General features: G+C 59.0%; 44 protein-coding genes and 1 pseudogene (1 of these 45 running past the window's edge). 18 read left to right on the top strand and 27 right to left on the bottom strand.

Going from position 1 to position 57,671, the window contains the following annotated elements; all coding sequences use genetic code 11:
- A protein-coding gene (locus tag ICA16_RS01485; RefSeq protein WP_210699757.1) for an alpha/beta fold hydrolase crosses the window boundary here: on the top strand, positions 1-404 show its 3' end. 445 nt of this gene lie to the left of the window's left edge; 404 of the gene's 849 nt are visible here — the last part of the coding sequence; its start codon lies beyond the left edge, outside the window; its stop codon occupies positions 402-404.
- A 273-nt stretch (positions 405-677) separates the two neighbouring features.
- Here the strand turns inward: ICA16_RS01485 and ICA16_RS01480 are convergent, their stop codons facing one another.
- Positions 678-1,142 carry a GNAT family N-acetyltransferase gene (locus tag ICA16_RS01480; protein WP_210699756.1) on the bottom strand — a complete coding sequence of 155 codons (465 nt, stop codon included), beginning with the start codon at positions 1,140-1,142 and terminating at the stop codon, positions 678-680.
- Positions 1,143-1,466: 324 nt separating this feature from the next.
- Here ICA16_RS01480 and ICA16_RS28145 point away from each other — a divergent pair.
- Positions 1,467-1,571, top strand: a pseudogene (locus ICA16_RS28145) (transcriptional regulator); the annotation flags it as partial.
- A gap of 213 nt (positions 1,572-1,784) precedes the next feature.
- Positions 1,785-3,110 (top strand): OprD family porin, encoded by a 1,326-nt coding sequence (locus tag ICA16_RS01475; RefSeq protein WP_210699755.1) that lies wholly within the window; start codon positions 1,785-1,787, stop codon positions 3,108-3,110.
- A 619-nt stretch (positions 3,111-3,729) separates the two neighbouring features.
- On the opposite strand, the gene ICA16_RS01470 is transcribed toward ICA16_RS01475, so the two are convergent.
- The 6 genes from ICA16_RS01470 to ICA16_RS01445 form a co-directional block, all read right to left on the bottom strand.
- A complete protein-coding gene (locus ICA16_RS01470; RefSeq protein WP_210699754.1) occupies positions 3,730-4,110 on the bottom strand; it encodes a DUF6124 family protein in 381 nt (126 codons plus the stop codon).
- Positions 4,111-4,585: 475 nt separating this feature from the next.
- The gene (locus tag ICA16_RS01465) at positions 4,586-4,915 is read right to left on the bottom strand and encodes a DUF2790 domain-containing protein (RefSeq protein ID WP_210699753.1); all 330 of its coding nucleotides are present in this window, start codon (positions 4,913-4,915) and stop codon (positions 4,586-4,588) included.
- Between the two features lie 67 nt (positions 4,916-4,982).
- Positions 4,983-5,186, bottom strand: coding sequence for a co-regulatory protein PtrA N-terminal domain-containing protein (locus ICA16_RS01460; RefSeq protein WP_210699752.1), 204 nt, complete (start codon positions 5,184-5,186; stop codon positions 4,983-4,985).
- Positions 5,187-5,422: 236 nt separating this feature from the next.
- Complete coding sequence (locus ICA16_RS01455; protein ID WP_210699751.1) at positions 5,423-8,569, bottom strand: CusA/CzcA family heavy metal efflux RND transporter; 3,147 nt, start codon at positions 8,567-8,569, stop codon at positions 5,423-5,425.
- A gap of 15 nt (positions 8,570-8,584) precedes the next feature.
- Positions 8,585-9,778: an efflux RND transporter periplasmic adaptor subunit gene (locus ICA16_RS01450; protein ID WP_210553074.1), complete on the bottom strand. Its 1,194-nt coding sequence runs from the start codon at positions 9,776-9,778 to the stop codon at positions 8,585-8,587.
- Positions 9,779-9,827: 49 nt separating this feature from the next.
- A complete protein-coding gene (locus ICA16_RS01445; protein ID WP_210699750.1) occupies positions 9,828-11,075 on the bottom strand; it encodes a TolC family protein in 1,248 nt (415 codons plus the stop codon).
- A gap of 536 nt (positions 11,076-11,611) precedes the next feature.
- Between ICA16_RS01445 and ICA16_RS01440 the strand changes: the two genes are divergently transcribed.
- Both ICA16_RS01440 and ICA16_RS01435 read left to right on the top strand, forming a co-directional pair.
- Positions 11,612-12,286 (top strand): heavy metal response regulator transcription factor, encoded by a 675-nt coding sequence (locus ICA16_RS01440; RefSeq protein ID WP_150604162.1) that lies wholly within the window; start codon positions 11,612-11,614, stop codon positions 12,284-12,286.
- A complete protein-coding gene (locus tag ICA16_RS01435) occupies positions 12,283-13,716 on the top strand; it encodes a heavy metal sensor histidine kinase (RefSeq protein WP_210699749.1) in 1,434 nt (477 codons plus the stop codon). Before ICA16_RS01440 ends, ICA16_RS01435 begins: the two co-directional genes overlap by 4 nt.
- 262 nt (positions 13,717-13,978) lie before the next feature.
- On the opposite strand, the gene ICA16_RS01430 is transcribed toward ICA16_RS01435, so the two are convergent.
- Genes ICA16_RS01430 through ICA16_RS01405 form a run of 6 tightly spaced genes read right to left on the bottom strand, consistent with a single transcriptional unit; the run spans position 13,979 to position 19,935 of the window.
- The gene (locus tag ICA16_RS01430; protein WP_042559890.1) at positions 13,979-15,721 is read right to left on the bottom strand and encodes an ABC transporter substrate-binding protein; all 1,743 of its coding nucleotides are present in this window, start codon (positions 15,719-15,721) and stop codon (positions 13,979-13,981) included.
- Positions 15,722-15,769: 48 nt separating this feature from the next.
- On the bottom strand, positions 15,770-16,042 hold the full coding sequence (locus ICA16_RS01425) for a DUF2160 domain-containing protein (protein WP_042559891.1): 273 nt from the start codon (positions 16,040-16,042) through the stop codon (positions 15,770-15,772).
- 10 nt (positions 16,043-16,052) lie between these two features.
- Positions 16,053-16,853 carry a carbohydrate ABC transporter permease gene (locus ICA16_RS01420; protein WP_210699748.1) on the bottom strand — a complete coding sequence of 267 codons (801 nt, stop codon included), beginning with the start codon at positions 16,851-16,853 and terminating at the stop codon, positions 16,053-16,055.
- 9 nt (positions 16,854-16,862) lie between these two features.
- Positions 16,863-17,729: a carbohydrate ABC transporter permease gene (locus tag ICA16_RS01415; RefSeq protein WP_042559892.1), complete on the bottom strand. Its 867-nt coding sequence runs from the start codon at positions 17,727-17,729 to the stop codon at positions 16,863-16,865.
- Positions 17,726-18,841 (bottom strand): ABC transporter ATP-binding protein, encoded by a 1,116-nt coding sequence (locus ICA16_RS01410; protein WP_210553077.1) that lies wholly within the window; start codon positions 18,839-18,841, stop codon positions 17,726-17,728. The genes ICA16_RS01415 and ICA16_RS01410 overlap by 4 nt, the downstream gene beginning before the upstream one ends.
- Positions 18,841-19,935: an ABC transporter ATP-binding protein gene (locus tag ICA16_RS01405; RefSeq protein ID WP_210699747.1), complete on the bottom strand. Its 1,095-nt coding sequence runs from the start codon at positions 19,933-19,935 to the stop codon at positions 18,841-18,843. The genes ICA16_RS01410 and ICA16_RS01405 overlap by 1 nt, the downstream gene beginning before the upstream one ends.
- Positions 19,936-20,309: 374 nt before the next feature.
- Between ICA16_RS01405 and ICA16_RS01400 the strand changes: the two genes are divergently transcribed.
- On the top strand, positions 20,310-22,148 hold the full coding sequence (locus ICA16_RS01400; RefSeq protein WP_210699746.1) for a sigma-54-dependent Fis family transcriptional regulator: 1,839 nt from the start codon (positions 20,310-20,312) through the stop codon (positions 22,146-22,148).
- 120 nt (positions 22,149-22,268) lie between these two features.
- Here the strand turns inward: ICA16_RS01400 and ICA16_RS01395 are convergent, their stop codons facing one another.
- From ICA16_RS01395 to ICA16_RS01385, 3 genes are all read right to left on the bottom strand, one after another.
- Positions 22,269-23,477 (bottom strand): MFS transporter, encoded by a 1,209-nt coding sequence (locus tag ICA16_RS01395; RefSeq protein WP_210699745.1) that lies wholly within the window; start codon positions 23,475-23,477, stop codon positions 22,269-22,271.
- A 322-nt stretch (positions 23,478-23,799) separates the two neighbouring features.
- The gene (cysS, locus tag ICA16_RS01390; RefSeq protein WP_042559897.1) at positions 23,800-25,182 is read right to left on the bottom strand and encodes a cysteine--tRNA ligase; all 1,383 of its coding nucleotides are present in this window, start codon (positions 25,180-25,182) and stop codon (positions 23,800-23,802) included.
- 21 nt (positions 25,183-25,203) lie between these two features.
- Positions 25,204-26,901, bottom strand: coding sequence for a glutamine--tRNA ligase/YqeY domain fusion protein (locus ICA16_RS01385; protein WP_210699744.1), 1,698 nt, complete (start codon positions 26,899-26,901; stop codon positions 25,204-25,206).
- 253 nt (positions 26,902-27,154) lie between these two features.
- On the opposite strand from ICA16_RS01385, the gene ICA16_RS01380 reads away from it, so the two are divergent.
- Both ICA16_RS01380 and lpxH read left to right on the top strand, forming a co-directional pair.
- Positions 27,155-27,661 carry a peptidylprolyl isomerase gene (locus ICA16_RS01380; RefSeq protein WP_150605366.1) on the top strand — a complete coding sequence of 169 codons (507 nt, stop codon included), beginning with the start codon at positions 27,155-27,157 and terminating at the stop codon, positions 27,659-27,661.
- Entirely contained in the window at positions 27,658-28,410 is a 753-nt protein-coding gene (gene lpxH, locus ICA16_RS01375; RefSeq protein ID WP_210699743.1) for a UDP-2,3-diacylglucosamine diphosphatase, read from the top strand. The genes ICA16_RS01380 and lpxH overlap by 4 nt, the downstream gene beginning before the upstream one ends.
- 120 nt (positions 28,411-28,530) lie before the next feature.
- Here the strand turns inward: lpxH and ICA16_RS01370 are convergent, their stop codons facing one another.
- From ICA16_RS01370 to ICA16_RS01335, 8 genes are all read right to left on the bottom strand, one after another.
- Positions 28,531-30,060: a DHA2 family efflux MFS transporter permease subunit gene (locus ICA16_RS01370; RefSeq protein WP_210699742.1), complete on the bottom strand. Its 1,530-nt coding sequence runs from the start codon at positions 30,058-30,060 to the stop codon at positions 28,531-28,533.
- 277 nt (positions 30,061-30,337) lie between these two features.
- The gene (locus ICA16_RS01365; protein WP_150605363.1) at positions 30,338-31,540 is read right to left on the bottom strand and encodes an HlyD/EmrA/EmrK family protein; all 1,203 of its coding nucleotides are present in this window, start codon (positions 31,538-31,540) and stop codon (positions 30,338-30,340) included.
- Between the two features lie 15 nt (positions 31,541-31,555).
- Positions 31,556-33,025: an efflux transporter outer membrane subunit gene (locus ICA16_RS01360; RefSeq protein ID WP_150618360.1), complete on the bottom strand. Its 1,470-nt coding sequence runs from the start codon at positions 33,023-33,025 to the stop codon at positions 31,556-31,558.
- Positions 33,015-33,497, bottom strand: a complete 483-nt coding sequence (locus ICA16_RS01355; RefSeq protein WP_095189882.1) for a MarR family winged helix-turn-helix transcriptional regulator — start codon at positions 33,495-33,497, stop codon at positions 33,015-33,017. The genes ICA16_RS01360 and ICA16_RS01355 overlap by 11 nt, the downstream gene beginning before the upstream one ends.
- A 228-nt stretch (positions 33,498-33,725) precedes the next feature.
- A complete protein-coding gene (locus ICA16_RS01350; RefSeq protein ID WP_210699741.1) occupies positions 33,726-35,045 on the bottom strand; it encodes an HdeD family acid-resistance protein in 1,320 nt (439 codons plus the stop codon).
- A 115-nt stretch (positions 35,046-35,160) separates the two neighbouring features.
- Positions 35,161-38,835, bottom strand: coding sequence for a translocation/assembly module TamB domain-containing protein (locus tag ICA16_RS01345; RefSeq protein WP_210699740.1), 3,675 nt, complete (start codon positions 38,833-38,835; stop codon positions 35,161-35,163).
- Entirely contained in the window at positions 38,832-40,559 is a 1,728-nt protein-coding gene (locus ICA16_RS01340; protein ID WP_210699739.1) for an autotransporter assembly complex protein TamA, read from the bottom strand. The genes ICA16_RS01345 and ICA16_RS01340 overlap by 4 nt, the downstream gene beginning before the upstream one ends.
- 66 nt (positions 40,560-40,625) lie before the next feature.
- A complete protein-coding gene (locus tag ICA16_RS01335; protein WP_007912451.1) occupies positions 40,626-41,276 on the bottom strand; it encodes a GNAT family N-acetyltransferase in 651 nt (216 codons plus the stop codon).
- A gap of 328 nt (positions 41,277-41,604) precedes the next feature.
- Here ICA16_RS01335 and xthA point away from each other — a divergent pair, with 328 nt between their 5' ends.
- Together xthA and ICA16_RS01325 are read left to right on the top strand one after the other, a co-directional pair.
- On the top strand, positions 41,605-42,417 hold the full coding sequence (gene xthA, locus ICA16_RS01330) for an exodeoxyribonuclease III (RefSeq protein WP_150605358.1): 813 nt from the start codon (positions 41,605-41,607) through the stop codon (positions 42,415-42,417).
- Between the two features lie 162 nt (positions 42,418-42,579).
- On the top strand, positions 42,580-43,914 hold the full coding sequence (locus ICA16_RS01325) for a substrate-binding domain-containing protein (protein WP_210699738.1): 1,335 nt from the start codon (positions 42,580-42,582) through the stop codon (positions 43,912-43,914).
- 121 nt (positions 43,915-44,035) lie between these two features.
- On the opposite strand, the gene ICA16_RS01320 is transcribed toward ICA16_RS01325, so the two are convergent.
- The gene (locus ICA16_RS01320; protein WP_150618355.1) at positions 44,036-45,265 is read right to left on the bottom strand and encodes an acyl-CoA dehydrogenase; all 1,230 of its coding nucleotides are present in this window, start codon (positions 45,263-45,265) and stop codon (positions 44,036-44,038) included.
- A 172-nt stretch (positions 45,266-45,437) separates the two neighbouring features.
- On the opposite strand from ICA16_RS01320, the gene ICA16_RS01315 reads away from it, so the two are divergent.
- From ICA16_RS01315 to ICA16_RS01305, 3 genes are all read left to right on the top strand, one after another.
- Entirely contained in the window at positions 45,438-46,373 is a 936-nt protein-coding gene (locus ICA16_RS01315; protein ID WP_150618354.1) for a LysR family transcriptional regulator, read from the top strand.
- Between the two features lie 150 nt (positions 46,374-46,523).
- Positions 46,524-46,922: a MerR family transcriptional regulator gene (locus tag ICA16_RS01310; protein ID WP_042559912.1), complete on the top strand. Its 399-nt coding sequence runs from the start codon at positions 46,524-46,526 to the stop codon at positions 46,920-46,922.
- 144 nt (positions 46,923-47,066) lie between these two features.
- Positions 47,067-47,966: a hydroxymethylglutaryl-CoA lyase gene (locus tag ICA16_RS01305; RefSeq protein ID WP_210699737.1), complete on the top strand. Its 900-nt coding sequence runs from the start codon at positions 47,067-47,069 to the stop codon at positions 47,964-47,966.
- A gap of 629 nt (positions 47,967-48,595) precedes the next feature.
- Here ICA16_RS01305 and ICA16_RS01300 read toward each other — a convergent pair.
- Positions 48,596-50,290 carry an AMP-binding protein gene (locus ICA16_RS01300; protein WP_210699736.1) on the bottom strand — a complete coding sequence of 565 codons (1,695 nt, stop codon included), beginning with the start codon at positions 50,288-50,290 and terminating at the stop codon, positions 48,596-48,598.
- 358 nt (positions 50,291-50,648) lie between these two features.
- On the opposite strand from ICA16_RS01300, the gene ICA16_RS01295 reads away from it, so the two are divergent.
- From ICA16_RS01295 to ICA16_RS01280, 4 genes are read left to right on the top strand one after another with little or no spacing between them, the layout of a single operon-like run.
- On the top strand, positions 50,649-51,812 hold the full coding sequence (locus tag ICA16_RS01295; protein WP_150618351.1) for an isovaleryl-CoA dehydrogenase: 1,164 nt from the start codon (positions 50,649-50,651) through the stop codon (positions 51,810-51,812).
- Positions 51,813-51,824: 12 nt separating this feature from the next.
- On the top strand, positions 51,825-53,432 hold the full coding sequence (locus ICA16_RS01290) for a carboxyl transferase domain-containing protein (RefSeq protein ID WP_210699735.1): 1,608 nt from the start codon (positions 51,825-51,827) through the stop codon (positions 53,430-53,432).
- A gap of 13 nt (positions 53,433-53,445) precedes the next feature.
- On the top strand, positions 53,446-54,261 hold the full coding sequence (locus ICA16_RS01285; protein ID WP_150605353.1) for a gamma-carboxygeranoyl-CoA hydratase: 816 nt from the start codon (positions 53,446-53,448) through the stop codon (positions 54,259-54,261).
- On the top strand, positions 54,261-56,210 hold the full coding sequence (locus ICA16_RS01280; protein WP_210699734.1) for an acetyl/propionyl/methylcrotonyl-CoA carboxylase subunit alpha: 1,950 nt from the start codon (positions 54,261-54,263) through the stop codon (positions 56,208-56,210). Before ICA16_RS01285 ends, ICA16_RS01280 begins: the two co-directional genes overlap by 1 nt.
- 39 nt (positions 56,211-56,249) lie before the next feature.
- On the opposite strand, the gene ICA16_RS01275 is transcribed toward ICA16_RS01280, so the two are convergent.
- Positions 56,250-56,906: a LexA family protein gene (locus ICA16_RS01275; protein ID WP_210553089.1), complete on the bottom strand. Its 657-nt coding sequence runs from the start codon at positions 56,904-56,906 to the stop codon at positions 56,250-56,252.
- Between the two features lie 130 nt (positions 56,907-57,036).
- On the opposite strand from ICA16_RS01275, the gene ICA16_RS01270 reads away from it, so the two are divergent.
- Positions 57,037-57,375 carry a DUF6124 family protein gene (locus tag ICA16_RS01270; RefSeq protein ID WP_042559920.1) on the top strand — a complete coding sequence of 113 codons (339 nt, stop codon included), beginning with the start codon at positions 57,037-57,039 and terminating at the stop codon, positions 57,373-57,375.
- The last annotated feature ends 296 nt before the right edge of the window (positions 57,376-57,671 follow it).

Raw genomic sequence — 57,671 nt, 5'->3', positions numbered from 1 at the left:
CCGGTGGCGGTACCACGCGCGATATCCAGCAAATATTGAATGATGGCTGTCGTGACCAACAGCACCAAGCCGCCATTCACTGGTTGCGTGCTTCGTTACGACTCAACGGGCAGACAATGCCAATGGATGCTCTCGGTAGGTTTGCCGATGAAGAAGCCATTCTCGCCATCCGTCTGGAATTGCATTACCACGTCAATCGCTACTTCTTCAGTGCGGACAGCGAAAACGTTTCGCTCAATTCCGACACCCTGATAATTCAGGGCATCAAAGACCCCTTCGGCATGTCCAGCCTGCGTTGGTTACGGCAGCGCCAGCCCGTGCGCAGCCGTCTATTGCGCGCCGGGCACAACGCTTTTGAATTGCCGATATTGAAAACCGTACGCGAGTCGTTGAAACGTGAATGAGCGTCAGACGCTTTTCCACAAACCGTCGCCCCCATTGCAGCCTTGAAGCGAACCGATCTGGCAAAGCCTTCCACATGACGAAATTGTAATCCCCCAATCACCCTCGCGTTATCCGCCGCTTGCAACGATGTCACCCGGCGACCATGCCGGCGGGCGGAAAGAGGTGAATCTTTTGGCGTCCTTCGGGGCGCCTTTTTTAGGTCGCCGCTTCCACCTCCATTCTTGAAAGCATTGCTAAGCCCAGCGGGAGCAAGCTCCCTCGCTACAATGGCATCACAGTTTCTTCACCATTGGCACGCACGCCAGTTGCAGACCCGAAGGCGATTGGTAAATCGCACTCCCCTCCCCGATGTAACCGCAGCGCCGGTAAAAATCGGCAGCGTTCAACGTTGCGTCCAGGCAGACCTCTGCCAGCCCCAGCTCCCTTGCCAGATCTTCGAGAAAGCGCAAAACGTGTTTGCCCAGTCCACGCTGCATGAAATCCGGATGAATGAAGATTGCACCGATTTCACGGTGCTCCAGATCAAGCATTCCGGTTGCCACGGGCTCGCCCTCAACGAAGCCCAGATAGAAATGCTTTTCCATGAGCGTGTCGTAACCGTCCTCAGCCGAACCCTTGGTCCAGTCGTGCATTTGCTGCTCGGTGTAGGCACCGATGCATTGATGCCTGATCGCCATGCGTCGTATGTCGAATGCGGTTTGGGCGTCATTCGCGGTGGCTCTTCTGATGTCGAACATTTCTCTCTCCATGAGCCATGTGCGGACGGGAACGAAAAAGCCCCGTCCATTTCTGGCGGGGCTTCGGGTACACGTCAAATGACAAACACGTATGACCTTATGGCCCGCCGGAAGCGGTCATTGAGGCGCACATCATGTTCATTCGGTGGTGGGCAGTCATGATCGGATAGTGCTGTGGATTGTTCCGACACGTCAATTGCGAAGTCTCTTTGTTGCTCTACCGAAAGCTCTTGCAAGAAGGTCAGGTTCGTCCTACAGCCAGAATTGAGGCACTTCTCTATCCTCAGTAATTGCTGAAAAGATCAATCGAGGCACGGAGGAACAATGAAACGAGACATTTTTTCCGAACTACTGGACGGCTTGAAATCCTTGGCAGATGAGCGCGAAGGCAAAGTCAAACTACGGACCACCAAGCTTCATCTGGTAAAGGATTCCGATAAAAGCGAGGAAACAAACAATCCCATACACCGATTGAGTTCAAACCAAACGCACATGACGAAATTGTAATTCCCTCATCACCTTGGCGTTATCCGCAGCTTGCAACGATGTTACCCGGCGACCATGCCGGCGGGCGCTTGCCCGTCGAACAATAAAACCCACGCCGAAGCACGTTCCCGTTCTGCCGAACCCAAGGAGTGTTTGATGGTTAACAATACAAAAATGTCGATGGCCGCTTTAGCGGTGGTGGTTGGCTCCGGGCCGTCCATGGTGTTTGCAGAAGAAAAAGCCGAAGGCTTTATCGAAGGCAGCAGCCTGACGGTGCTCAACCGCAACTTCTACTTCAATCGTGACGACCGCAACGGCCAGTCCAGTCCTACCGGCAATGGCTACTCAGAAGCCTGGGCGCATGCGGTGATCAGCAAGTTCGAGTCAGGTTTCACTCAAGGCATCGTCGGGGTCGGAGTCGATGCGTTTGCCATGATCGGCTTGAAGCTCGACACCGGTGATGGGCGCAACGGTGGCCGTAGTTCGTTCGACGTGCTGCTGGTCAACAGTGACGGCGAGGCACGGGACGAATACACCAAGGTCGGGGGTGCCGCGAAAGTGCGGGCGTTCGATACGGTGGTCAAGGTGGGTGATGTGTTCCCCGCCAACCCGGTGGTCGCAGCAGGTGATTCACGATTACTGCCAGAGAGTTTTCGTGGTGTGACGGCGACCAACACCAGTATTGAAGGTCTTTCGGTGCAAGGTGGTCGTTTGCATGCGATGAGCCAACCGGTGTCGAGCGACATGCGGGAGAACTTCGCGACCTTCTATGCAGGCCCGGTCAATTCGCCGTGGATCGCGTATGGCGGCGGTGACTATGTGCTGAATAAGAACCTCAGCGTCAGTCTCTATTCCAGTCGTCTCAAAGATGCCTGGAACCAGTATTACGCAGGCACCGCGTGGACATATCCGCTGGCGGATGACCTGTCGCTGTTTGGTGGTTTGAATTACTACAAGGCTGTCGACGAGGGCAAACAACTGCTCGGCGAGTTCGACAACAACATCTGGAGCGGCCGGGTTGGCGTGAAACTCGGCGCGCATTCCGTCGCCGTCTCCCACCAGCGCAACAACGGCAACGACGATTTCGATTACCTGCGCCAGTCCGACTCGATCTTCCTCGACAACTCCATCCAGTACAGCGATTTCAACTCGCCAAAAGAACGTTCGTGGATGGTGCGCTACGACCTCGACATGACCACCCATGGCGTGCCCGGTTTGTCGTTCATGACTCGCTACGGCCGCGGCACCGACGCCGATTATTCCAACGCCAACATCGTGTACATGCGCCGCGATGCCGAGGGCAATCCGCTGACGGATCAGAAGCGTTGGGAGCGGGATATCGAAGTCAAATACGTGGTGCAGAGTGGTTCGTTGAAGGACATGTCACTGCGTTTGCGCCAGGCCACCACCCGCGCCACGGCGTTCGAGTCGGACCTGGAGGAAGTGCGGGTGATTGTCGAGTATCCGTTGGCGATTCTCTGAGTTCACGAGCAATGCACATTCACCTTTAGAAGCTCCTTGCTCCTTTGGAAAGAGGTGAATTTTTTGGCGTCCTTTGGGGCGCCTTTTTTATGCGTTAGCTTTGGCACGGTTTTCCAGGGCAGGAAAGCAGCCCTCACGGTAAAGACCGGGTACATCCTTTAAGTTTGAGACCAGGACATGGTTTACAGGTATCAATCACCGTCAGTGCGCCTGGCATGACGACTTGCACGATCTCCAGGCGTCATGTGATCCCTGCTGTCCGGCAGCACACCGAGCTACGTTTACTTTCAGCTCCACCGTTTTCGACGAATTTTCAGTTGGCATAAGCACAAGTTGTTTCGGGCCGGGTTGGCTTCAATAGCCTGTTCGAATGCGCTAAATGCAACGTCATCGAGAAGATATAGCTGTGCTACCGGATTCGTCTGTTGACACGTGAAGGCTGCGAGATCAATCACATGCCGTTTCTTTTGATCCGTACTTCGATAGCTTGAAAAGGGATTGGTAATCACATCGAGTTCAGTTGGACTAGGCATTGACCTGCCTCCGTTGTATTCGAACATTGACCTGCGTGCGCCACGATGTGGCGAGAGATAACCAATCTCGCCACGTGGCTCAGTGCCTACACCGCAGGCTCGACGTTATCCAGCGCTCTGTTCACCGCCAGTTCGCCGAGCATGACGACTTGGGCGATGCCCAGAATCGTCTTGCGATGCGTGCCTTCCAGCAGCGCGGCGAAGTCACCGAGCATGACGCTGGCCGAGCCTAGGGATTCGCTGGCGTTGGCCAGCAGGGATTCGGTGTCGGCGGTGGGATTGACCTGGAACATCTGGTTCTGGACGTAGGGCGTGGCCATGATGGCGGCGGTGGGTTTGAGGTAGAAGTCGAGGGCGCGGTCGGCGGCTTCGTGGAGTTTGCGGGTGTCTTCGCAAGCGTAGGGGGACGTTGTATTGGCGTCCGCAGGGACGGTTGTTTCGGGCGGATTGGGTGTTGGCTTTTTCATGATGAAACTCCGGTGTGGCAATGGAGCTGGCCCATTCGGTTCCAATCGAAGGGTGGCAGCTGTACGCAGGTTGGAACCCGGGCCACCAGACAAAACCCGACAGACTCGAAGTCTCCCGCGCACAGCCGCCATAACGGAGTGCACACCATCAAGGTGCGCAAGCATACGTCATGAAAGCCAGTTTTGCGCTTTCGGGTGGTCCGGGGTTCCAATCCCGATCGCTGATTTGGCAGCGACCCACACAGGCTAGAGAGCCGACGTCCGACGGACAACCTGAAAACATTGTGGGAAGGTTCTGTATTTCCCACACACCCTTTAAACATCCCGAATCGAAATACACATCGTCATATCGAAATCCTCCCCTGTAGGAGCTGCCGAAGGCTGCGATCTTTTGATTTTGATTTTAAAGATCAAGATCAAAAGATCGCAGCCTTCGGCAGCTCCTACACGGGACCGTGTTCTGATCGTTGGCAGATCAGCTGCGCTGGCGGCATTCGCCGGCCACGGTGTATCTGAGGGTGTTGAGCTGGCCCGTCGAATCTTCGTAGGTCATGACGGTGGGGACCACGGCGCAAGTAGCCGGCGGCTTGACGACGCTGACGATTTTCACCACATCCAGCTTCATGCCGTATGCGTATTCCTTCACCACTGGCGGCGCTTTGCCCTGGTTGGCGGCGTATTGCTCCATGGCTTTGGAGTTGGCGCTGAGTGCGCGTTCAAACGCGCGGTCACCACCACCTTCGGCAAGCACATTCAGCGACATTGCCAGCACCCCGGCGAACACTATCCACTTGATCAATTTCATGTTTATAACCTCCATAAAAAAGCCCGGCATCGATGCGCGATGTCGGGCTTGTTCAGTTGCGACACGCTTACAGGTCTTGGGTCTTGTCATCTTTCTTTTCATTGACCACGACCGGATTACCAACGGCCTGTTCCCGGGTAACGAACAGCTCCACGGAGCGGTCATTGGCGGTCATCATTTTTTCGAAGGTGCGGTCACCGCCACCTTCGGCCATGGCCAGGGAAGACATCACTAACGCTGCGGTGAAGGCACTGATCTGGGCGAATTTCATGTTTGATTCCTCGTTTAAGTAGCTGACGGGATCAAGGTAACAATCCGAACCTATCGGGACGGTGGCGGGGAAATTACATATCCGTTATCTGGCCTTACCCCACCACTGAGCAGCCTGCTGCAATACCTGTGGCGAGGGGATTTATCCCCGATGGACTGCGCAGCAGGCCTGCTTTTTTGGGGCCGCTGCGCGACCCATCGGGGATAAATCCCCTCGCCACAGGGTTGTGTTCACAATCAGGTGGGCATTGAGTCCTCATCCCGGCGATGGGCGAGTTGGTACAGCGCCGGCAAGATCAGCAGTGTGAGAATGGTCGAGGACAGAATCCCGCCAATCACCACCGTCGCCAATGGCCGTTGCACTTCGGCACCGGTGCCGGTCGCGAGTGCCATCGGAATAAAGCCCAGCGATGCCACCAGCGCCGTCATCAACACCGGCCGCAATCGCGTCAGTGCTCCGAGGTTGATCGCATCCGTGAGTGACCGCCCCTCCTCCCGCAAATTACGAATAAACGCGATCATCACCAAGCCGTTGAGCACAGCCACACCCGACAGCGCGATGAATCCGACTCCGGCAGAGATCGACAGCGGAATATCCCGCAACCACAGCGCCATCACCCCGCCGGTCAACGCAAACGGAATCCCGGTAAACACCAGCAAGCCATCCTTCAGGTTGTTGAACATCATGAACAACAATCCAAACACCAACAGCAATGCCACCGGCACCACGATCTGCAAGCGCTTGGCCGCCGATTGCAGTTGCTCGAACTGTCCGCCCCAACTGGTCCAGTAACCGGCCGGCACCTGCACATCACGTTCGATCACTTCGCCCGCCTCGGCAACGAACGAACCGATATCGCGCCCGCGCACGTTGGCGCTGACGATCACCAGGCGCTTGCCGTTTTCGCGGCTGACCTGATTCGGCCCCAGCACCAAGTCGAGGCTGGCGACTTCTTGCAACGCGATGAAGCCGATCTGATCCGCCGCGCCATTCACCGCCGGCACCGGAATCAGCAGCGACGACAAGCCTTCGATGTCTTTGCGCATGGCATCGGACAAACGCACGACCATGTCAAAACGCCGATCCCCCTCATACAACGTCCCGGCCTGACGCCCACCCACGGCCACGGCAATGGTGTCCTGCACATCGCCGACGTTGAGCCCGTAACGCGCCGCTTTGTCGCGATCGATGTTGATGGTCAGCACCGGCAACCCGGTGGTTTGCTCGACTTTGACTTCGGATGCGCCATTGACCTTCTGCATCGCCGCCGCAATCTTCGCTGCCGTGGCGTTGAGCACGTCCATGTCATCGCCAAACACCTTCACCGCCACGTCACTGCGCACGCCGGAGATCAGTTCGTTGAAGCGCAACTGAATCGGTTGCGACAGCTCATAGTTGCTGCCCGGCAATGTGGCGGCGGCGGCTTGCAGTTCGGCCATCAGTGTTTCGCGGGACTTGTCCGGGTCCGGCCATTGCTCTTTCGGCTTGAGCATCACGTAGCTGTCGGAGATGTTCGGCGGCATCGGGTCGGAGGCAATTTCGGCGGTGCCGGTGCGGGCGAACACGCGCTCGACTTCCGGCACTTTCGCCAGAATCAGCGTTTCCAGACGCTGCTGCATATCGACCGATTGCGTCAGGCTGGTGCCCGGTACACGCAAGGCCTGCAGGGCAAAATCCCCCTCACTGAGACTCGGCACAAACTCACTGCCCATACGACTGGTCAGCACACCACTGAGCACAATCACGCCCACCACCGCACCGATTGCCACGGTGCGATGAGACATGACCCACGCAAGAGCTGGTGCGTAAACGCGACGTGCACCGCGCATCACCATGCCCTCTTCTTCCTTGACCTTGCCGGTGACAAACAGCGCAATCGCCGCAGGAACAAAGGTCACCGAAAGCAGCATGGCACCGAGCAACGCGATGACCACGGTGAACGCCATCGGATGGAACATTTTCCCTTCTACGCCGCTCAGGGCGAAGATCGGCAGGTACACGACCATGATGATCAACTGGCCGAAAATCAGTGGGCGCCGCGCTTCTTTCGCCGCCGCAAACACTTCATGGAAACGCTCGGATCGCGTCAGCAATCGCCCGTGACGCTGCTGCGCGTGAGCCAAGCGGCGCAGGGTGTTTTCGACGATCACCACCGCGCCGTCGACGATAATGCCGAAGTCCAGCGCCCCCAGACTCATCAGGTTAGCGCTGACCTTGTTGCTGAACATGCCGGTGAAGGTGAACAGCATCGACAGAGGAATCACCATCGCGGTAATCAGCGCCGCGCGGATATTGCCGAGGAACAGGAACAGAATCGCGATCACCAGAATCGCGCCTTCGATGAGGTTTTTCTTCACCGTGGCAATGGCTTTGTCGACCAGGTGCGTGCGGTCATAAACCGTCACCGCGATCACGCCTTTGGGCAGGGATTTGTTGATCTGTTCGAGCTTGTCGGCAACCGCTTGCGACACGGTACGGCTGTTCTCGCCGATCAGCATGAACACCGTGCCGAGCACCACTTCACGGCCATTTTCCGTGGCTGCGCCGCTGCGCAGTTCGCGACCGATTTCCACGGTGGCAACGTTCTTGATGCGGATCGGTGTGCCGTCGACATTGGCCATGACGATGTTGGCAATATCCTCGGTGCTCGCCACTTGCCCCGGCGCGCGAATCAGCAATTGCTCGCCGCTGCGCTCGATGTAGCCAGCGCCGACGTTGGCGTTGTTGCGCTCAAGCGCGGTGACCAGATCGGTGAGGGTCAGTTTGTACGCGGCCAGCCGTTTCGGGTCCGGCGCAATCTGATATTCCTTGGCGAAGCCGCCGATGGTGTTGATCTCGGCCACACCCGGCACGTTGCGCAATTGCGGTTTGATGATCCAGTCCTGAATCACCCGCCGATCGGTTGGCGTGTACGGCGTGCCGTCGTCCTTCAGCGCCCCTTCCCGGGCTTCGACCGTCCACAGGAAAATCTCCCCAAGGCCTGTGGAAATCGGCCCCATCACAGCTTCCGCGCCTTCGGGCAATTGCTCCCTGGCGATCTGCAAACGCTCGTTGACCAGTTGGCGGGCGAAAAACAGGTCGGTGCCGTCCTTGAAGATCACCGTGACTTGCGACAGCCCCGAACGCGACAGCGAACGGGTCTGCTCCAGCGCTGGCAAACCGGCCATGGCGGTTTCAATCGGAAAGGTGATGCGCTGCTCGGTTTCCAGCGGCGAGAACCCGGCGGCGCCGGTGTTGATTTGCACCTGGACGTTGGTGATGTCGGGCACGGCGTCGATCGGCAGTTTTTGATAACTGGCGATGCCGAGCCCGGCCATGAGCAGAACGGCGAGCAGCACGATGATGCGCTGCTCGATGGCAAACTGGATCAGGCGTTCGAACATGGGAGTCTTCCGGGATCAGTGACTGTGCTCGGCTGAGGCTTTGCCCAGTTCCGATTTGAGGACGAAGCTGCCGGCGCTGGCGACTTGCGCGTTCGCATCCAACCCTTGAGTGATTTCCACAAAACCGCCTGCGCGGCTACCCAGTTCCACGGTTTGCGCCTTGAAGCCATCGTCGGTGCGCACGAACACCGTGGGTTTTTCCTCGACGGTCTGGATGGCGTTTTCCGGTACAGCCACTTTCGCCTGACGGCTGTCGGTGGCCACCAGCGCGGTGACGAACAGCCCCGGTCGCCACGAACCTTGCGGGTTTTCCAACGTGACGCGCACGGTCGCCGTGCGGGTTTGTTCGCCAAGCAGACTGCCGACGTAAGCCACGCTGCCGGTGACTTGCGCATTCAATTCCGGCGCGCTAACGGTAACGGTTTTGCCCACCTGCACCTTGGTCAGGTCCTTGGGCGACACGCCAAACGTTACCCAAACCCGCGACAGGTCGGAGAGCGTGAAAGCCGCTGTGGTTTCATCCACCACCTCCCCCGGCGTCAGGTGTTTTTCCACCACGACACCGTCGAACGGCGCACGCAGTTCATAGCGATTGCCGCCGGTGGCGACCACGCTGCCGCTGAGCACGCTGATTTTTTGCCGGGCGTTGTTCACGGCGATTTCCGCTTCTTCCATGGCTTGCCGCGCCTGAAGAAAATCCTGCTCGGCAGAAATCTTGTCCTGCCACAGCGTCTTTTCGCGCTCATAAGTCGTGCGCGCCAAGGCCAAACGGCGTTGCGCCGCAGCCTGCTCGCTGCGCTGGTCGGAGATCTGCTGACTGGAGATGACCGCCAGCAATTGCCCCTTCTTTACCGACTGCCCGAGGTTGACCGACACCGACTCGACCACGCCGGGCACGCGTGGCACGACGTGGGCGGTGCGGTCTTCGTCGAATCGCACTTCACCGGGGAACGGTAAACCCAGGCTGATGGTTTGCGCCCGCGCTTCGGCCAGTTGAATGCCGGCTGCGGTGATCTGTTCGGCGCTCAATTCAATGTGCCCTTCTTCGCCGTGGTCGCCGTCGGCGGCGGCGCCTTCTTCAGCGTGATTGGCATGTTCCGCCCCTTCATCCGCGTGGGCGTCGATAGACGCATTGCCCGGCCACATCGAGCCGATACCGATGCCCAGGGCCAAGGTTGCCGCAGCGACCACAATCAGTTTTTTATCCATGGAAACTCCTCTGCGCCGTGCCATCGCGCAGTGTTGAAAAAGATGAAATTCAAGGGCTGACGGCGAGCTCGCCGAAAATCCGTTCGATGCGTACGCGGGCGTCGGTGGCTTCGCTGACCGCCTGGATGTATTGGCTACGCGCACTGATCAAGGTGCGTTGCGCATCGAGCACGTCGAGAAAGCCGAACTTGCCCATTTCGAAACCGCGAGTGGCGCTGTCGACGGCACTTTGCGCGGCGGGCAGGATGGTTTGATTGAAGGCCTGAACTTCGCCGTTGGCGGTCTGCCATTGCTCAAGACTGGTCTGGATTTCAGTGCGCAAACGCAACTCGGTGGCGTTGCGTAGATCGCGCGCCTGATCGCTGCGTCGCGCGGCCGCCAGCACGTTGCCCTGATTGCGGTTGAACAGCGGAATTGGCATCGACAGCCCGACCACATTGACCCGTTCGCGCTCAGTTTCGCTGTACTGGCTGCCGAGGCTGACGGTGAGATCGGGAATGCGCTGGGACTTCTCCAGCCCCAACGAGGCTTCGCGCTGATCGATCTGCAATTTGGCCAGGCGCAGCTCGGCGGTTTCGTTCAAGCGGTCCAGCAGACGGCTCGGCGGTGGCACTGCGGGCATGTTTGGCGTGGCTGTTTTTACGTTGGTCGAGTTTGGCAACGGTGCGCCCATGACCTGCGCCAGTTGCTGATAAGCGTTGGCCTGATCACGTTCGGCGCGGCTCAGTTCAAGGCGTACTTCGGAGAGCTGCACCTGCGCCCGGGTGCCTTCGACCGGCGAGGATTTGCCCGCCTCGATACGGCCCTGCGCCACGCGCAAACCATGCTCGGCCAGTTGCAGGGATTGACGCGACAACTGCAAGCGCTGCTGTGCGGTCTGGGCGTTGTTGAACGCCTGAATCACATCGGCGCGCAAGGCATTGCGCTTGCGCTCCAGTTCAATACCGGCAGCGTCCTGGGCGCGGCTGGCAACATCGATGCGCGCGCCGCGTTTGCCGCCCAACTCGATCGGCTGGCTGAGCATCACTGTAGTAGTGCGTGAATCGCGGCGGGTGTCTTCGGCCTCCCACGAAACTTCCGGGTTGGGGATCAGCCCCGCCTGCTGGCGATCACCCTCGGCGATGCCGATTTCCCATTGGGCAGCGGCCAGATCGGGGTTGCCGGCGAACGCGGTTTGCAGCGCCTGCTCCAGAGTCAGGGTCGATGCGAGCGCAAGGTTTGCAGTGGCCAGCAACAGAATGCCGCCGGCTATTTTTTTCAGGCGTGATCGCGCCATCAGTTCGGTTAAACCGGGCAATGGTAGACTTCCTTTAATCAAGAATCTTTGATGCCGCCACGGTAGGGTTTTGAACTTATCGACAAGGTGACTGGAAGATTACAAATCCGTTATCCACGGTTTGCCGAAGTTGTTTTGTTTTAGGATGCGAAGTGCTAGCGGCTTTATCGAAATACATCGAAACAAAAACACGGTAGTTATCTGCTGAACAGCACTTGCGGGAATCAAACTCATACGGATTTTGTGGCTTGTGCTGCGGCCGACTGTCGCAGAGCACCGTTTTAAAGCGCTTGGCGGTTGACCCTATAGTCACTACAACCTTTATTGTCCGGACTTCCCCTCACCTCAGCCCTCTCCCGGTGGGAGAGGGAGCCGACCGAAGTGTCTGGCGTTATATATCGACCTGTTACATCAAGTCGATTATGGATTCATTAATGTTTTCTCACGTCGGCGTAGTTCTGAAATATCCCGCGCTCAGTCCTCTCTCCCTCCGGGAGAGGGTTAGGGTGAGGGGCCGCCTTAATTAAATATCCATTAAATAAAAGTGGTGATAGATCATGCGAATCCTTGTCATCGAGGACGAGCTTAAAGCTGCCGAATACTTGCATCAGGGTTTGACCGAAAGTGGCTATATTGTTGACCACGCGACCACCGGTGCGGACGGTTTGCATCTGGCGCAACAACAGGTTTATGACCTGATCATTCTCGACGTCAACCTGCCGGAACTCGACGGCTGGGGCGTGCTGGAGCAGTTGCGCCGCACCCATTCGACACGGGTGATGATGCTCACCGCGCGCGGGCGGCTGGCCGACAAGATTCGCGGGCTCGACCTGGGCGCGGACGATTATCTGGTCAAGCCGTTCGAGTTTCCCGAGTTGCTGGCGCGAGTGCGCACATTGATGCGGCGCAGCGAAAACATCCCGGTGCCGCAGGTGCTGAAAGTCGCTGATCTGGAACTTGATCCGGGGCGGCACCGCGCCTTTCGTGGCCAGCAGCGTATCGACCTGACCACCAAGGAATTCGCCCTGCTGCATTTGCTGATGCGCCAGTCCGGCGAAGTGCTGACCCGCACGCAGATCATTTCGCTGGTGTGGGACATGAATTTCGATTGCGACACCAACGTGGTCGAGGTGTCGATCCGGCGGTTGCGGGCCAAAATCGATGAGCCGTTCGACAATAAGTTGATCCACACCCTGCGCGGTGTCGGCTATGTGCTGGAGGCGCGTGAATGAAGCCGGCCAGCCTGTCGATGCGCCTGGGTTTGACGGTGAGTATTCTCGGCGCGCTGCTGGTGGTGTTTCTGGCGATCCTCGCGTATTTCGCCCTGACCCATGAGCTCAATGCGCTCTCTCGAGACAGTCTGAAAAAGAAGATGGAACAGGTTGAACACAGCCTCTCGTTGTATGCCGACACTAGCGAAATCGGCGCTAAACCGCACATCCTGCTTGATCAGGTCATGGGCCATGACAACCTCACACTGACGATTTACGACCGCAACAATTTGCGCACGCCGTTGCTCAAATCCGGCACTGGCATGGCCGATTCGCGCCTTGAATTGAGGGTTGTGCGGGCGATCACCGACGATTTGACCTACTCCAGCGGCACCGATGCCGAGGGCGCGAAATTCCTCACCGCGTCGAGGCTGATCAGCCTCAAGGGCGGCGCCCGCGTACCTGTGTTGCTGTCGATGGACAACGCCCACGATGAGGCCTTGCTCAGTGCCTATCTGCGCTCGACGCTGATTGCCTTGCCGTTGCTGCTGATCTTCATCGGCCTGAGCGCCTGGGGTGCGGTGCAGCGTGGGCTGGCGCCGATGCGCGAGTTTCGCAAAGTGGCGGCGATGGTCTCGACCCAGGATCTGGATCATCGGCTGTCGGTGGTGAACATGCCGCAAGAGTTGAGCGAACTGGCGCAGGGCATCAACTTCATGCTGCATCGCCTGGATGCGGGGGTGCAGCAGTTGTCGCAGTTTTCGGATGATCTGGCCCATGAGTTGCGCACGCCGATCAATAACCTGATGGGCAAGGCGCAGGTGACGCTGTCGCGCGAACGCACCACCGAGGAATACAAGGACGTACTGGTCTCGTGCACCGAAGAACTGGAGCGCGTGGCGCGGATTGTTTCGGACATGCTGTTTCTGGCGCAGGTCAGCCACCCGTCGGCGCTGGCACCGTTTGAGCCGGTTGCGCTGGAGGTTGAGGCGGCGAAAGTGGCTGAGATGTTTTCGTTGTCGGCGCAGGACAAGGACATTCATTTGAACGTGGTCGGCAGTGCTTCGGTTCTTGGGGATCGGTTGATGATTCAGCGGGCGATATCGAATCTGCTGTCCAACGCGCTGCGCCATTGTCCGTCCGGCAAAACCGTGACGTTGATGATTGAACAAGCTGCGGCGCAGACTTCATTGCTGGTGAGCAATCCCGGTACGGGGATCGAGGCGCAGCATCTGCCCCATCTGTTTGATCGCTTCTACCGCGTAGACAGCAGCCGCTCGCGCTCGCAGGGCAGCACCGGGTTGGGGCTGGCAATCGTGCGCTCGATCATGAGCCTGCATCAGGGCGTGGCCGAGGTGAAGAGTTTGCCGGGGGCGATGACCGTGTTTCGACTGGGTTTCCCTGCAGTGACACGACCGGCCCCATCGCTTGCAGGCAAGCTCCCACAGTGAGTTGCGGTGACACCGGATTTTGTACATTCCAACGAAACCTGTGGGAGCCAGCCTGCTGGCGATTGCGGTGGGTCAGTCAACATCATTGTTGAATGTAAGTCCGCCATCGCTGGCAAGCCAGCTCCCACAGTGTTCAGTGGTGCCCACAAAATCCAGGAACACTCGAGATCCCTGTGGGAGCTGGCTTGCCAGCGATGGCGGTGGATCAGCCACAAAAGAAAACGGCACCTTGCGGTGCCGTTTGCCTTTCACAGTTCCCCCATCACTTACGCGCATCCGCCCACGATTTAAGCAGCTCGTTATAACTCACGGTCTCACCCTTCGGCTTCTCGTTAGCCAGTTTCGGTTTCGGCGCACCCGGTTGATCAAACCAGTACTGAGCATCGCGTTCCGGGTTCATTTTCGGTGCGCAGGTGGCCTGGGCCTTGGAGCGTTCCAGACGCGTCATGATCGCGTCCTGATCTTTCGCCAAGCCATCCAGCGCCTGCTGCGGAGTCTTCTCGCCGCTCGCCGCTTCGGCGATGTGGCTCCACCACAGTTGTGCCAGACGCGGATAGTCGGGCACGTTGGTGCCGGTCGGCGACCATTGCACGCGGGCCGGGCTGCGATAGAACTCGACCAGACCACCGAGTTTCGGCGCCAGATCGGTCATGGCCTGCGAGTTGATGTCCGACTCGCGAATCGGTGTCAGACCGACAATGGTTTTCTTCAGCGAAACCGTTTTCGAGGTCACGAACTGCGCGTACAGCCACGCCGCGAGTTTCTGTTTCTCAGGCGTGGATTTCATGAACGTCCACGAGCCCACATCCTGATAGCCGAGCTTCATGCCCTCTTCCCAATACGGGCCTTTAGGCGACGGCGCCATGCGCCACTTCGGCGTGCCGTCGGCGTTGACCACCGGCAGGCCGGGTTTGGTCATGTCGGCGGTGAACGCGGTGTACCAGAAGATCTGCTGGGCGATGTTGCCCTGCGATGGCACCGGGCCGGACTCGGAGAAGGTCATGCCCGCTGCTTCCGGTGGCGCGTAGGCCTTGAGCCAGTCGACATATTTGGTGGTGGCAAACACCGCCGCCGGGCCGTTGGTGTCGCCGCCGCGGGTCACGCTGGAGCCGACCGGATGGCAGTCCTCGACACGAATCCCCCACTCGTCCACCGGCAAACCGTTGGGCAAGCCCTTGTCGCCGCCGCCCGCCATGGAGAACCAGGCATCGGTGAAACGCCAGCCCAGCGACGGGTCTTTCTTGCCGTAGTCCATGTGCCCGTAAACGCGCTTGCCGTCGATTTCCTTGACGTCTTCGCTGAAGAATTTGGCGATGTCTTCATAGGCCGACCAGTTCACCGGCACACCCAATTCGTAGCCGTACTTTTCCTTGAACTTGGCTTTCAGGTCGGCACGCTCGAACCAGTCGGCGCGGAACCAGTACAGGTTGGCGAATTGCTGGTCGGGCAATTGATAGATCTTGCCGTCCGGCGCGGTGGTGAACGAGATGCCGATAAAGTCCTTGAGGTCGAGGGTCGGCGAGGTGAAATTCTTGCCTTCGTTGGCCATCAGGTCGGTGATCGATTCGGTCTTGCCGTAGCGAAAGTGCGTACCGATCAGGTCCGAGTCGTTGACCCAGCCGTCATAAATATTCTTGTCGGACTGCATCACCGTCTGCATCTTTTCCACCACGTCGCCTTCTTGCAGCAAGTCGTGGGTGAGCTTGATCCCGGTGATTTCAGTGAAAGCCTTGGCCAGCACTTTCGACTCATATTCGTGGGTGGTCAGGGTCTCGGAAACGACCTTGATGTTCATGCCACGAAACGGCTCGGCTGCCTTGATGAACCACTTCAATTCTTCGAGCTGCTGTTCGGCCGTCAGGGTCGACGGTTTGAATTCGCTGCCGATCCACTTTTTCGCAGCGTCTTCGTAGGCATCGGCCCAGGCAGATGCGCTCAAACCGCTGAGTGCCAGCATGGCTGCCAATGAAATGCTATGTCGCAGCTTATTGTTTTTGTCGAACATAGAGACCTCCTGTTTAGGATTTCGGAGCACGATTGCCGATCAATTCGACTAGCCCCAACGCATCACAGCCAACAGCCACACCAGGGACAACGCGGACGCGACCCAGATGCTCCAGTCGGTGGCGCCGATTACCAGCAAATGCAGGTAGGCGCTGCCGAGAAGACCGATAAACAAGCGATCACCACGGGTGGTGGCAATCGGCAGAAACCCTCGCCGCAGAATGCTCGGCGAACGCAATTCCCAGGTGGTCATGCCCACCAGAATCAGGCCGATGACGATGAAGAACGTCGCTGTGGGGGTGGTCCAACTCATCCATTCCATCATCAGCTCCTCAGACTCGACCGAGGGCAAAGCCCTTGGCCACGTGGTTGCGAACAAACCAGATCACCAGCATCCCCGGCAGAATGGTCAATACCCCCGCCGCCGCCAGCACGCCCCAATCGATACCCGAAGCCGAAACGGTACGGGTCATCACCGCCGCAATCGGCTTGGCGTTTACCGAGGTCAACGTACGCGCCAGCAACAGCTCGACCCAGGAAAACATAAAGCAGAAAAACGCCGTGACGCCGATGCCGGAGCCGATCAGCGGGATGAAAATCTTCACGAAGAACTTGGGGAAACTGTAGTTATCAATGTAGGCGGTTTCGTCGATTTCTTTCGGCACGCCGGACATGAAGCCTTCGAGAATCCACACCGCCAACGGTACGTTGAACAGACAGTGCGCCAGTGCCACGGCGATGTGCGTGTCGAACAGACCAATCGACGAATACAGCTGGAAGAACGGCAACAGAAACACCGCCGGTGGCGCCATGCGGTTGGTCAGCAGCCAAAAGAACAGGTGCTTGTCACCCAGGAAACGGTAGCGCGAAAACGCATAGGCCGCCGGCAACGCCACGCTCAGCGAGATCACCGTGTTCAGGCTGACGTAGTACAGCGAGTTGAGATAACCGTTGTACCAACTCGGATCGGTGAAGATCACCTTGTAGTTCGCCAGCGTGAAGTCCTGTGGGAAAAGCGTCAGGCCACCGAGGATTTCAGTGTTGCTCTTGAAGGACATGTTCAGCAGCCAGTAGATCGGCACCAGCAGGAACAGGATGTAGATCAGCAGCGGAATAAGCTTTCTCTTGCTCATGGCCGGGCCTCAGCGGTTGGCGTCGGAGTGCGTCATGGCGGTGTAGAACAGCCAGGACACCAACAGGATGATCAGGAAGTACACCAGCGAGAAAGCCGCTGCCGGACCCAGGTCGAATTGGCCTACAGCCATTTGCGTCAACGTCTGACTCAGGAAGGTCGTAGCGTTACCCGGCCCGCCGCCGGTGAGCACGAACGGTTCGGTGTAGATCATGAAACTGTCCATGAAGCGCAGCATCACCGCGATCAACAACACGCTTTTGAGCTTGGGCAACTGAATGTGCCTGAACACCGCCCATCCCGAAGCGCGGTCGATGCGCGCGGCCTGGTAATACACGTCGGGAATCGCGCGTAATCCGGAGAAACACAGCAGCGCCACCAATGAAGTCCAGTGCCAGACATCCATCACCAACACCGTCACCCAGGCGTCCATGGTGTTGGCCGCATAGTTGTAGCTGATGCCCATGGCGTTGAGGCTGGAACCGAGCAACCCGATGTCGGCACGGCCGAAAATCTGCCAGATAGTGCCGACCACGTTCCACGGGATCAGCAGCGGAATCGCCAGAATGATCAGCACCACCGACGACCAGCGGCCCTTGGTCGGCATGGTCAGGGCGACAGCGATGCCCAGCGGAATTTCGATCAACAGCACGCACGCCGAGTAGATGAACTGGCGCAGCAGCGAGTCATGCAGACGCGGGTCGAGCAGCACTTGCTTGTACCAATCTGCGCCGACGAAGTAGCGGCTGGACTGGTCGAAGATGTCCTGCACCGAATAGTTGACCACGGTCATCATCGGAATTACCGCACTGAATGCCACCAGCAGAAAAACCGGCAACACCAGCCACCAGGCCTTGTTGTTCTGCACCTTGTTCATGGCTGCACCTCGCTGTTTTCGCTGGCTTCGAGGAGGAATTCGTCGGCATAGACCATCAGCCACTGCGCCGGAAAACTGATGTACGCCGTGCCCTGCGGCACCGGTTTGTCTTCCGCCAGGCGAACTTTCAACGGTGCGCCGTCGAGGTCGAGGGTCATGATCTTGTAGGTGCCGAGGTCTTCGACGTGTACGACCCTGGCCTGCATCGCGTCATCAAACGGCTCGTCCCACACGTGAATGAACTCGGGACGGATGCCGACCTTCAGATTTTTCCACTGGCCATGTTCGATATGGCGCTGCAAGGCGTCGGACAACGGCAGGTGCGTCGAAGCGAAACCGACGCCACCGGGCTGCGGTTGCACTTCGATCAGATTCATACCCGGGCTGCCGATGAAGTAGCCGACGAAGGTATGGCTCGGTCGCTCGAACAATTCCCGTGGCGTGCCGAACTGGACGATCTGGCCGCCGTACATCACCGCAATCTTGTCGGCGAAGGTCGAGGCCTCCAGTTGATCGTGGGTGACATAGACCATGGTGATGTTGAACTGCTCGTGGATCTGCTTGAGCTTGCGCCGCAGTTTCCATTTCAGGTGCGGGTCGATCACCGTCAGCGGCTCATCGAAGAGGATCGCCGAGACGTCATCGCGCACCAGACCACGGCCCATGGAGACTTTCTGTTTTTCGTCAGCGGTGAGGTTGCGCGCCTTCTTGCTCAGCAGGTTTTGCAGGTCGAGCACTTCGGCGATTTCCTGCACCTTGCTGTGCACTTTCGCCTCGGCCATGCCCTGATTGCGCAGGGGAAACGCGAGGTTGTCGAACACGGTCATGGTGTCGTAGACCACCGGAAACTGGAACACCTGCGCAATGTTGCGCTTCTCCGGCGTCAGGTCGTTGACCGCTTTGCCGTCGAACAGCACATGCCCTTGCGAGGGGCTGAGCAGACCGGAAATGATGTTGAGCAAGGTCGATTTGCCGCAACCCGACGGCCCTAGCAGCGCATAAGCCCCACCCTGTTCCCAAACGTGATCCATCTCGCGGATCGCGTAATCCTCCGGCCCACCCGGGGTTTTGCTGTAGCTGTGGGCGAGGTGTTGCAAGCGGATTTCGGCCATCAGGCAACCCTCGCGACACGCCGGCCAGGTGCTTGCACCAGACGGCCCTGCGCATCGAAAACAAACAGTTTATGGGTCGGGATATAGATGCGGATCGGCGCATCGACGTCGTATTCGTGAACACCCGGCAAGTGCAGCACCAGCAGGAAATGCTCGTTGCGTACATGCAGAAAGGTTTCCGAACCACTGATCTCGGCGACTTCGACGGTGACCGCCAACTCCAGATCATCATCGTTGCTCGGCACCAGCGAGATGTGGCTCGGGCGCACGCCAAAGCGGAACTCACCCTCGCCCACCGGACGCAGATCGACGTTCAACGGGAAGTGCACAAAATTGGCGAAACTGACTTCGTTGCCGGCGATGCGGCCGGGCATCAGGTTGATTGGCGGCTCGGAAAACAACTCCGCCGCCAGCACCGATTGCGGCTGGTGATAAACCTCGGTCGACGGGCCGCTCTGAATCACCCGGCCTTCGTGAAGAATGGTCGTGGTGCCGCCCAGCGCCAACGCTTCGTTGGGCTCGGTGGTGGCGTAAATCGCAATGGTGTGGCGCAGCTTGAACAGCTCGCGCATTTCCTGACGCAGTTCTTCGCGCAGTTTGTAGTCGAGGTTGACCAGCGGCTCATCGAACAGAATCAGTTCGGCATCCTTGACCAGCGCCCGCGCCATGGCAGTGCGTTGTTGCTGACCACCCGAGAGCTCCAGCGGATAGCGCTGCAAGAACTTCTCGATGCGCAGCATTCGCGCGGTTTCCTGCACCCGGCTGTGGATAATCTCTTTCGAGACGCCGGCCTGGCGCAGTGGCGAGGCGATGTTCTCGAATACGGTCATGGTCGGGTAATTGATGAACTGCTGATAGACCATCGACACGTTGCGCAAGCGCACCGGGCGTTGCGTGACGTCGACACCGTTCATCAGCACGCGGCCGCTGTCTGGCTTGTCGAGGCCGGCCATCAGGCGCATCAGGCTGGTCTTGCCGGACAGCGTGCGACCGAGCAAAACGTTGAACGAACCGGGTTCGAATTTCAGGCAGGCATCGTCGATCCAGATCTGGCCCTCGACGGTGCGGCTGACGTGCTCCAGGGTGAGTGACATGGCTCGGCCTTTTTTATTTTTGGAGTCAAGCGACCTGTGCACTGGAGCGACTTTCGTGCCAAAAACGGCAAGCTGTTGATTTGTCGTGAAAATCGCTGAAAACGTCGCTAAGAGGCATTCAATGGTGAACACATTTGAACAGTTGGACGATTGACAATGAACAATTGTGAACAACACTCTATGCACTCTTCGCGCATCCCCGAATGCAAACGGAATTGCCTGCGAACGCAACATCGCCACCTGTAGGAGCTGCCGAAGGCTGCGATCTTTTGATCTTGTTTTTAACAAGCCACGTCAAAAGATCGCAGCCTTCGGCAGCTCCTACAGGGGATCGCATAACAATAATAAAAATGTTGTTTCAGAGGCTGACCGCCATGGCCGCACCTGCCCCGCCGTTGTCCCACGACGCGATCGTCCAGAGTTCCTGGCAACGCTGTCGCGCGTTCGGTCTTGACCACCAGAGCACCCCGGCTTTCGATCAACTGCCCGCCGCCAGCATTGCGCGGTTACTCGACAGCCAACATTCACTGGTGCAGACCACCCATCAGGAAGTGCTGCCCTATTACGAGAACATCCTCAGCAATTCCAATTGCCTGATCATGCTCGCCGATAGCCAGGGCCAGGTGCTGACCTCGTGGGGCACGCAACGCTTTATCGAGCCGAATCTGGCCCGGGGTTTTCAGGCCGGGGCGAGCTGGATGGAGCGCTGCAGCGGCACCAATGCCATCGGCACGGCGCTGGCCTGTGAGCAGGCCGTGCACATCGAACACGATGAACATTTTCTTAAAGCCAACCGCTTCATGACCGGTTCCGCCGCGCCGATTTTCGATGCCGAGCGCAAGGTGATCGCGGTGCTCGACGTCTCCAGCGACAGCTATCTGCCGCCGTCGCACACACTGGGCATGGTCAAGATGATGAGTCAGACCGTGGAGAACCGGCTGATCCTCAACCTGTTTCACGGTCAGCACTTTCAACTGACCTTCAACACCGGGTTGAACAACCTCGACAGTCAGTGGGCCGGGTTGTTGATCTTTGATGAGAGCGGCCAGGTGCTGTCGGCCAATCGCCGGGCGGACAATCTGCTCGGCGTGCGTTTGTCGCGAGTGAGCGTCGAAAGCCTGTTCAAGGTGTCGTTGCTGGAGTTGATCAATCAGCCAGACGGGCTGCCGTTTGCCTTGCAGACCTCGGGGCGCAACCGTTTTCAGTGCCTGTTGAAGCGCCCGAAACAGGCACCGATTCAGGCGCGGGTTTTTACGGCTGAAACTAAACCCGTCGTTTCAACGACGATCAGCCTCAACACTCTGCACTTCGGCGACAGCCGCGTGGAAAAAGCCGTACGGCAAGCAGAACGACTCTTGGAAAAAGACATTCCCCTGCTGATTCACGGCGAAACCGGCGTCGGCAAAGAGGTGTTCGTCAAAGCCCTGCACCAGGCCAGTTCACGCAGCAAACAGGCGTTTATCGCCGTCAACTGCGCGGCGATTCCCGCCGAACTGGTCGAGTCCGAACTGTTTGGCTATGAGAAAGGCGCGTTCACGGGCGCCAATCAGAAAGGCAGCATCGGCCTGATCCGCAAGGCTGACAAAGGCACGTTGTTCCTCGATGAAATCGGCGACATGCCGCTGCCCACTCAGGCGCGGTTGTTGCGGGTGTTGCAAGAGCGCTGCGTGCAACCGGTGGGCAGCAGTGAATTGTTCCCGGTGGATCTGCGGATTATCTCGGCGACTAACCGTTCGTTGCGCGAACAGGTGCAACTGGGACGGTTCCGCGAGGATTTGTATTACCGCATTGGTGGCCTGACGCTGGAACTGCCGCCGCTGCGCGAGCGCAGTGATAAACAAGCGCTATTTAAACGGCTTTGGGAGCAGCATCGAGAGCCGACGCAGTGGGCGGGTTTGAGTCCAGAGGTGCTGGAGTTGTTCGACAAGCATCCGTGGCCGGGGAATCTGCGCCAGGTCAGCAGCGTGATGCAGGTGGCACTGGCCATGGCTGAAGAGCAACCGGTGCGGTTGGAGCATTTGCCGGATGATTTTTTTGTTGATCTGGAGATGGAGCCGCTTGAGAGCGCGCAGCCGTTGGGGTTGGATTTGAATGATGTTGAAGCGTTGAATCGGGAGTTGAAGTTGGCGGGGGGCAATATTTCGCACTTGGCGCGGCGGTTGGGGGTTAGTCGCAATACCCTTTATAAGCGGTTGCGGCAGTTGGGCGGTTAACAGCGAAGATCAAAAGATCGCAGCCTGCGGCAGCTCCTACACGGTGTACGCAATGCCACTGTAGGAGCTGCCGAAGGCTGCGATCTTTTGACTTTGAAAGCTATATAAAAGCAGTGCGCATTACGAATACGCCGACTCAATATTTGTCGTTGAAGCAGCAGCCAACGTACGCAATCCAATCAACACAACCACCATCATCATCACCCCCGCACCAATCGCCACCCCGAACCCCGCACGCGCGCCATAAGCATCAATCACCGGCCCCGCGAGCATGCCCCCAAGCGCTACGCCAATGCTGATGCCAGTGGTCATCCACGTCAGCCCTTCTGTCATCCTGGACGCAGGGATGATGATCGTCCCCAACTTCATGACCACGACCATGGTGGGCGCAAACGATATGCCCGCGATAAACAGCATCGCTGACAGGACATAAACATCTGTTGCGAAAACCGGCAGTACGCCGGTGACGGCCGTGACCAATATGCCGATAAAGAACTGTTTTTCGATCGGCAGGGAAACCCGCAATGCACCGAACGTAAGGCCCGCCACCAGAGAGCCGAGCGCATAGGCGGCGAGCATGAACGTGGCAGACGCGGGCCAGCCTTGATCATTGGCAAAAGCCACGACGGCGACATCGATTGCACCGCCAATGGCGCCCATCGCCAACAGCGCCAGGACAATGGTGCAAACGCCAGGAATCAGCAACGTGGAACCGCTATTGCTGCGGTTGCCCACGACCACTTTCGGTTCGGTCTGGCGCTGCATGAGAAACGCCGTCACCCCGACGGCCAGCAGCCCGACCGCCACCAGTGGCCCGGCTTCGGCGAAGAAGCTCACGCTCAAACCGATCGCCAGTGGCGGGCCGATGATGTACGCGAGTTCGGTCAAGACCGTGTCCAGAGAGAACGCCGTGTGCAACTGCGGCTTGCCACGGAACAAGTGCGACCAGCGTGCCCTGATCATGGACGGCATGCTGGGCATCGTCCCCGCCAGTGCCGCCAGAACAAAAAACAAGGCGGCAGGAGCCCTCATGTAGACGGCGAAGATCAGCGCCAGCAGCATGACCACGCTGAAAGCCGTGACGATGGGCAGCACGCGACTCTGGCCGCGCTGATCAACGAGTCTCGAAATAACCGGGCCAAGCAGTGCATTGGCCAAGGTGAACGTACCGGCGACGGCGCCGGCCAACCAGTAGACACCGGTTTGCTGGACCAGCATGGTGATGATGCCGATGCCGATCATTGCTTGTGGCAGTCGGGCAATAGAGCTCGCGAGCACTAACCCGGTGGCGCCGGGGGTGGTGAATAGTTCGCGATAGTGATTGGCCATGATTCCTCCATTTATTCGTCGCTGGTCAGCATCCTGCTGCAAGCGCCGCCCATGTTGGCGGAGTCAGATATCAAGACCTACGCGTAGAGCAAAAGCAACCCCCTCACTAACGCTCTCCCGGAGGGAGAGGGTTAGTGAGGGGCTCTTCTTCGTGACAGGTCGAGGGTTGGAGGCACAGATCAAAAGATCGCAGCCTTCGGCAGCTCCTACAGGATCGCGAGTGTAGGCAATCTCAATGTAGGAGCTGCCGAAGGCTGCGATCTTTTGATTCTAAAAAACAAAAACCCGCACAAGGCGGGTTTTGTTTGTATCAGGTAGGCAATCAGTCAGCCAGACGCCAGGTAGTCCCACCCTTCCCGTCTTCCAACACAACTCCCATCGCAGTGAGCTGGTCACGAATACGGTCGGACTCAGCCCAATCCTTACCGGCCCGTGCCGCCAGACGCGCAGCAATCAGCGCGTCGACTTCAGCCGCGTCAACACGCCCTTCGGCGCCGGCCTGCAGGAAGTCGTCGGCCTCAAGCTGCAACACACCCAATACGCTGGCCAGTTCTTTCAAACGTGCCGCCAGACCGGCCGCTGCATCAAGATCGCTCTCGCGCAGACGGTTGATCTCACGCACCATCTCGAACAGCACCGCGCAGGCTTCCGGCGTGCCGAAGTCGTCGTTCATCACCGTGGTGAAACGTTCGACAAATGCTTCGCCGCCGGCAGGCGCCACGTTCGGCAGGCCTTTCAACGCGTGGTAGAAACGCTCGAGTGCGCTTTTGGCGTCCTTGAGGTTGTCTTCCGAGTAGTTGATCGCGCTGCGGTAGTGGCTCGACACCAGCAGGTAACGCACGACTTCCGGGTGGTACTTTTCCAGCACGTCGCGGATGGTGAAGAAGTTGTTCAAGGACTTGGACATCTTCTCACCATTGATGCGAATCATGCCGCAATGCATCCACGCGTTGGCGTAGGTCTTGCCAGTGGCCGCTTCGCTCTGGGCGATTTCGTTTTCGTGGTGCGGGAACTCGAGGTCGCTGCCGCCGCCATGAATATCGAAAGTCTCACCGAGGCAGCAGGTCGACATCACCGAGCATTCGATGTGCCAGCCCGGACGACCGTCACCCCACGGCGATGCCCAGCTTGGCTCGCCCGGCTTGACGCCTTTCCACAGCACGAAGTCCAGCGGATCTTCCTTGGCTTCGTCGACCTCGATCCGCGCCCCGATGCGCAGGTCTTCGATCTTCTTGCGCGACAGCTTGCCGTAGCCCATGAACTTGCCGACGCGGTAGTACACGTCGCCATTGCCCGGGGCGTAGGCGTAGCCCTTGTCGATCAGGGTCTGGATCATCGCGTGCATGCCCGGAATGTGATCCGTGGCGCGCGGTTCCATGTCCGGCTTCTTGATGTTCAGGCGCGCTTCGTCTTCATGCATCGCGGCGATCATGCGCTCGGTCAACGCTTCGAACGACTCGCCGTTCTCGTTGGCACGATTGATGATCTTGTCGTCGATGTCGGTGATGTTGCGCACGTAAGTCAGGTCGTAACCGCTGAACCGCAACCAGCGGGTCACCAGGTCGAACGCGACCATGCTGCGACCGTGGCCCAGGTGGCAGTAGTCGTACACGGTCATCCCGCAGACGTACATGCGCACCTTGTTGCCATCGAGCGGCTTGAAGACTTCTTTGCTCTTGGTGAGCGTGTTGTAGATCGTAAGCACGTTGGTTTCCTTGACGCTAAATCACTGGCCCCACGAATCACGCAGGGTCACGGTACGGTTGAATACCGGCTGACCTGGTTTCGAGTCCTTGATATCGGCAACGAAGTAGCCTTCGCGCTCGAACTGGAAACGGTCTTCCGGCTGTGCATTGCCAAGCGATGGCTCAGCACGACAACCGGTCAGCACTTGCAGCGAATCAGGGTTGATGTTGTCGAGGAAACTGGCGCTGTCTTCGGCCTTCTCCGGGTTGGCCGAACGGAACAGACGATCGTACAGACGCACTTCGCACTCGATGCTGGCGGCGGCCGGCACCCAGTGGATCACGCCTTTGACCTTACGGCCTTCCGGGTTCTTGCCCAGGGTTTCCGGGTCGTAGGAGCAACGCAGTTCGACGATGTTGCCATCGGCGTCCTTGATCGCTTCGTCGGCGCGGATCACGTAGCTGCCGCGCAGACGCACTTCGCCGCCCGATTCCAGACGCTTGTAGCCCTTCGGCGGCTCTTCCATGAAGTCTTCACGGTCGATGTAGATTTCCCGGGCGAACGGCAGAGCGCGCACGCCCATGTCTTCTTTCGGATGGCGCGGCAGTTCGAGGTTCTCGACCTGGCCTTCCGGGTAGTTGGTGATCACGACTTTCAGCGGACGCAGCACGCACATGGCACGCGGGGCGCTGTGGTCGAGGTCGTCACGGATGCTGAATTCGAGCATGCCGAAGTCGACCACGCCGTCGGAACGGTTGGTGCCGATCATTTCGCAGAAGTTGCGGATCGATTTCGGCGTGTAGCCACGACGACGGAAGCCCGACAGCGTGGACATGCGCGGATCGTCCCAACCGTGAACGTGCTTTTCATCGACCAGTTGCTTGAGCTTGCGCTTGCTGGTGATGGTGTAGTTGAGGTTCAAGCGGCTGAACTCGTACTGACGCGGGTGCGCCGGCACTGGCAGCGCATCGAGGAACCACTCGTACAGCGGACGATGGCTTTCGAATTCCAGGGTGCAGATCGAGTGGGTGATGCCTTCGATGGCGTCCGACTGACCGTGGGTGAAGTCGTAGTTCGGGTAGATGCACCACTTGTCACCGGTCTGATGGTGATGGGCGTGGCGGATGCGGTACATGATCGGGTCGCGCAGGTTCATGTTCGGCGAGGCCATGTCGATCTTGGCACGCAGCACACGGGCGCCGTCCGGGAACTCACCGGCGCGCATGCGGGCGAACCAGTCGAGGTTCTCTTCAACCGAACGATCACGGAACGGGCTGTTCTTGCCCGGCTCGGTCAGGCTGCCGCGGTATTCCTTGGCTTGCTCAGGCGTCAGGTCGTCGACGTAGGCCTTGCCGGCCTTGATCAGCTCGACGGCCCAGTCGTGCAACTGGTCGAAATACTGCGAGGCGTAGCGCACTTCGCCGGACCATTCAAAGCCCAGCCATTTGACGTCGCTTTCGATCGCGTCGATGTATTCCTGATCTTCCTTGGCCGGGTTGGTGTCATCGAAACGCAGGTGCGTGACGCCGCCGAACTCCTGGGCCAGACCGAAGTTCACGCAGATCGACTTGGCGTGGCCGATGTGCAGGTAGCCGTTGGGCTCAGGCGGGAAACGGGTGATGATCTTGGTGTGCTTGCCCGAGTCCAGGTCTGCCTGGATGATCGGCCGCAGGAAGTTGACCGGCACGGCAGGGCCGGACTTGGCATTCGAGGTAGGGTCGACAGTGGGCTTGCTCATAGGATCCTTGACTTACATGTGCGCGGCCGCAGAAGAGGGGCCAGACAAAACAAAGCCGCTATCATAGCCGATGCCGTCAAGGGCCTGACAGAGCAGGCCCTATAAAGGCGTGCATTTAATCGCACGGAAATGAAAAACTGCCTCGAAATTCGCGCCTGTCACGCTAAACTGCGCACCTTGGCCTTCAAGGGCTGAACCGGTAAGGGGTGTAAATGGGCCCCTACCCACGAATTCCTTATAAAGAGTAGCGATCATGACTCAAGTAAAACTGACCACTAACTTCGGTGACATCGTCATCGAGCTGAACGACGAAAAAGCCCCGATCACCGCGGCCAACTTCATCGAATACGTTAAAAAAGGTCACTACGAGAACGTCGTGTTCCACCGTGTGATCAAGGGTTTCATGATCCAGGGCGGCGGTTTCGAGCCTGGCATGAAGGAAAAGAAAGACAAGAGCCCGAGCATTCAGAACGAAGCTGACAACGGTCTGAAGAACGAGAAGTACACCCTGGCCATGGCTCGCACCATGGACCCGCATTCGGCATCGGCGCAGTTCTTCATCAACGCCACCGACAACGGCTTCCTCAACCACACCGCCAAGACCGCTCAGGGTTGGGGTTACGCGGTATTCGGTAAAGTAGTTGCCGGCTTCGACGTTGTCGACAAGATCGAAGGCGTTTCCACCACGTCCAAGGCAGGCCACCAGGACGTACCAGCAGACGACGTGATCATCGAGAAAGCCGAGATCATCGAAGCGTGATATTGCTGATTTCAGACTTGCATCTGGAAGAGGAGCGCCCGGACATCACCCGGGCGTTTCTGGATTTGCTCGCCGGACGCGCCCGCTCGGCGAGTGCGCTGTACATTCTGGGCGACTTCTTCGAAGCGTGGATTGGCGACGATGCCATGACACCTTTCCAGCGTTCCATCTGCCAGGCCCTGCGCGAATTGAGCGACAGCGGCACGGCGATATTTCTGATGCACGGCAATCGCGACTTCATGCTCGGCAAGGCCTTTTGCAAACAGGCCGGCTGCACATTATTGAAGGACCCGAGTGTCGTGCAGTTTTACGGCGAGCCGGTGCTGTTGATGCACGGCGACAGCCTCTGCACCCGCGATGTCGGCTATATGAAGCTGCGCCGTTATCTGCGCAATCCGGTCACGCTGTTTGTCCTGCGGCACCTGCCACTGCGCACCCGCCATAAACTGGCGCGCAAACTGCGTAGCGAGAGCCGGGCGCAGACGCGGATGAAGGCCAATGACATCGTTGATGTCACGCCCGAGGAGATTCCGCGAATCATGCAGGAATTTGGCGTGAAGACCCTGATTCACGGCCACACCCATCGTCCGGCGATCCACAAGTTGCAGCTCGGTGAGCAAGCGGCGAAGCGGATAGTGCTGGGTGATTGGGATCGTCAGGGTTGGGCGTTGCAGGTGGATGAAAACGGGTATGCATTGGCGCCGTTCGACTTTGCCCCGCCTCCAGCCCTGCCCGCCCCGAGCGCCTAAGGATCACTGCTATCCCTGTGGGAGCGGGCTTGCCCGCGATGAGGCCATCACATTCAACATCTCTGTTGACTGAAAATCAGCCATCGCGGGCAAGCCCGCTCCCACAGGTTATGTGTTGCCTCAATGGCCGGAAGCAGCAGGCCCTGCCTTGGCAGCAAACGGCGGCTTCGCCAGCCACACAATCAATATCAACCCCATAAAGCCCCACCCCAACAGCGTGAAGTAATCCACGGTGGAGAGCATGTACGCCTGGCTGGTCAGGATCTGATCCATCTGCGCATACGCCGATTGACTCGCCCCGCCCAATGAATTCAAGGTCTCGCGAGTCGCCGGCTCGAAAGTGCTGATACTTTCACTCATGTACGCATGATGCTGATCCGCGCGACGAATCCAGATCCATGTGGTCAGCGACGCCGCGAAGCTGCCGCCCAACGTCCGCAAAAATGTCGCAAGGCCTGCGCCGTCAGCGATCTGGCTTGGCGGCAGGTCCGACATCAAGATGCTCAACGTCGGCATGAAGAACAGCGCCACGCCAATGCCCATGAACAGTTGCACCAGCGCGATATGCTGGAAGTCCACCTCGTTGGTGAACCCGGCGCGCATGAAGCAGCTCAGGCCAATCGCCAGAAACGCCAGCCCGGCCAGCAAGCGCAGGTCGAACTTGTTCGCGTACTTGCCGACAAACGGCGACAGCAGCACCGGCAGAATACCGATCGGCGCCACGGCCAAACCGGCCCAGGTCGCGGTGTAACCCATCTGGGTTTGCAGCCATTGCGGCAGGATCAGGTTGATACCGAAGAACCCGGCGTAACCCAACACCAGCACAATCGTGCCGATGCGAAAGTTGCGATGGGCGAACAGGCGCAGATTGACCACCGGGTGCTGATCGGTCATTTCCCAGATCACGAACACCGCCAGTGCGATCACCGAAATCGCCGCGCCGATGATGATGAAGTTCGACTCGAACCAGTCCAGGTCATTGCCCTTGTCGAGGATGACCTGCAACGCGCCGACACCGATGATCAGCGAGATCAGCCCGACGTAATCCATCGGCTGGCGACTGGTCACCACCGGACGCTTGGCCAGTTGCGAACGCACCACCATCACCGCAAAGATGCCGATCGGCACGTTGATGAAGAAGATCCACGGCCAGCTATAACTGTCGGTAATCCAGCCACCGAGGATCGGCCCGGCAATCGGCGCAACCACCGTGACCATCGCCAGTAACGCGAGCGCCATCCCCCGTTTAGCGGGGGGATAAACAGCGATCAACAATGTTTGTGTCATCGGGTACAGCGGCCCGGCGACCAGACCTTGCAGCACACGGAAACCGATCAGTTCCGGCATCGACGTCGAGATGCCGCAAAGGAACGACGCCAGTACAAACAGAATGGTCGCCCAGAGAAACAGCTTCACCTCGCCGAACCGGCGGCTGAGCCAACCGGTCAGCGGCAGCGCAATCGCGTTGCTCACGGCGAACGAGGTGATCACCCAGGTACCCTGCTCCGAACTCACACCGAGGTTGCCGGAAATCGTCGGCAGCGCCACGTTGGCAATGGTGGTGTCGAGCACTTGCATGAACGTCGCCAGCGACAGGCCGATGGTGCTGAGCAACAGGCTGGGCGGCGTGAAAGAGGCGTTATTGCTCATTGTGAATCCTATGGAGCCTGATTGGCGCTGCGCCTGTTACAGACGCAGCTGCGCTTGTGGGAACACGCTTTTGTGATGAGGGAGCTTTTGTGGCGAGGGGATTTATCCCCGATGGGTCGCGAAGCGGCCCCTCTTTTGCTCCTGAAAAGACGGGCCTGCTTCGCAGTCAATCGGGGATAAATCCCCTCGCCACAGATGCATCTTTTCTCTACAGAAGAATCCCTTCTTCCCAGATGAATCCTTTCACCACAGAGGCTTGCCCCCCACAGGATGAATGTCAGCGTTGCGCGGTTTTGCTGGTCGCGGCGCTGTTGTCGTGGATCAGCCGCGCAATCATCGCGTCGGCTTCGGCCAGTTGGCGGTCGTAGACGTTGGTGCTGAACGAGGCTTTTTGCGGTGGCTGCTGGGCCAGTACCGGGCCACTCTGGTCGTGCAGATTGACCTCGACGTTGGTCGACAGACCGACGCGCAGCGGATGCTTGGCCAGTTCTTCAGCGTTGATGTGAATGCGTACTGGCACACGCTGGACGATCTTGATCCAGTTACCGGTGGCGTTCTGCGCAGGCAACAGGGCAAACGCGCTGCCAGTGCCGGCGCCGAGGCTGTCGATGGTGCCGCTGTATTTCACGTCGCTGCCGTAGATGTCGGATTCGATGTCCACCGGCTGGCCGATGCGCATGTCACGCAACTGGGTTTCCTTGAAGTTGGCGTCGATCCACAGTTGATCCAGCGGGATCACCGCCATCAGCGCGGTGCCCGGTTGCACACGCTGGCCGAGCTGAACGGTGCGTTTGGCGACGTAACCGGTGACCGGTGCAATCAAGGTGCTGCGGGCATTGGTCAGATAGGCCTGACGCAGATCGGCGGCGGCCGACATCACGTCCGGATGCGACGAAACCACGGTGTCGTCGACCAGTGCGCTGGTGGTTTTCAGTTGCTGTTTAGCGTTGGCCAGGGCGTTTTGTGCCGAGGTCAGGTCATCGCGAGCGTGGGACAGTTCTTCCTGGGAAATCGCCCCGCCCGAGGCAAGACTCTTGCGGCGGTTGTAGTTGTCCTGCGCCTTCTGCACTTCGGCCTGTTGCGCGTTGACCTGGGCTTTCATGCCATCGACGTTGCTGTACAAGCCACGCACCTGACGCACAGTGCGCGCCAGTTTCGCCTGAGCACTTTGCAGGCCGACTTCAGCGTCGTTGGGGTCGAAGTTGATCAGCACCTGACCTTCGTGAACCAGATCGCCATCGTCAGCACCAATGCTGACCACAGTGCCTGTCACCAGCGGGGTGATTTCAACGACGTTGCCGTTGACGTAGGCGTCGTCGGTGCTTTCGTTAAAGCGCCCGATGAATTCGTGATACGCCCAGACGCCAGCGACGGCGAGGATCACCACGACGGCCAGCGTCAGCAGCATCACTTTGCGTTTGCGCGGGTTGCCGGTGTCCGGGGTGTTGTCTTGAGCTTGGGTGTTTTCGGCAGTGGCCATGACAAATACCTTGAATTAGTTATGCGGCGTGGCTGGGCGGGCGTTGGCTGCGGTCAGGGTTTCACCCTGGAAGCCGCCGCCCAGCGCTTGCATCAGTTGAATCGACAGGTCGATCTGCTCGGCATTGAGGTTGGCCAACTGACGTTGGGCCTGGAGCAATTGCTGCTCGATGCTGAGCACGTCCAGGTAGTTGCCGATGCCGGAACCGTAACGCTGGACGACGGTGTTGTAAGAATCCTGAGCAATGTCGGTGGCGTGTTGCTGCGCGCCGATCTGCCGGCCGATGTCACGCAACTGGTTGATTGTGTCGCTGACATCGCCGAGTGCTTTCACCAGACTTTTGTTGTACTGCGCCACCGCCAGATCGTAATCGGCATCGCGCGCATCGAGGTTGGCGCGCAAGCGTCCACCGTCGAAGATCGGCACCGAAATGGTCGGAGCAATGCTGAAGAAGCGACTGGCCGAACCGAACATTGCATCGCCCAACAACGATTCCGCACCAGCCGAGGCGGTGAGGTTCAGATTGGGATAGAACCGGGTTTTCGCCGAGTCGATGTCTTTGCTCGCGGCTTCCACGCGCCAGCGGGCGGCGACCAAATCCGGACGACGACCGAGCAGTTCCGCCGGCAACACCGACGGCACGGCAACAGCGCTGGCCTGGAGGATTTTCGGGCGGGCGATTTCGTTGCCGCGATCCGGGCCTTTGCCAAGCAGCACCGCCAAAGCGATTTTCGCGCTGTTCAGGCGTTTTTCCGCGTCGATCAGACTGGCTTCGGAACTGGCTTCCAGACTTTGCGTTTGCTGGAACTGATACTGACTGTCGATCCCCGAGCTCAAGCGACGCTGGCTCAGGTCGAGCATCTGCTTGGTGCGCTTGAGGTCTTCATTGGCCAAGTCATAAACAATGTGCGCCTGACCGAGATCGCTGTAAGCGCGGGCGACGTCGGCGGCGAGTGTCAGTTGTGCAGCCTGACGGTCGACTTCGGCGGCACGGGCTTCACCGAGCGCGGCTTCCCACGCATCACGCTGGCCGCCCCACAGGTCGAAGTTGTAATTGAAACCGGCACTGACATTACGCACGGTGGCGTAAGCATCGCCCTGCCCTCGCGGATCCTGATCCTTGGCCAGGCGCGAACGGCTGATGCCGGCGCTGGCGTCCAGCGTCGGATAGCGCTCGGCATCGGCGGCATACGCCGCAGCGCTGGCCTGATGGGCGCGGGCTTCGGCGATCTGCATGTCGGGGCTGTCGTGCAGGGCTTCGCGGATCAAGCCGTCGAGTTGCGGATCGCCGAGGCTGGTCCACCAATCGCTTTTCGGCCATGCCGCCGGCGACAGCGTGACGCCATTGAGCGACTGACCGACTTTGAGGCTCTTCGCATCGAGGCTCTGGCCTTGAGTGTCGAGGCCGCTGTAGTTGGCGCAACCGGCGAGGATCATCGCCGACAGCACCAAAGTGAGGCTGCTGCGCAAGGTTTTACCGCTCATTGTGTTCACCTAACCGCTGGATAGTGATCGGGTCACCGGCTGCCAGCAGAATTTTCTTGAGGATATATTCCAGGGTTTTCAACTCGTCCGGAGTGACGGCGCCGGCCAGTTCATTCATCGCATCGGCGCCGATGTGCGGCAGGCGATCGGCCAGTTGCTGGCCTTGTTCGGTCAGTTTCAGTTGCACCTGACGACGATCGCCTTCGCTGCGGTGGCGGGCCAGGAAACCTTTCTGCTCCAGACGATCAAGCATGCGTGTCATCGAACCGCTGTCGAGCGACAAGTGCCGGCACAGCTCGGCCGGCGTATCGACGCCGAACTGGGCCATGATGATCAACACCTTGAACTGCGCGGCAGTGATGCCGTGGGGTTCCATGTGGGTGTCGATGATCCGGTCCTTGAGCAACGCAGCACGGCCAAGCAGCAGGCCGAGATGGCAGTGTTTGAATTCGTCCGGGGTGAAATGCTTCATTTGCTCACCTAATAACTGCCTAGGCAGTGAATGTATGTCGAGATGTTACTGCCTAGGCAGCGAATGTCAATGGAATAGTTAGCAGGCTAGGTAATTGGCTGATAAATGGGCTGGGTTTTGCGGTGCGCGCACTGACGCCATCGCGAGCAGGCTCACTCCTACAAGGGAACGCATTTCAAATGTAGGAGTGAGCCTGCTCGCGATTGGAGACACTCGGTGTAACGTCGATCAGGATTCGTCGGGAGGATGCGCAGGCGGCGGCTGCAACGGGTGCACCTCGCGCCCCCGCAAGGCAGTGGCCACATAGCCGCAGGCGCGTTTCGCGCCCGCGTACATGCTGTGCCAGCCCGGCGGTGCTGGCTCGACGGCGGCCCGCAATGCCCGGGCGTAGTCGAGCACCAGACCTGGGGTCCAGGCCATGGCTTCGGCGCGTTTGCGCACCTGGGCCGCTACCCAGAATTCGGGGCTGATGATGATCCGGGCAAAATCCAGCATGCTTGATTTGCCCCGATTCATCGCGCCTTCAAGGGCCGCTTCCAGGCTATGGGCGACGGCACTGGAGCAATTGCGGCTGGTGAGGTTGTAGGTGGCGTTCTGCCGATAGTTGGCCCAGAACCCGGCCAATCGCTGCGCATCGTAATGGGCAAAACTGACTTGAACCGACGATGGACACCAGTCGGCGACCTCGCTCGGATAATCGGGTAAAAACCTGCCGGCGACATCGTTGTTCGGCGTCGCCCGCAGCAACCGCACGAAATCCCCGGCCGAACGGTCAATGTCGTCCTGCGGATAGTGGCTGATGTAGATGTCCGGCCCGCACTCGAGTGCGGCGTGGCCGGCAGAGATGACGCCGTTGACGTCGACCGCCGCGATATAACGATTGAGCAGGCGATTGCGTACCAGGGTATCGTCGACCGTGCCGCTGGGTGTCCAGACATGGATCACCAGTGCGTTGCTGCATGCCGGCGCACTGACGGGGGAAATGCTGATCGACGACTGCCAGTTTTTGAAGCGGATGGCCTGGCGCAACAAGGCACCGCCCGAGAGAAAAATGCTCATGCCAATGCAGAACGGCACCGTTCCCTTATAGACCGTCGGGTACGGTTCGAGGATGAAAAGGCCAAAACCAATCTCGAACAACCCCGTCAGCAATGACAGTCGCCAGCCGACAAAACGCACCACCACTGCCGCCGCCAGCCGGAAGCCACCATCGACCAGAAAAGCCCCGCCAAACAGCACCGCCAGAATCAGGCTGGCGGCATGTTGCCTGTCGACAATCAGCAGCCCAAGTATCAGGAAAGCCACACCTCGCGCTTTGCGCAAAGCGGCAGCGGTGCCGGTTTGCGGTGCGGGCACCAGCAGAATGATCAAGGCATCGAGTAACAGCAGATAGCCAAAAAAATGCAGCGGAAAATACATCACGCCGTCGAGCGCATCGATGAATATCGCCACGCCCGCCGCGCCCCAGACCACGCCGATCAGGGCCAGCGATGACCAGCGTTTGCGGACAAAGTCTTTACCGAGCAGGATCGTACTCAAGCGGATCATAAGACCAACCTATGAGGCGTCAGGCAACGGCCCGCGCGGCTTTCAAGTCCGCTGAGTCTAATACATCCGCCGATAACCGGAGCGCGCGCGGCGATCCGGTCATCGTCAACGCGACCTAGAAATCGCGCTTGTAGAAGATATCCAGCGAACTGGCCACGCCGCTGGCGACTTCGACGTAAACCTTCTTGCTCAGCTTGTAGCGCAAGGCAATGGTGCTAGCCGGTTCAAACACGCCAACGCCGTAACGCAAACTGAGCTTCTCGGAGATATTGCCGCTGGCCACCACGCTGGTGGCGTCGCCGCTGCCCTGTGTGTCGAGCTGGAAATCCTGAATGCCCAAATCCTTGGCCAGGCCGCTGGTGACCCCGGCGCTGCCCATCAAGCCCAGGCCCAACGCCGCTTGCGCGAGCATGTTGTTGTCTTCACCGTTGGTGCTCAACGGACGGCCGAGGACGAGGTAAGACAGCGCCTGTTCCTGGCTCATCGCCGGCTCGGAGAAGATCTGCGTGGTCGGTTGTTCCGCGCTGCCGCTCAGGCGAATACCAGCGATCACGTCGTCTGTCTGGCGAATCGCTTCGATGTCCAGATACGGCTGATCAATGGGACCGGCGAACAGCAGACGCGCACGCCGCACCGTCAGGCGCTGACCGTAGGCGCGGTAACGCCCGTCGTTGAGCCAGAGTTCGCCGCGCGTGTCCATGTTGTCACCGATGTGAACCTGACCTTGCAGATTGGCGGTCAGGCCAAAACCGGCGAAGCTCAACTTGTCTTGCCCGACCACCACGTCGATGTCCATTTTCATGGCGATTGGGGGTTTGCCCTGTTCGGTCTGCGCGCCGACGATGATCGTGTCATCGGAGACCTTCACCGTCGATGGCGGCAATTCACGCACGGTGATTTCGCCTTTGGGCACCAGCACTTTGCCGGCAATTTTCAGCTCATCGCCGGCCATGGAAATCTTCAGGTCCGGCGCCACTTCAAGCTTGGCATAGGGCTCGACGCTGACCGGCAATTGCGTGCCTTTAAGCGCTAGGTCAACCACCAGCGCCTGGCCCCAGGTGATGTTGCCGTTCAGATTGCCCTGCCCGCTCTTGCCGCTTTTCCAGCCGCCGTCCAGACGCACCGACTCACCGGCAATCATTGCTTTGAGTTGCAGATCCTGCAGCTCCATCGGCAACTCGGCGCCGGACACTTCGCCATCGCTGAGTTGCACGGTGCCGTTGACCAGCGGCGCGAGCAGACCACCGGAGATCGTGCCGCTGCCGTTGAGGTGCCCGGTGAGTTTCTCGACCATTGGCAAAAACGGCCGCGCCACGGACAGGTCCAGCCCGGTCAGGCGGAACGAGCCGCTCAGCGGTTTGTTTTTCGGCAGCGGATTGAGCTGCGCCTGCACCATCAGTTCGCCGAGTTTGCCACCGACGAAGTTGAGGTCGGTGTCGATGCGTTTCGGGGTCAGCTTGCTGGTGAGTTTCAGCGTCTGGTACGGAAAGTCGAGCCACTGATCCTTCTCACGCATACGCAAGGTGCCGCCGCTGGCGTCGATGCTGACCACGCCATTGGGGCCGCTCGCCGGCAAGTCCAGTTGCAGATCGGCATTGAGCTTGCCCTGCCAGGCGAAGTCTTTGGGCAACCACTGCGCGAGGCTTTCAATCGGGAATTGCTTGAGGTGGTATCGCAGTTTCGGCTCGGGCATCAGCCGTTGATCTTCACCGCAGAAGCTGGCGCTGCCGGACACCCAGCAATGGGCGCCGAAGTTGATTTTGCCGTCAGCCAGACGCTCGAGTCTGGCCGGGTTTTGCAGTTTCCAATCCTGGCCGCCGGCCTGAATATCGCCGCTGGCCAGGCGCCCGCGCCAATTGCCCTTGTCCAGATTGCCGTCCAGGCCAAGCGCCAGTTTCAGTTTCGGCCCGAGCAAGTCGAGGTTGAGCTTCTGGCTCTTGATGTCGCCTTGGGCGCTGGCGGTCAGTGTGCCCAACGAGGTATCGCCGGCCTGAATGCCGCTGCCTTTCAGATCGATTTTCGCTCGCTGTGCGCTGTCGAGGGTGGCGTCGAGATTGAGGCTTTGCAGGCGATTATCCTGAAAGGCCAGTTGCGACCCTTGCAGATCGAGCTTGCCTTGCGGTGCTTTCAGCGTGCCGGCGACGTTGACCTGGCCGTTGATCTGCCCGCGCAGTTCTGGCCAGAGCTGGGCCAGACGGGCCAACTTGATGTCGATCTGCCCGGTGAGTTTCTGTTGCAGGCTGCCCTTGCCGCTGATGCTGTTATCGCCGAGGCGGATTTGCAGGGCATTCAGATTCCATAGTTCGCCAGCGCCGTCAGCCTTGGCCTGGAGGATCGCCGGTTGGCCGCGCAGTTTGCCTTTGAGGTCGAGATCGGCCGTCAGGCTCAGGCGCTCGTTCTTCATCTCGCCTTTGCTTTTCAGTGGGCCGGCCAGGGTGCCTGGCAGCTCCGCAACCCAATACGCCGGATTGAGCGCCGATAGGTCCAGCGCCGCGTCCCAGGCAATGCCGTCAGCAAACTGCACGTTCACGTGCCCTTCGGCCTTGCCCTGCCCGGCTTCCATTTTCAGTTGCGGCAAAGCGATCTGTTTAAGGCTGCCGCTAAACGGACTGCTCAGGCTGAATGCGCCCGCCGGGCCATCCAGCGCGGCGGCGAAGTTACCAATGTACTGACCGTCGGTGTAAGACACTTCGCCGTTGAAGGTACGCAAAGCGACCTGTGGCTCGTCGATTTCGTTGTAGAGCCGATGCCACGGGAAGTCCTGCCAATTGATGTTGGCTTGAGCGGTCAGACCCTTGCTCCAGTCAACACTGCCGGTGAGTTTGAGGCTTTGCTTGTCGTTGGCGCTCAGGTCGAGGCCGGCGATTTGCGCGCCGCTGGCGTCGACCTTGCCTTTGAGCAACAACGCCACCGGGCCTTTATCGGCGGGCAGCGTGGCGTTGCCGTTTAGCTGGTAACCGTTTTTCAGGTCGCCTTCACCGGTCAGCACGAGTTGATTGAGTTGCAGGGTATCCGGCAGATCAGCGCTCGGTTTGAACGCCTCGGACGTGATACGCACCTTGGCCGGCAGGTTTTCCGCCAGCGGTTGCAGTTCGCCGCTCAACTGGCCATCAAGGTAGCCACGACTGTCGGCGTGCAGATTGAGGGTCTTCAACAGATCGCCGTCGACTTTCAACGCCAGCGTCCAGGGATCGGTGCCCGGAGACGGCAGGGTCAGATCCCCTGCAATGTTCAGCGGCCAGTTACCGGTGGGCTGGAGCAATCCGGACAGGTTCAGGCTCAGCTCATCGCGTTGCAATTTCACGCTGTCGATCTGCAAGCCTTTGGCGGTCCAGTGGGCCGCCAGTTGCAGGCCTTTGAGTTGCTCGCTGCCGTTAAACAGCAAACTGCCGACCTGCACATCGCCCAGTTCGAGACCCAGCGGCAACTGCAGATCCGGCAATTTGATCGGGCCGCTTTCGGTGGTTTCTTCACTCGGCGGAAATTGCAGAACAACCCGATCAGCCTTGAGTTGATCGATGCACAGCGTCATGCGCGTCAGGCACAGCGGCGACCAGGCGAAGATGGCCTTGTCCAGTTCGACCCGGCTGCTGTCTTGCTGCCAGACAAGATGATCGGCGCTCCATTGCCCGCCGAGGCGCCCCTGGAAATTCTCCGTGCTCAAGCCCGGCACCAGACCCAGCGCCCAGCGGCTGCCGGTGTTGGTTCCGAGCACGACGGCCACACTCAATACAATCAAGAACACCAACGCCAACAACGTCAGTGCGGTAATTTTCAAACCACGCTTCACAGCTCAGGCCCCATGGAAAAGTGCAGCCGGATGCCGCCGTCGTCGTCCAGCGCGTGGGCCAGGTCGAGGCGGATCGGCCCCACCGGCGAAACCCAGCGCACACCGATACCGACCCCGGTCTTGAGGTCCGGCAGTTCGAGTTTGTTGAAGGAGTTACCCTGATCGACGAAGGTCGCGACCCGCCATTTCTCGGCGACGGAGTATTGATATTCAACGCTGCCGGCAATCATGTAGCGGCCGCCGATGCGGTCGCCATCGGAGTTTTCCGGGGACAGGCTCTGGTAGTCGTAACCGCGCACGCTCTGATCGCCACCGGCAAAGAAGCGCAACGATGGCGGGACTGATTTGTAACCGTTGGTGGCGCTACCGCCGACCTGCACGCGACCGAGCAAACGGTGTTTGTCGAACACCGTGGTCAAGCCCTTGACCAGCGCAGTGCCATATAAAAGGTTGGTGTCGGAGCCGACGCCTTCCTTTGCGACTTTGCTTTCAAAGGTCAGGCGATAGCCGTTGTGCGGGTCGATGCGGTTGTCACTTTTCAGGTACGAGTAACTGATGCCGGGCATCAGCAAGGTACTCAAGCCAGAGTCATCGCCAAGCTCGTATTCCTCGCGCTGCCATTTCAGCGAGATCACCCGTTGCCAGCCGCTGGGCAACTTGCTGTGCCATTCCGGGCCGAAGGTCAGCAGTTTGCTGAGCGTGTCGGAACCTTCGATGTCTTCGAATTGATAACCGCCGGCCCAACGCAATTTATCGGTCAGCGGCGGGTCGAGCGGAATGTCGTAGAACAGCCCGACGTTCTGCCGCGGCGCCGAGAGTTCGGCTTCCCAGCCATAGCTGTCGCCCTGCGGATTGACCCAGTGGCGCGTCCAGTTGGCTTTGATCCGTGGGCCGACGTCGGTCGAGTAGCCGAGACCGAGCCCCATGGTGCGCGGCTTGCGCGTGTCGAGTTTGACGGCCACCGGGATCACGTCATCTTTTGCGGCAGTCGGCGCGGCGTCGACCCGCACGCCTTCAAAATAGCCGCTCGATTGCAGATCGCGGTTGAGTTCGGCGATCAGCTCTGAGTCGTAAGGCTCGCCCGGTTTGAATGGCACCATGCGTTGCAGCAAGTCTTCGTCGAACGGCGTATCGCCTTCGAAACTGACTTTGCCCAGCGCATAACGCGGGCCGCTTTCGTAGATCAGTTCGACATCAGCGACGCCTGCGCGCGGGTCGACCAAAAGTTTTTGACTAGTGAAATGGCCACTGAAATAACCGAAGCGCGAGGCCTGATTCTGGATCAGCCGCTTGGCGTCTTCGTAGCGACCATGGTTGAGCACCGCGCCGGGTTTGAGCACATCGGCTTTCGGTACGCGAAAGGATTTGAAGGAGGCGGCGGGCCCGTCGACGCGAATGGTCACGTTGCGCAGCCGGATCGGCTCGCCGGGATCGATGTTCAGCACCAGGCGCGGCTTGTCGCCGCCCTTCACATCGCTGTCAATCTGCGGCTGGTAGTAGCCCAAAGCCTGCGCGGCTTTGCGCGCCTGCTCCTCGGCACCACGACTGAAGCGCAGCAAGGCTTCTTCGTCGCGGTCACCGAGGCTGCCGATATAGCCTTCTATATTGGCCTTGAGTTCATCGTTGGACGGTTTGATCCGCACATCCAATTCACTTTGCGCCAGCGCCGCGCAGCTGGATAACAGCATGAGCACGCCACTGGTAAATCTTCCTGGAAACTTCATAGGCGCGGATGCTATCACGAGCTTGGGAGCGTGATAGAACCGGACTTGTCTCGAAAAGTTCGATCGTTATGCGGTCGCAGTTTGTAACACCTGCGGATTGGCATGGAAAAACACATGCTCGCGCACCGGGCCGACGGCAACTTCGCCGATCTCCTCGTAACCCTGTCGTTTGTAAAATTCCAGATAGCGTGGATTGCCAGTGTCGAGCACCACGCCTTGGGACGTTTCGTCCACCGCGCACCAGTTGTGTACGGCCGTCAGCAGTTGCTCGCCGAAGTGCTTACCCTGAAACTGCGGATGAATACCGAGCAGCGGCAACATGTGTACCGAATCACTCGGCACGCACGCGGCGACGGCATCGTGGTATTCCAGATAGCGCCGGGTGCAGCGAAAACCGGTGCTGAGCACCATGCGCAGGCGCCATGCCCAACTTTCGGTGATGCCCAGGCGGCGCTGCGGTGGCGCAATCAGGGCGATGCCGATCAGTCGGTCGTTGACCAGCAGGCCGATCGCGGGCAAGTCCTGCAGAAAATGTTGTTTGACCAGCTCGCGCACCGTCGCCCGCACGCGTTGCTCGTATCCGGGGCGTTCGGCTTCGAAGAGGTAACCGAAGGTCGGCTCATGGCGATAGGCCTGATACAGCAGCGATCGGGCTTCGCGGGAATAACCGCGGTCGAGCATATGAATGTCGGCGATGGCGGTCTGGGTTTCAGGCATGACAGTGATTCTCCCCTGGCACCGCTTGAATGGCGGGGCTCTTGTTGGTACGAACCTTTTGCGGGTGGTGCGGTTCCCCACAGGTATAGACCAAAGCGGGATCTTCATCGACTGAACGGACGCCATCGCTGGCAAGCCAGCTCCCACAGGTTTCTCGGGTGTTCACAAAATTTATGTTCGCTGGAGATCCCTGTGGGAGCTGGCTTGCCAGCGATGGCGCCATTGCAGACAGCACAAATCCCACAGACCAAACCGAATCTGCTTACCCCAACACTGGCCCCCATCCCACATGTCAGCTAGCATCGCCCTTTTGCCAGGACTGCCGACCATGAAGATTGTTTCCTTCAACATCAACGGACTGCGCGCCCGTCCGCATCAGCTGGCAGCGCTGATCGAAAAACACCAGCCGGACGTGATCGGCCTGCAGGAAACCAAGGTCCACGACGACCAGTTCCCGCTGGAAGAAGTACGCGCCCTTGGCTACCACGTGTATTTCCACGGCCAGAAAGGCCATTACGGCGTGGCAATGCTCTCGCGTCAGGAGCCGATTGCTATCCACAAAGGTTTCGCGACTGACGAAGAAGACGCCCAGCGCCGCTTCATCTGGGGCACTTTCGCTGACGCCAATGGCGTGCCGGTGACGATCATGAACGGCTATTTCCCACAGGGTGAGAGCCGCGACCATCCAACCAAATTCCCCGCCAAGCAGCGTTTCTACAGCGATCTGCAAACCCTGCTGGAAAGCCAGTTCAACAACGAGCAGCCGGTGGTGGTGATGGGCGATGTGAATATTTCCCCGGAAGACTGCGACATCGGCATCGGCCCGGACAACATGAAGCGCTGGCTGAAAACCGGCAAATGCAGCTTCCTGCCGGAAGAGCGCGAGTGGATGGCCCGCCTGAAAAACTGGGGCCTGACCGACAGCTACCGCCACCTGAACCCGGACGTGACCGACATGTTCAGCTGGTTCGACTACCGCAGCCGTGGCTTTGAAGATGAACCGAAGCGTGGGCTGCGCATTGACGTGATCCTGGCGTCCCACGGTTTGCTGCCACGGGTGAAAGCGGCGGGTGTCGACTATGAATTGCGCGGCATGGAAAAGCCTTCGGATCATGCGCCGATCTGGCTTGAACTGAGCTGATCCTCTTCAAGATCAAAAGATCGCAGCCTGCGGCAGCTCCTACAGGGAATGGTGTTTTTCTGTAGGAACTGCCGAAGGCTGTGATCTTTTCCTGTGTAATGTTTTGGTCATGCGCCTGACTTAATCTCCCCGGCAATCCCCTTGGCTTCAATTGGTGCCGGCATGACCCTGCGTGTTTTATTCGTGTTTCTGTTGGGCGCATGGCTGAAGGTCTCTGCCGCAGCCTTGCCCATTGCGCAAAACGGCCCCGCACTGCGCATTCAGGGTTCCAATACCATCGGCGCCGAACTCGGCCCGGCACTGGTTGAAGGCTTGCTGCAAGAGCAAGGTCTGCTGAAGATTCACCGCGAAATCCCGGACTCTGCCAATGAACTGCGTATCGTCGGCCAGACTGCGCAAGGTCAACGCGTTGTCGTGGAAGTTGCCGCCCACGGTTCGAGTACCGGATTTATCGCGTTGAAAAACGCCAGCGCCGATCTGGCCGCTTCTTCCCGCGAGATCAAGGATGGTGAGTTACAGACACTGCAATCACTCGGTGATCTGAAAAGCCCCAGCGCTGAGCAAGTCATTGCCATCGATGGTCTGGCGATCATCCTTCATCCCGATAATCCATTGCAGCAACTGGATACCGAACAACTGGCGCGGATCTTCAGTGGCGAGCTGAAAACCTGGGAAGACCTCGGCGGGCGTGGTGGCGCCATTCATTTATATGCGCGGGATGATCAGTCCGGTACGTACGACACGTTTAAGGAACTGGTCCTGAGTCGTCGTGGGAAAAATCTGAGTAACGCGGCGAAAAGGTTTGAATCCAGCGAGCAGTTATCCGACGCCGTCAGCAGCGATCCGCAGGGTATCGGCTTCATCGGCTTGCCGTACGTGCGGCAGGCCAAAGCGGTGGCGATAGCCGATGGCGCGTCGCAATCGATGCTGCCACTCAACAGTTTGATCGCCACCGAAGACTATCCGCTGTCGCGACGATTGTTCTTCTATCTGCCGCCCGACAGTCAAAACCCGTGGGCCAAGGCATTGGTGGCGTTTGCGCAAAGTCGCCAGGGCCAGGCGATTGTTGCGGCCAACGGTTTTATCAGCCAGACGGTGCATGCGATGACCGTCGCACCGAATGCGCTGATGCCCGAGGGCTATCAATCCCTCAGCCGTCACGCCCAACGCCTGACAGTCAATTTTCGTTTCGAGGAAGGCAGCGCCAGCCTAGACAACAAGGCTCGGCAGGATCTGGCTCGGGTGTTCGACTATATAAAGCGCCACGACAAAACCGATCGCGCGGTAACGCTAGTAGGGTTTGGTGACCTCAAGGACGACCCGGCGCGGGCGGACTTGCTGTCCAGACTGCGGGCGATGGCCGTGCGACGTGAACTGGTGAAAAACGGCGTGGTGCTGCGCGAGGTGCGCGGGTTTGGCGCGCAGATGCCGGTGGCGGCCAATAGCGCGGATGAAGGCAGGATCAAGAATCGGCGGGTTGAGGTTTGGGTTTATTGAGTTTCAACTGATCGTTCCGATGCAGTGCCTGAAGAAGATCAAAAGATCGCAGCCTTCGGCAGCTCCTACATTGGAATGTGTTCCCCTGTAGGAGCTGCCGAAGGCTGCGATCTTTTAGCTTTTAGCGCTCGCTACGCAGCATTTCCTTCGGCACATATTTGCCGATTTCGAACTTGCCGATTGCCGCGCGGTGCACTTCGTCCGGGCCGTCAGCCAGGCGCAGGGTGCGTTGCATGGCGTACATGTAGGCCAACGGGAAATCGTTAGACACCCCTGCCCCGCCATGCATCTGGATCGCCCGATCAATCACGCGCAGTGCCACGTTCGGTGCGACAACCTTGATCTGCGCGATCTCGCTCTTCGCCACTTTATTCCCGACAGTGTCCATCATGTAGGCCGCTTTCAACGTCAGCAGGCGCGCCATGTCGATTTCCATCCGTGAGTCGGCGATCTTGTCGACGTTACCGCCCAGACGCGCCAATGGTTTGCCGAATGCAGTGCGGCTCACCGAACGTTTGCACATCAATTCCAGCGCACGTTCCGCCATGCCGACCGAACGCATGCAGTGGTGAATTCGGCCTGGGCCAAGGCGACCCTGAGCGATTTCGAAGCCGCGTCCTTCACCCAACAGAACGTTTTCGTACGGCACGCGTACGTTGTCGAACAGCACTTCAGCGTGACCATGGGGCGCGTCGTCATAACCGAATACCGGCAGCGGACGGACGATTTTCACGCCGGGGGTGTCGACCGGCACGAGGATCATCGAGTGCTGCGCGTGGCGCGGCGCATCGGGATCGCTCAGGCCCATGAAGATAAGAATTTTGCAGCGTGGATCGCAAGCGCCGGAGGTCCACCACTTCTTGCCGTTGATCACCCACTCGTCGCCATCACGCACGGCGCGGGCGGCCATGTTGGTGGCGTCGGACGAAGCGACGTCCGGCTCGGTCATGGCAAACGCCGAGCGAATCTCGCCGCGCAGCAGCGGTTCGAGCCAGCGCTGTTTCTGCTCTTCGTTGGCGTAACGCACCAGCACTTCCATGTTGCCGGTGTCTGGCGCTGAGCAGTTAAACGGCTCTGGCCCGAGCAACGAGCGCCCCATGATTTCTGCCAGGGGTGCGTATTCGAGGTTGGTCAGACCGGCGCCGAGTTCCGATTCCGGCAGAAACAGATTCCACAACCCCTGTGCCTTGGCCTTGGCTTTGAGCTCCTCCATGATCGCCGTCGGCTGCCAGCGATCGCCTTCGGCAACCTGGCGTTCGAACACGGCTTCGGCCGGGTAAACGTAAGTATCCATGAACGCGGTTACGCGCTCACGCAGTTCTTGCACCTTGGGCGAATAAGCGAAATCCATGAGCAATTACCTTGTTGGGCAGAGGTTGTTTAAGTCATGCAATCGATGCTAGAACAGCGTTGATAATTTACCTAGCCTATTCTCGGCGTGTATTAACATTCATCACCGATATATGATCGGCTGATTGTCAGCCCCTCAAACACCTGCCCTTAAAAACAAGAGAAGCCGCGTTATGAATCTGAGCAAGGTCGACCTCAACCTTTTCATCGTCTTCGACGCGATCTACACCGAAGCCAACCTGACCCGTGCCGGGCAGATTGTCGGCATCACTCAGCCAGCGGTGTCCAACGCGTTGGCGCGGTTGCGCGAGACGTTTAACGACCCGCTCTTCGTTCGCACGGCTCAGGGCATGGTGCCGACGCCGATGGCACAGAACATCATCGGCCCGGTGCGCAACGCGCTGTCGCTATTGCGCGTATCGGTTCAGGAAAGTCGAATTTTCAACCCGGCGCAAGCGGCCAAGACTTACCGCATCAGCATGACCGACCTCACCGAGGCAGTGATTTTGCCGCCGCTGTTTCAGCGTTTGCGCCGTTTGGCGCCGACGGTAATCATTGAAAGTTTCCTGTCCAAACGTCGCGAGACCACCAAGGAACTGGCGGCCGGACGTCTGGATTTTGCCGTTGATGCGCCGCTCAACACCGACCCGCAGGTGCGTCACGTCAAGCTGATGGAAGACCGCTACGTTTGCGCGATGCGTAAGGGCCATCCGATGGCGGGCAAGGAAAAATTCTCCCTCGATGACTATCTGTCGCTGACGCACATCCATATTTCCAGCCGCCGCAGCGGCCTCGGCTATGTGGACCTGGCCCTGGGCAAAATGGGCATTCAGCGCAAGATTGCATTGCGCTCGCAGCATTATTTGATGGCGTCCCAGGTGATGCAGCAGACCGACATGGTCATGACCGTGCCGGAGCGTTTCGCCCGTCGCCATGAACTGCATGCGTTTAATCTGCCGGTCAACGATGTGCCGCCGGTGGAGACGCATCTGTATTGGCATGAGAGCACCGATCAGGACCCGGCGAACCGCTGGATGCGCGAGCAAATGATCGAGTTGTGCCAGCAGGTGACGGCGCATGAGAAGAAGCTGGATAAGCAGGTGGTTTGAGGAAAGATCAAAAGATCGCAGCCTTCGGCAGCTCCTACATTTGTAAATTTCTCCCCTGTAGAAGATGGCGGTGGCTGAGATCTTTTCGTCCTTGACGTAAACGTCAACCTGCCATTAGCTTAGCGCCAAGACCTTTTATCGAGCGCTTTCATGAGCAGCCAGACCTACAGCATTTCCGACCTCGCCCGCGAGCTGGACATCACCACCCGGGCGATTCGCTTTTATGAAGAGCAAGGCCTGCTCAGCCCCGAGCGTCGCGGCCAGGAACGCATCTATTCGCCCCGCGACAAAGTCAGCCTGAAGCTGATCCTGCGCGGCAAGCGCATCGGTTTTTCGCTGGCCGAATGCCGCGAACTGATCGAACTCTACGACCCGTCCAGCGGTAACACCAAACAACTCAACAGCATGCTGGCGAAAATCAGCGAGCGCCGGGAACAGCTGGAGCAGCAGTTGCTGGATATCGAACAGATGAAGCTGGAACTCGATACCGCCGAAGAACGCTGCGTGCAGGCGCTGGAGCAGACGCTCAAGAGCCAGCAGGCTATCTGACAAACAACACAAATCCCCTGTAGGAGTGAGCCTGCTCGCGATAACGGTGTGTCAGTCGAACAAATATTACCTGACACACCGCTATCGCGAGCAGGCTCACTCCTACATAAGATCTCCACGAATTCAAAAAAGCAGGTCAACGCCATGTCCCTCCCCTCCCAAGTACGCCTGATCGAAGTCGGCCCGCGCGATGGCCTGCAGAACGAAGCCCAGCCCATCAGCGTGGCTGACAAGGTGCAACTGGTCGACGCCTTGAGCGCCGCAGGTCTTGGCTATATAGAAGTCGGCAGTTTCGTCTCACCGAAATGGGTGCCTCAGATGGCCGGGTCCGCCGAGGTGTTCGCGCAGATCCAGCGCAAACCCGGCGTGACCTACGGCGCACTGGCGCCGAACCTGCGTGGTTTTGAAGACGCGGTCGCGGCTGGGGTCAAGGAGGTCGCGGTGTTCGCCGCTGCATCCGAAGCGTTCTCGCAGCGCAACATCAACTGTTCGATCAGTGAAAGCCTGGCGCGGTTTACGCCGATCATGGAGGCGGCGAAACAGCATGGCGTTACCGTGCGCGGTTACGTTTCCTGTGTGCTCGGTTGCCCTTACGAGGGCACGGTCGCGCCGGAGCAAGTGGCCATGGTTGCGCGCGAGTTGTACGCGATGGGCTGTTATGAAGTGTCGCTCGGCGACACCATCGGCACCGGCACCGCTGGCGCGACTCGTCGCCTGTTTGAAGTGGTTTCGGCGCAGGTGCCAAGAGAAAAACTCGCCGGACACTTCCACGACACCTATGGCCAGGCAATGGCCAACATCTACGCCAGTCTGCTCGAAGGCATCGCGGTGTTCGACAGCTCTATCGCCGGCCTCGGCGGGTGCCCGTACGCCAAAGGTGCAAGCGGTAACGTCGCCACCGAAGACGTGGTTTACCTGCTCAACGGTCTGGGGATCGACAGCGGAATCGACCTGGACGCCTTGATTGCCGCGGGCCAGCAAATCAGCGCGGTGCTCGGTCGCCCGAGCGGCTCGCGCGTGGCCAAGGCCCGTAACGCACAGTGAGGCCAACGGTGTTACCGCTGCGTGCAGAATGTGGGCGCAAGCGAGTAACACGGAAACAAATTGTCTGGCTTTGGCCGGGCAACAAAACCTGAAAAAATCTCAAGCCATTGATTTATAAGTGTTTTTAAAAGTTGGCACGCGTTCTGCTATCTCTATGGCATAACAAGAATAAAAAGCGGCAAACCAATAAAAATAAGACGTAACGACTCTGACATAACAAAAACAACACGGCAGAGACGCAGCTAACAGATTTTTTTGGAGAAGGTGTGCTTTTCAGGGTGCTCTCAGGAGTGACCCGCAACCGGGCAGAGAACAATAAAACTACCTTCAGGTAGCTCCCGAATCGGTTGGATCGTTTAACGAGAAAGCAGATCAGCGCTCAAAAAAATACGTTTGCTCTTGACCCCGGATGGGGGTCGCCAAAAACAGCGGTAAAGGGCCACGGTTGCCAAAAACAACAACAGACCGACCCTCAATAATAAAAAAGAGCACGCGACGACAAAATTAAAGGGGAGCCTCGGCTCCCCTTTGTGCTTTCTGTGATTTGTGTTTTTTAAAAGATCGCAGCCTTCGGCAGCTCCTACAGGGGATTGGTGTAGGAGCTGCCGAAGGCTGCGATCTTTTGATCTTCAACTCACTGTTTTCAGCTCCTCGATACTGATCTCACGCATCCTGAACTTCTGGATCTTGCCGGTCACCGTCATCGGAAACTCTTCTACAAACTTGAAATACCGCGGCGTCTTGAAGTGCGCGATGCGCTCCTTGCACCAGGTTTGCAGCTCCAGTTCGGAAGCATTGTGGCCGGGATGAAATTTGATCCAGGCAACGATCTCCTCACCGTACCGAGAACACGGAATGCCGATCACCTGCACGTCCGCCACGGCCGGATGGGTGAAGAAGAACTCCTCCAGCTCACGCGGATAAACATTCTCGCCACCGCGAATGATCATGTCCTTGTTACGTCCGGCGATGTTCACGTAGCCATCGTCATTCATGCTCGCCAGATCGCCGGTGTGCATCCAGCCGGCCTCATCGATGGCCTCGGCGGTGGCCTGCGGATTGCTCCAGTAGCCGAGCATCACACTGTAACCACGGGTGCAAAGTTCGCCGATGGTGCCGCGCGGCACCAGGTTGCCGGCCTCGTCGATGATCTTGCTTTCAAGTTGCGGTTGGGTGCGGCCGACCGTGGTTACACGCAGTTCCAGTTCATCCGTCGGCCCGGTCTGTAGCGAAACGGGGCTGGTTTCGGTCATGCCGTAGGCGATCTGCACTTCACTCATGTGCATCTCGCTGATGACCCGGCGCATGACTTCAATCGGGCAGGTGGCGCCGGCCATGATGCCGGTGCGCAGGCTAGAGAGATCGAATTCGCCGCGCTGCGGCTGATCGAGCATGGCGATGAACATCGTTGGCACGCCGTAGAGCCCGGTGGCTTTTTCCTCGGCGACGGTTTGCAGAGTCAACAACGGATCGAACGCGTCGCTGGGGTAAATCATCGTGCTGCCGTGAGTGATACAACCGAGATTGCCCATGACCATGCCGAAGCAGTGATACAGCGGCACCGGGATCACCAGTCGGTCACGCGGCGTCAGGCCGATGCTTTCGCCGACCATGTAACCGTTATTGAGAATGTTGTAGTGACTGAGGGTCGCGCCCTTGGGGAAACCGGTGGTACCGGAGGTGTACTGGATGTTGACCGGTTGATCGAAGTGCAGGCTGTCGCTGCGCTCATGCAGTTGTTGCGCGGCGATGCTCGCGGCCATATCGGCCAGTTGCGACCACGGCAGGAAACCCGACGGCGGTTGTGCGTCGAGGCTGATCACGCCACGCAGATCCGGCAATAGCTCGCTTTGCAATTGGCCGATGGATTGCTCCGCCAGTTCCGGCAGCAGTCCCTGCAACATGCCGTGATAGTTGGAGGTCTTGAATGCTCCGGCACAGACCAGCCAGTTGCAGCCCGACTGCTTGAGGACATATTCAAGTTCGGAGCTGCGGTAGGCCGGGTTGATGTTGACCAGGATCACCCCGATCTTCGCGGTGGCGAATTGGGTGATGCACCACTGCGCGCAATTCGGCGCCCAGATGCCGAGTCGATCACCTGACTGCAATCCCAACGCCAGCAAAGCCCTGGCATGCAGATCCACCGCTTCCGCGAGCTGTCGCCAGGAGTAGCGCAGTTGCTGATGGCGCACCACCAACGCCTCGCCGTCCGGGTATTGCGCGACGGTCTGGTCGAACTTCTGCCCGATGGTCATCGCCAGCAAGGCTTTGTCTTGGGATCCGCGGGTGTAACTGCGCTGCGGATTTGCACTGGGTTGATCCATGACGACCCCTATTGTCTTTATTAGTGGGTTTGCCGGATTGCACTTTTTGTGGGAGCCAACTGTGGCGAGGGGATTTATCCCCGTTGGGTGGCGAAGCCGCCCCTGCATACCTCCAGACAAATCAGATTTACAGATTTCACGACTGCTTCGCAGCCGAACGGGGATAAATCCCCTCGCCACAAAAGCTCGCTCCCACATGGGGCAGTCCGTTTTCAATCTTGAACGGCCTCTACTCTCGCCTAAGTTGACGTTAACGTAAAGTGTGATTGACAGCCACTCATCGCAGGCTTACGTTAACGTCAAGGTGAGAGCTGAACCGCCGCCCTCCCCACCCTACAAAAAAGCCAAAAGGTGACCCATGAGCTACCCATCCCTGAACTTCGCCCTCGGTGAAACCATCGACATGCTGCGCGATCAGGTTCAGTCCTTCGTCGCTAAAGAGATCGCCCCACGCGCGGCGCAAATCGACAGCGACAACCTGTTCCCCGCCGACATGTGGGGCAAATTCGGTGACATGGGCCTGCTCGGTATCACCGTGCCGGAAGAGTACGGTGGCGCTGGCCTTGGGTATCTGGCGCACGTAGTGGCGATGGAAGAAATCAGCCGCGGCTCGGCCTCGGTGGCGTTGTCCTACGGCGCGCACTCCAATCTCTGCGTCAACCAGATCAACCGCAACGGCAACCACGAACAGAAAACCAAATACCTGCCGAAGCTGATCAGCGGCGAGCACGTCGGCGCGCTGGCGATGAGCGAGCCGAACGCCGGTTCTGACGTGGTTTCAATGAAACTGCGCGCCGACAAACGTGGCGACCGCTACGTCCTCAACGGCAGCAAAACCTGGATCACCAACGGCCCCGACGCCAATACCTACGTGATCTACGCCAAGACCGATCTGGAAAAAGGCGCCCACGGCATCACTGCATTTATTGTCGAGCGCGACTGGAAAGGCTTCAGCCGCAGCAACAAGTTCGACAAGCTCGGCATGCGCGGCTCCAACACTTGCGAGCTGTTCTTCGATGACGTCGAAGTGCCGGAAGAGAACATCCTCGGCGTGCTTAACGGCGGCGTGAAAGTGCTGATGAGCGGCCTCGATTACGAACGCGTCGTGCTGTCCGGCGGCCCGACCGGGATCATGCAGTCGTGCATGGATCTGATCGTCCCGTACATCCATGACCGCAAGCAGTTCGGCCAGAGCATCGGCGAGTTTCAGCTGATCCAGGGCAAGGTCGCCGACATGTACACCCAACTCAACGCCAGCCGCGCCTACCTCTACGCGGTGGCCCAGGCCTGCGAGCGCGGTGAAACCACGCGCAAGGACGCTGCCGGCGTAATCCTTTACACAGCCGAACGTGCCACGCAGATGGCCCTCGACGCGATCCAGATTCTCGGCGGTAACGGTTACATCAACGAATTCCCCGCCGGTCGTCTGCTGCGTGACGCCAAGCTGTACGAAATCGGTGCCGGCACCAGTGAGATCCGTCGCATGTTGATCGGTCGTGAACTGTTCAACGAAACCCGCTAAACGGAGCTGGCCATGGCTACCCTGCACACTCAGCTCAATCCTCGTTCAGCGGAATTCGCCGCCAACAGCGCAGCGATGCTCAAACAGGTCGACGCCCTGCACACCCTGCTCGCGCAAGTCGCACAGGGTGGCGGCGCGAAAGCACAGGAACGCCACACCTCGCGAGGCAAACTGCTGCCGCGTGAACGCATCAACCGCCTGCTCGATCCGGGCTCGCCGTTTCTGGAAATCAGCCAGTTGGCCGCCCACGCTGTCTATGGCGAAGACGTTCCGGCTGCAGGCGTGATCGCCGGGATCGGCCGGGTTGAAGGCGTCGAATGCATGATCGTCGCCAACGATGCGACGGTGAAAGGCGGCTCGTACTATCCGCTGACCGTGAAGAAACACCTGCGCGCCCAGACCATCGCCCAGCAAAACCGCTTGCCGTGCATTTATCTGGTGGATTCGGGTGGGGCCAATCTGCCGCGTCAGGACGAAGTGTTCCCGGATCGCGAACACTTCGGGCGGATCTTCTTTAACCAGGCCAACATGAGCGCGATGGGCATTCCACAGATCGCCGTGGTCATGGGTTCGTGCACCGCGGGCGGCGCTTATGTACCGGCGATGGCCGATGAAGCGATCATGGTGCGCAACCAGGCAACGATTTTCCTCGCCGGCCCGCCGCTGGTGAAAGCCGCGACCGGGGAAGTGGTCAGCGCCGAGGATCTGGGCGGCGCCGATGTGCACTGCAAGATTTCCGGGGTGGCCGACCATTACGCCGAAAGCGACGAGCACGCCCTCGCCCTCGCCCGCCGCAGCGTCGCCAACCTTAACTGGCGCAAGCTTGGCGAACTGCAACAACGCGCGCCGATTGCCCCGCTCTACGCCAGCGACGAGTTGTACGGTGTGGTCTCGGCCGACGCCAAGCAGCCGTTCGATGTCCGCGAAGTGATTGCGCGGCTGGTCGATGGCTCGGTGTTCGATGAATTCAAAGCTTTGTTCGGCACTACGCTGGTGTGCGGTTTCGCCCATCTGCACGGCTACCCCATCGCCATCCTCGCCAACAACGGCATCCTCTTCGCCGAAGCTGCGCAGAAAGGCGCGCACTTCATCGAACTGGCGTGCCAACGCGGCATTCCGCTGCTGTTTCTGCAAAACATCACCGGCTTCATGGTCGGCCAGAAATACGAGGCCGGCGGTATCGCCAAGCACGGCGCAAAACTGGTAACCGCTGTGGCGTGCGCCAAGGTGCCGAAATTTACCGTGATCATCGGCGGCAGCTTTGGCGCGGGTAACTATGGCATGTGCGGTCGCGCCTACGATCCGCGCTTCCTGTGGATGTGGCCGAACGCGCGCATTGGCGTGATGGGTGCCGAACAAGCAGCGGGCGTGCTGGTTCAGGTCAAGCGCGAACAGGCCGAACGCAGCGGGCAGGCGTTCAGCGCCGAGCAGGAAGCCGAGATCAAGCAGCCGATTCTCGACCAGTACGAAGAACAGGGTCACCCCTACTATTCCAGCGCACGGCTGTGGGACGACGGCGTCATCGACCCGGCGCAGACCCGCGATGTATTGGCTCTGGCCTTGTCCGCGTCGTTGAACGCGCCTATCGAACCGAGCCGCTTCGGCGTGTTCCGGATGTGATCGGGAGAATCTCATGAGCGATTTCAACACCCTCGAACTGCACAGCGATCCACGGGGTTTTGCGACTCTTTGGCTCAACCGTGCAGAGAAGAACAACGCCTTCAACGCCGAAATGATCCGCGAACTGATCCTCGCCCTCGACAAGGTTGCCAGCGACGCCAGCCTGCGTTTCCTGCTGGTGCGCGGGCGCGGCAAGCATTTCAGCGCCGGCGCTGATCTGGCGTGGATGCAGCAATCGGCCGAACTCGATTATCACACCAACCTCGACGACGCTCGGGAACTGGCGGAGTTGATGTACAACCTGGCCAAACTGAAAATTCCTACCCTTGCCGTGGTGCAAGGCGCGGCGTTCGGTGGTGCGCTGGGCCTGATCAGTTGCTGTGACATGGCGATTGGTGCCGATGATGCGCAATTCTGCCTGTCGGAAGTGCGCATCGGCCTGGCGCCAGCGGTGATCAGTCCGTTTGTGGTGCAGGCCATTGGCGAGCGCGCAGCACGCCGCTATGCCCTGACCGCCGAGCGTTTTGGTGGACAACGTGCGCGGGAAATCGGCTTGTTGTCCGAGAGCTATCCCAACGCAGAGCTTGAGCAACAGGTCGAGCAATGGATCGATAATCTGCTGCTCAACAGCCCTGCTGCCATGCGCGCCAGCAAGGATCTGTTGCGTGAAGTCGGCAACGGTGCGCTGACTCCAGCCCTGCGCCGCTACACCGAAAACGCCATCGCCCGCATCCGCGTCAGCCCTGAAGGCCAGGAAGGCTTGCGCGCCTTTTTGCAAAAACGTCCGCCGAACTGGCAAGCCGCAACCACCACCAAGGAGCCGCGTTGATGAGCGCACCTGTTCTCACCACCCTGCTGGTGGCCAATCGTGGCGAAATCGCTTGCCGGGTCATGCGCACCGCCAAGGCCCTGGGCCTGACCACCGTCGCGGTGCACAGCGCCACCGACCGTGATGCGCGACACAGCCGTGAAGCAGATATCCGCGTAGATCTGGGCGGCAGCAAAGCGGCCGACAGTTATCTGCAAATCGACAAACTGATCGCAGCGGCCAAGGCCAGCGGCGCACAGGCGATTCATCCGGGTTATGGTTTTCTTTCCGAGAACGCCGGATTCGCTCGCGCCGTCGAAGCCGCCGGTTTGATCTTCCTCGGGCCGCCCGCCTCGGCCATCGACGCCATGGGCAGCAAATCCGCCGCCAAAGCGCTGATGGAAACGGCTGGCGTGCCGCTGGTGCCGGGTTATCACGGCGAAGCGCAAGACCTCGACACCTTCCGCGATGCCTGCGAACGCATCGGTTATCCGGTGCTGCTCAAAGCCACTGCTGGCGGTGGCGGCAAAGGCATGAAAGTCGTCGAGGAGGTCAGCCAACTGGCCGAAGCCCTCGCCTCCGCTCAACGTGAAGCGCAATCGTCGTTCGGCGATTCGCGGATGCTGGTGGAGAAATACCTGCTCAAGCCACGTCATGTGGAAATCCAGGTATTTGCCGATCAGCACGGCAACTGCCTTTACCTCAATGAACGTGATTGCTCGATCCAGCGCCGCCATCAGAAAGTCGTCGAAGAGGCGCCGGCACCGGGCCTTACGCCAGAGCTGCGCCGCGCGATGGGTGAAGCGGCTGTGCGTTCGGCGCAGGCGATCGGCTACGTTGGCGCGGGCACCGTGGAATTCCTGCTCGATGCTCGCGGCGAATTCTTCTTTATGGAGATGAACACACGGCTGCAGGTTGAGCACCCGGTGACCGAGGCCATTACCGGCCTGGATCTGGTGGCGTGGCAGATCCGCGTTGCGCGTGGTGAAGCGTTGCCGATCACTCAGGAGCAAGTGCCGCTCAATGGCCATGCCATTGAAGTTCGGCTATACGCAGAAGATCCGTCGAATGACTTCCTGCCGGCCGCCGGGAGTCTGGCGTTGTATCGCGAATCAGCTGACGGCCCAGGGCGGCGGGTGGACAGCGGCGTCGCGGAAGGTGACGAGATTTCGCCGTTCTACGACCCGATGCTTGGCAAGCTGATTGCCTGGGGCGAAGATCGTGAGCAGGCGCGCCTACGGCTGTTGAGCATGCTTGATGAGTTTGCGATTGGCGGGCTGAAAACCAATATCAATTTTCTCCGGCGGATCATCGCTCACCCCGCGTTCGCGGCGGCGGAACTGGATACCGGGTTTATTCCGCGTTATCAGGAGCAACTGCTGCCGGCTCCGGGCGAGTTGAGTGATGCGTTCTGGAATGTGGCAGCGCAGGCGTTTGCACAGAGCCTGCCGAGCATTGCGCGGGCTGATGACCCGAGTTCGCCGTGGGCTCGCAATAGCGGTTTGCGCGCGGGTCTGTCGCCGGAAATCACCCTGCACTTGAGTTGCGAGGGTCAGGATCGCGCGTTGACGTTGGGTGCAGGTAGCAACGCGAAACTGGTGGGTGAAGCACTGATTGTCGAGCACAACGGTGTACGTCGTGACTTGCGCGCTATCCGTCAGGGCGAATCGCTGTATCTGCAGTGGGAAGGCGAGTTGCGGCGTGTCGAGTCGTACGACCCGATCAGCGCTGTCGAAGCCAGCCACAGTCATCAAGGCGGACTGACTGCGCCAATGAACGGCAGCATCGTGCGGGTTCTGGTCGAAGCCGGTCAATCGGTCGAGGCGGGTGCGCAACTGGTGGTGCTGGAAGCCATGAAAATGGAACACAGCATCCGCGCACCACACGCCGGCGTGATCAAGGCGCTGTATTGCCAGGAAGGCGAAATGGTTGGCGAAGGCAGCGCTTTGGTTGAATTGGAAGCTGTATGAAATGAAGATCGATCCTACGCCTGGCGAGGATCGATCTGATTAGAATCGCGCCGTTGCCTGAACCACTACGCCGATAATTCGACACTCATCGGTAAACAGTGCTTTCGGCCATGTCGGATTGAGCGGTACCAGGTAGCGCTGGCCGCCCTCTTCGTCGAGTTTGCGAAAAATCGCCTCATCGCTTTCCGGCCGCTGGGCGATCACCAGTTTGCCAGGCACTGCTTCCACTTCCGGATCCACCAGAATCAGCATGCCTTCAGCAATGCTTATGCCACTGGGTGCGGTCATCGAATCACCCGTCACCTTCAGCCAGAACGCAGCACCTCGGGCGTGATAATCCGTCAGTTCGAAGCGTTGTTTGTCTGTCGGCACATACGTGGGCTGCCCGCTTTCGCGCACTTCGCACGGTGCTCGCCAGTCGCTGACCGGGTAACGGAAGTACGGGTTGTACTTCTGCGCCAACGGCATCTCATCATCCGGCGCCTCTTGCGGCTCGCGGATCAGCAGCACCACTTCCAGATAATCCATGCCCAGCGCTTGCAGCACGCGATTCATTTCAGTGATGCCCGGTTCCCTACGTTTGTTCAGCCAATGACCGATCCCTCCCTGGGACATACCGACGCGCTCTCCGAGCACTGTTTGAGTGATTTTGAGTTCACTCATCTTGGCCTTGACCAACTCAATCCATTTATCCATGTGCAGCACCTTACGCGGACGCCTTCAGCGCGGCAAAACACAAATTGTAGTATTTAATTATTAGTGACAACTACATTTCGTACTATTCTGAAAGCACGGATTTTCAATTGAACAAGGAGCGGTCGTCATCATGAATATCAGCAGCAAAGACTTGCCCGATCTGCAAATGGACACCACGTTCACCTCGCCACAAGGCAACGCCGCGGCACAACGAGCACTGGACTATTACTTGAAACCAGCTGTGTCAGAGCCCGAGGTCGATGAGCGTTTCTTCGATGTGAGGCGCCATCTAAGCGGCGAAGAAGCCCTGGTCCACGCCTCGGATCTGCTGCGATGCGCGGCAGCCACCGCGTTCAAGGCAGCAGAAAACCTGCAGGGCGCGAGCCGTGACCTGGCATTTTCGGTGGTGCACATGGTGGATATGGCGCGGGCGATGGTCGACCACTCGCTCGATGGCGAAGAAACCTGAGGGCGAGAAAGGAAAGAATTTTCCAATCGCGCAGATGAAAACATTTGACTTGCAAATGATAATGATTATTATTGCATGCAACTGGTCGCGAGATCAGTCGATGGACCAGAGACCTTAGGTCGGTCTTCTGGCCTATCTCCTCATCAGGCTAATCACGGTTTTTGACCCGGCTTTTTGCCGGGTCTTTTTTTGCCCGTTTTTCGGGCTTATGGCTTCAGGCTAATGAAGTCTTTGGATGCTGCAAATTCGATGGCGCGGATAATATCAAAAGAATATCGATTGGCAAGACAAGCCCG

Source organism: Pseudomonas anatoliensis, from assembly GCF_017976235.1.
GTDB lineage: Bacteria > Pseudomonadota > Gammaproteobacteria > Pseudomonadales > Pseudomonadaceae > Aquipseudomonas > Aquipseudomonas anatoliensis.
Note: the sequence above shows the minus strand (reverse complement) of the source record. Positions and strands in the feature narration are given on the sequence as shown.

What these genes read in the sequence shown, in the direction of transcription:
- xthA (WP_150605358.1), top strand. Translation starts at nt 41,605, where the DNA reads ATGAAGATTGTTTCCTTCAACATCAACGGACTGCGCGCCCGTCCGCAT.
- ICA16_RS01310 (WP_042559912.1), top strand. Translation starts at nt 46,524, where the DNA reads ATGAGCAGCCAGACCTACAGCATTTCCGACCTCGCCCGCGAGCTGGAC.
- ICA16_RS01475 (WP_210699755.1), top strand. Translation starts at nt 1,785, where the DNA reads ATGGTTAACAATACAAAAATGTCGATGGCCGCTTTAGCGGTGGTGGTT.
- ICA16_RS01290 (WP_210699735.1), top strand. Translation starts at nt 51,825, where the DNA reads ATGGCTACCCTGCACACTCAGCTCAATCCTCGTTCAGCGGAATTCGCC.
- ICA16_RS01270 (WP_042559920.1), top strand. Translation starts at nt 57,037, where the DNA reads ATGAATATCAGCAGCAAAGACTTGCCCGATCTGCAAATGGACACCACG.
- ICA16_RS01465 (WP_210699753.1), bottom strand. Translation starts at nt 4,915, where the DNA reads ATGAAATTGATCAAGTGGATAGTGTTCGCCGGGGTGCTGGCAATGTCG.
- ICA16_RS01435 (WP_210699749.1), top strand. Translation starts at nt 12,283, where the DNA reads ATGAAGCCGGCCAGCCTGTCGATGCGCCTGGGTTTGACGGTGAGTATT.
- ICA16_RS01415 (WP_042559892.1), bottom strand. Translation starts at nt 17,729, where the DNA reads ATGAACAAGGTGCAGAACAACAAGGCCTGGTGGCTGGTGTTGCCGGTT.
- ICA16_RS01385 (WP_210699744.1), bottom strand. Translation starts at nt 26,901, where the DNA reads ATGAGCAAGCCCACTGTCGACCCTACCTCGAATGCCAAGTCCGGCCCT.
- ICA16_RS01315 (WP_150618354.1), top strand. Translation starts at nt 45,438, where the DNA reads ATGAATCTGAGCAAGGTCGACCTCAACCTTTTCATCGTCTTCGACGCG.
- ICA16_RS01395 (WP_210699745.1), bottom strand. Translation starts at nt 23,477, where the DNA reads ATGGCCAATCACTATCGCGAACTATTCACCACCCCCGGCGCCACCGGG.
- ICA16_RS01350 (WP_210699741.1), bottom strand. Translation starts at nt 35,045, where the DNA reads ATGATCCGCTTGAGTACGATCCTGCTCGGTAAAGACTTTGTCCGCAAA.
- ICA16_RS01450 (WP_210553074.1), bottom strand. Translation starts at nt 9,778, where the DNA reads ATGGATAAAAAACTGATTGTGGTCGCTGCGGCAACCTTGGCCCTGGGC.
- ICA16_RS01300 (WP_210699736.1), bottom strand. Translation starts at nt 50,290, where the DNA reads ATGGATCAACCCAGTGCAAATCCGCAGCGCAGTTACACCCGCGGATCC.
- ICA16_RS01400 (WP_210699746.1), top strand. Translation starts at nt 20,310, where the DNA reads ATGGCCGCACCTGCCCCGCCGTTGTCCCACGACGCGATCGTCCAGAGT.
- ICA16_RS01420 (WP_210699748.1), bottom strand. Translation starts at nt 16,853, where the DNA reads ATGAGCAAGAGAAAGCTTATTCCGCTGCTGATCTACATCCTGTTCCTG.
- ICA16_RS01410 (WP_210553077.1), bottom strand. Translation starts at nt 18,841, where the DNA reads ATGGCCGAAATCCGCTTGCAACACCTCGCCCACAGCTACAGCAAAACC.
- ICA16_RS01380 (WP_150605366.1), top strand. Translation starts at nt 27,155, where the DNA reads ATGACTCAAGTAAAACTGACCACTAACTTCGGTGACATCGTCATCGAG.
- ICA16_RS01340 (WP_210699739.1), bottom strand. Translation starts at nt 40,559, where the DNA reads ATGAAGTTTCCAGGAAGATTTACCAGTGGCGTGCTCATGCTGTTATCC.
- ICA16_RS01460 (WP_210699752.1), bottom strand. Translation starts at nt 5,186, where the DNA reads ATGAAATTCGCCCAGATCAGTGCCTTCACCGCAGCGTTAGTGATGTCT.
- ICA16_RS01440 (WP_150604162.1), top strand. Translation starts at nt 11,612, where the DNA reads ATGCGAATCCTTGTCATCGAGGACGAGCTTAAAGCTGCCGAATACTTG.
- ICA16_RS01295 (WP_150618351.1), top strand. Translation starts at nt 50,649, where the DNA reads ATGAGCTACCCATCCCTGAACTTCGCCCTCGGTGAAACCATCGACATG.
- ICA16_RS01470 (WP_210699754.1), bottom strand. Translation starts at nt 4,110, where the DNA reads ATGAAAAAGCCAACACCCAATCCGCCCGAAACAACCGTCCCTGCGGAC.
- ICA16_RS01430 (WP_042559890.1), bottom strand. Translation starts at nt 15,721, where the DNA reads ATGTTCGACAAAAACAATAAGCTGCGACATAGCATTTCATTGGCAGCC.
- ICA16_RS01320 (WP_150618355.1), bottom strand. Translation starts at nt 45,265, where the DNA reads ATGGATTTCGCTTATTCGCCCAAGGTGCAAGAACTGCGTGAGCGCGTA.
- ICA16_RS01285 (WP_150605353.1), top strand. Translation starts at nt 53,446, where the DNA reads ATGAGCGATTTCAACACCCTCGAACTGCACAGCGATCCACGGGGTTTT.
- ICA16_RS01305 (WP_210699737.1), top strand. Translation starts at nt 47,067, where the DNA reads ATGTCCCTCCCCTCCCAAGTACGCCTGATCGAAGTCGGCCCGCGCGAT.
- ICA16_RS01355 (WP_095189882.1), bottom strand. Translation starts at nt 33,497, where the DNA reads ATGAAGCATTTCACCCCGGACGAATTCAAACACTGCCATCTCGGCCTG.
- ICA16_RS01455 (WP_210699751.1), bottom strand. Translation starts at nt 8,569, where the DNA reads ATGTTCGAACGCCTGATCCAGTTTGCCATCGAGCAGCGCATCATCGTG.
- ICA16_RS01425 (WP_042559891.1), bottom strand. Translation starts at nt 16,042, where the DNA reads ATGGAATGGATGAGTTGGACCACCCCCACAGCGACGTTCTTCATCGTC.
- ICA16_RS01405 (WP_210699747.1), bottom strand. Translation starts at nt 19,935, where the DNA reads ATGTCACTCACCCTGGAGCACGTCAGCCGCACCGTCGAGGGCCAGATC.
- ICA16_RS01280 (WP_210699734.1), top strand. Translation starts at nt 54,261, where the DNA reads ATGAGCGCACCTGTTCTCACCACCCTGCTGGTGGCCAATCGTGGCGAA.
- ICA16_RS01335 (WP_007912451.1), bottom strand. Translation starts at nt 41,276, where the DNA reads ATGCCTGAAACCCAGACCGCCATCGCCGACATTCATATGCTCGACCGC.
- ICA16_RS01360 (WP_150618360.1), bottom strand. Translation starts at nt 33,025, where the DNA reads ATGAGCGGTAAAACCTTGCGCAGCAGCCTCACTTTGGTGCTGTCGGCG.
- ICA16_RS01275 (WP_210553089.1), bottom strand. Translation starts at nt 56,906, where the DNA reads ATGGATAAATGGATTGAGTTGGTCAAGGCCAAGATGAGTGAACTCAAA.
- ICA16_RS01480 (WP_210699756.1), bottom strand. Translation starts at nt 1,142, where the DNA reads ATGTTCGACATCAGAAGAGCCACCGCGAATGACGCCCAAACCGCATTC.
- ICA16_RS01365 (WP_150605363.1), bottom strand. Translation starts at nt 31,540, where the DNA reads ATGGCCACTGCCGAAAACACCCAAGCTCAAGACAACACCCCGGACACC.
- ICA16_RS01325 (WP_210699738.1), top strand. Translation starts at nt 42,580, where the DNA reads ATGACCCTGCGTGTTTTATTCGTGTTTCTGTTGGGCGCATGGCTGAAG.
- ICA16_RS01370 (WP_210699742.1), bottom strand. Translation starts at nt 30,060, where the DNA reads ATGAGCAATAACGCCTCTTTCACGCCGCCCAGCCTGTTGCTCAGCACC.